Here is a 55,600-nt window from a genome sequence, read left to right on the forward strand (position 1 = left end):
CTCGCGGTGCCGGCCGAGGACGGCGGCGTCGACCTGTACATCGCCACGCAGTGGCTGCACGTCGACCGGGACCAGCTGGCGCCGGTGCTGGGCCTCCCCGCCGAGAAGGTCCGCCTGACGCTCTCGGGAGTCGGCGGCGCGTTCGGCGCGCGCGAGGACCTGTCGATGCAGGCGCACGCGTGCCTGCTGGCGATGGCCACCGGCAGGCCCGTGAAGATCGTCTACAACCGCTACGAGTCCTTCTTCGGGCACGTGCACCGCCACCCCGCGAAGCTCACCTACGAGCACGGGGCCACCCGCGACGGCAAGCTGCTGTACGCGACGTGCCGCATCGTGCTCGACGGCGGCGCGTACGCCTCGTCCTCGCCCGCCGTCGTCGGCAACGCCGCCTCGCTCGGCATCGGCCCCTACGAGGTCGACAACGTCGAGGTCGAGGCGCTGGCCCTCTACACCAACAACCCGCCGTGCGGCGCGATGCGCGGGTTCGGCGCCGTGCAGGCCTGCTTCGCCTACGAGGCGCAGATGGACGCCCTCGCCGAAGCCCTCGGGATGGACCCCGTGGAGCTGCGGCAGAGGAACGCCATGTCGCAGGGCTCGGTGCTGCCCACCGGCCAGGAGGTCGACGCGCCCGCCCCGGTCGCGGAGATCCTTCGCAGGGTCAAGGAGCGTCCGATGCCTCCGCAGCGGCAGTGGGAGAGCTCCGCTTCCGAGGGGGCCGGCACGGGCGTCGACGTAAGGGCGCTGCCGGGCGGACTGTCGAACACCACGCACGGCGAGGGCGTCGTGCGCGGTGTCGGGTACGCGGTCGGCATCAAGAACGTCGGCTTCTCCGAGGGCTTCGACGACTACTCGACGGCCAGGGTGCGCGTCGAGGTCGTCGGAGGCGAGGCCGTCGCGCTCGTGCACACGGCCATGGCCGAGGTCGGGCAGGGCGGCGTCACCGTGCACGCGCAGATCGCCCGCACCGAACTGGGCGTCTCCCGTGTGACCATCCACCCCGCCGACACCCAGGTGGGCTCCGCCGGTTCGACGTCCGCGTCGCGGCAGACGTACATGACCGGCGGCGCCGTGAAAAAGGCGTGCGAGTCCGTGCGCGAGAAGGTCCTCCGGCTGGGCCGGGAGAAGTTCGCGGGCGGCCATCCGGCATGGACGGAGGGCGCGGAACTCCGGTTCGAGGACGGCAAGATCGTCACCGCGGGCGGTGAGGCCGTCGCGGCCCTGGCCGACGTGCTGGAGGACGAGGCCGTCGAGGACGAGGTCGTCTTCAGGCACCGCCCGACCGAGCCGTTCGACCTCAAGACGGGGCAGGGCTTCGGGCACGTCCAGTACTCGTTCGCCGCGCACCGGGCCGTCGTCGAGGTCGACGTCGAGCTCGGCCTCGTCAAGGTCGTCGAACTGGCCTGCGCGCAGGACGTCGGCAAGGCGCTCAACCCGCTGGCGACCGTCGGCCAGATCCAGGGCGGCACTACGCAGGGGCTGGGCCTCGCCGTCATGGAGGAGATCCTCGTCGACCCCGACGGCAAGGTGCGCAACCCGTCCTTCACCGACTATCTGATCCCCACCATCCTCGACACCCCGGCGATCCCGGTGGATGTCCTGGAACTCGCCGACGAGCACGCCCCCTACGGGCTGCGCGGAGTCGGTGAGGCGCCGACGCTCTCCTCCACACCGGCAGTCGTCGCCGCCATCCGGAACGCGACGGGGCTCGCCCTGCGGCGGGTCCCGGTACGTCCGGAACATCTGACCGGCACGGGTACGGGCGCGGGTACGGGCGCGGACGCCTGACGCGTCCCCGGGGCCCCGCGGACAGCCGGGGCCCCAGGGACGCCCGTCCGCCCGTCCGCCCGCCCGTCCACCACCAGTCCTTCCGGTCACGTCTCATCCTCGTCTCGGGCCGTCCCCCGGGTCGTGCATTCCCCATGCCCCGCGGCGCCTCGGCGCCGCGGGCCGCACCGACACGCTTGGGAGAGCGCACATGACCCACTCCACGTCACCGTCCCCGTCCCAGACCCCACCGCGGCAGCGGGCGCACGAGGCGGACACGGATCCGTCCCGGCCGTCCCGGCGGCGCTCGTGGCCCGACCGGTACTTCCGCATCTCGGAGCGGGGATCGACCCTCGCCCGCGAGGTGCGCGGAGGCGTCACGACCTTCATGGCGATGGCCTACATCGTCCTGCTCAACCCGGTGATCCTCTCCGTCCCCGACGCGCAGGGCGCCACCCTCGACCCAGGCCAGACCGCCACCGCCACGGCCTTCGCGGCCGCCGCGACCACCCTGGTGATGGGTGTGGCCGGCAACGTCCCGCTCGCCCTGGCCGCGGGGCTGAGCGTCTCCGCGGTGCTGGCGTTCCAGGTGGCGCCCCAGATGACGTGGCCGAACGCGTTCGGCATGTGCGTCGTCTACGGGGCGGTCATCATCGTGCTCGTCGTGACGGGGCTGCGGCGCCTCATCATGGACGCCATCCCGCAGGCCATGAAGCACGCCATCACCATGGGCATCGGCCTGTTCGTCACCCTCATCGGCTGCGTGCAGGCCGGCTTCGTGACGAGCATGCCCGGGCCCGGCGGCGTCGCCGGCGCCAAGCCGGTGCAGCTCGGCACCCACGACATGCTCACCGGCTGGCCGGTGCTGTGCTTCTCCGTCACCGTGCTGCTGGTCTTCGCCCTCCAGGTACGGCGCGTGCCCGGCGCCATCCTCATCGGCATCGTCGGCGGCACCGTCGTGGCGGGCCTCGTGCACCGCCTCGCCGGACTGGACAGGAAGGACTGGGGCGGCCGGAACGCCCCGGAGATCTCGGGAAGCGTCGTGAGCACCCCGGACTTCGGCCTCTTCGGGAAGGTGTCCTTCGACGGGATCGCGGACGTCGGAGCCGTCACGGTCGGCGTCATCGTCTTCACGCTGGTGCTGGCGGGCTTCTTCGACGCCATCGGCACCGTCATCGGGATCGGGCAGCAGGCCGGCCTCGCCGACAGCGAGGGGCGGATGCCCGGCCTGAACAGGGCCCTGGCCATCGACGGAGCGGGCGGTGTCGCCGGGGGCATAGCCGGGGCGTCCGGCCAGACCGTCTTCGTGGAGTCGACGGCGGGGGTCGGCGACGGCGCACGTACGGGCCTGGCCAGCGTCGTGACCGGGCTCGGGTTCTCCCTGTGCCTGTTCTTCACGCCGCTGGCGCAGGTCATCCCGACGCAGGTCGCGGCGGCGGCGCTCGTCGTGATCGGCGCGATGATGATGAGCAACGCACGGCACGTCGACTGGAGCGAACCGGCGACCACGGTCCCCGTCTTCCTGACGATGGTGCTGATGCCCTTCACCTACTCCATCACCGCCGGCATCGCCGCGGGCACCATCTCCTACGTGCTGATCAAGGCGGCACAGGGAAGGTGGCGCGACCCCGGGCTGTTGATGTGGGTACTGGCGGGCGTCTTCCTGCTCTACTTCGCGCTCAGCCCGGTCGAGGGATGGCTGGGCGTGAAATAGGCGACGGGCACAGCCCCCGGCGCCGGGACGTCCCCCTCGGCGGCCGTGCCGCCGCCGGACGTAGGCTCGCAGGAGCGCCCTGTGAGCGTCCCCCCGAGGAGCCCCCCGATGCTGGATCTCGCCGCTGAACTGCACCGCTGGTGCCAGGAGGAGCGGGACTTCGCCGTCGCCACGGTGGTCGCCGTGAGCGGCAGCGCGCCCCGCAGTCCCGGTGCGGCGCTCGCCGTCGACGCCGACGGCGAAGCCGTGGGCAGCGTCTCCGGGGGATGCGTGGAGGGCGCGGTCTACGACCTCTGCCGCGATTCGATGGACACCGGCCGCACCGTGCTCGAACGCTTCGGGTACAGCGACGACGACGCCTTCGCCGTGGGCCTCACCTGCGGCGGCGTCATCGACATCCTCGTCACGCCCGTCCCGCGCGATTCGGCACGGCGCGCCCTCTACGCGGAGGCGCTGGCGGCCGCTGCGCGCGGCGAGTCCGTCGCGCTCACCCGCGTCGTCGAAGGACCGCAGGAACTGCTGGGCGGTGCGCTGTACGTACCCGCCGAGGGAGACGGCGCCGGCAGCCTCGGCGGCGCCGGCGCCCTGGACGCGGGGGCGCTCGCGGAGACCCGCGCCCTGCTGGCGGCGGGCCGCACCGCGACCGTCGAGACGGGCGCCGGGACCGGGGGCCCTCCCGGAGCCGGGGCCCGCGGCGCCGCGGGCGGCGACGGCGACCCGGAGTGCGGCCCCCCGGTCACGCTCCTGGTCGAGTCCAGCGCGCCGCCGCCGCGGATGCTGGTCTTCGGGGCGATCGACTTCGCCGGCGCGCTCGCCACGACCGGCTCCTTCCTCGGCTACCGGGTCACCGTCTGCGACGCCCGCCCCGTCTTCGCGACGCCCGCGCGCTTCCCCGACGCCGACGAGGTCGTCGTCGAATGGCCGCACCGCTACCTCGACTCCCAGCAGCTCGACGCCCGCACCGTGGTGTGCGTGCTCACCCACGACGCCAAGTTCGACGTGCCGCTGCTGGAACGGGCGCTGAGGCTGCCCATCGCCTACGTCGGCGCCATGGGCTCCCGCCGTACCCATCTCGCCCGCCTGGAGCAGCTCCGCGAGGCGGGACTCGGCGACGCCGAACTGGCGCGCCTGCACTCGCCGATCGGGCTCGACCTCGGCGCGCGTACGCCGGAGGAGACGGCGCTGTCCATCGCGGCCGAGATCGTGGCGGTCCGCCACGGCGGCACCGGCGTCCCCCTCACCGGCGCGCACACCCCGATCCACCGGGACACGGCGCCGCTCGTCCACTGACCGCCGCGGCGGAGGCGCCGGCCCCGTCAGGGCCTGTCACCGGTCGCGGGGGCGGGCCTGCCGTGGAGCGCGGCGTGGTTCCCGGCTCCGCCGGGTGAGGGGATGACGGCGGCGGGGTGGCCGTCGAGCAGGGCGAGTGCGATCGGCGTGAGGGCGTGGCGGACCGTGTTGCACTCCCTGGTGCTGGTGATGAGGTGGGAGTCGCGGAGTACCGCGGCGTGTTCGCTGGCGGACGAGAGCGAGACGCCGGCCCTCCGGGCCAGTTCGGTGGTGGTGCAGTTGCCGCCCACGGATTGGAGGACGGCGGCTCTGGTGTGTCCGAGAAGCCGGGCGAGGTGCTCGCCGGCCGCCCGATCGGCGGTGCGGCGGCGGTGCCGGACGGTGTTCCGCGCGGGGTAGACGAGGGTCGGGGGAAGGGCGGGGTCGGCCAGGGCGACGGGTGTGCGCCGGCAGAAGTAGGAGGGGACCAGCAGCAGGCCCCGTCCGTCCAGGTGGAGGTCCTTGTCGGCGGGGTAGTCGCATTCGAGCACCGGGGGCTGCCAGCGGATGCCTGGTCCGAAGGTCTGCAGCATCGCCGCCGTGCCGCTGTACCACTGGACCCGTGCCCGCCATGCCCGGTCGGCCTCGGTGCCGGACCGGACGCCGTGCCAGGAGGCGCCGAGCGCGACACGGCGGAAGTCGCGGAGCGCGGCGCCCAGTCGGCGCATCACCGGCGCGGAGCCTTCGGCCACGGAACGGGCCCAGGGGCACGGCGGTCTCTCCAGACCCAACCGCTCCATCTGGCCGCGCAGTTGACGGCGCGGCGTGCCGAGCAGCCCGTCCAGCCCCGCTTCGAAACCTTCCGAGCCCTGGGGCGGCGTGAGGAAATCCGGGAAGTAGCCGCGGCTCGGCACCAGGGGCAGCAGCAGCCTCAGCGACGGGGCGGCGTGCCGCAGTACGTGTCCGCGCCAGTCGGCGAGCGCGGGTTCCCGGTCCGGTGCCTGGAGCCGATGCAGGCTCAGGACGGACTCCCAGAGCGGATCCGGTCCGTCGGCGACCCTCGTACGGGCCATGTCTCCGGCAGTGAAATGCACACGCAGCATGAATTCCCCCGATGTACCAAGCGCGTTCCGCAGCCCGTCGGAGCGGACGCCGACGGCTGTGATCGACCTTGCTGTCCCGACTTGTCCCAGAGCAAGCGGAAAGCGGCAGTTGGGACAACGGGACACCGGAACCGCCGTGAGCTGCTAATTTCCATCGGTATGGGACGGTGCGGGGGCAGCGCCCGCGCAAGGGGGAAACCGCGGGAGGGGCGTGCGCGATGCGAACGGGGCGCGGAGCTGTACCCGGCCCACCGGGCCTGGGGGAGGCGCTGGCGGCGCTCAAGCAGCGCAGCGGGCGCAGTTACGCGGCGCTGGCGCACCGCACCGGCCTCAGCCGGTCCACGCTCCACCGCTACTGCCAGGGCGCCACCGTGCCGGGAACCTTCGGGGCGGTGGAGTGCATCGCCCGGGCCTGCTCCGCGAACGACGAGGAAGTCGACGGCCTGTACCGGCTCTGGCGGTGCGCCGTCGCCGACCAGGGGCAGGAGCAGGAGCCCGAATCGGAGCCGGAGCCCGAGCCGGAGCCGGAGCCCGAGCCGGAGCCGGGTGACGAGCGGGATGCCGGTGAGCGGGACCAGGTCCGGCAGCAGGAGCGGCGCACTCCACCGGGGGGCGGAGCCGAGGAGACCTCCCCCGTGCCCGCGGTGGACGGGGCGGACCGGAACGCGGCGCCGGGAGGAAGCGCCGGACTTCCCCTCCTGGCCCAGGCGTTACGCGCCCGGCTGCGTCTGCGCGCGGCCGCGCTCGTGACCGTGCTGACCGTGCTCTTCCTCGTCGTCACCGCCTCCTACCTGGACGGTCCCGGCGGAGGGCAGGACGACGGCACCGTCGCGGGGTCGGCGCGCACCGCGGACGGGCAGAAGCTGGTGGGTCCGGAGTGGTCCGTCGCGCCCGATCCGGTGCCGGCGGAGTTCTTCGGCCTCACGCTCAACACCGACACCGGACGCATGCCGGGCTTCCGGACCGGCGCCGTACGGATGTGGGACAGCGAGACGCGCTGGGGCGGGATCGAACCAAGGCGCCGTCACTACGACTGGTCGACCTCGGACCGGATGGTGGCCGGCGCCGAACGGGCGGGGCACCCGGTGCTCTTCACTCTTTCAGGTACGCCGCTGTGGGCGGCCTCCCCGGACAGCGGCAAGGGGGCGTATCCCGACTCGCTCGCCGCGCCTCCGGAAGACCTCAAGGACTGGGACCGTTTCGTCGGAGCGGTCGCCGAGCGCTACCGGGGCCGCGTCGAGTCCTATGAGCTGTGGGACTATCCGAGCCACCCGCTGCACTACTCGGGAAGCATTTCGACGCTGGCCGAGATGGTGAAGCGTGCCTCCAGGACCATCCGGCGCGCCGACCCCGCCGCCCTGATCGCCTGCCCGTCGTTCGGCGGGCTGTGGACGGCTGAAGGGCGCGAGCGGCTGCGGGAGTTCGCGCGGTCCGGGGCGTACGACAGCTGCGACGCCGCAGCGGTGAAGCTGCCTCCCCGCAGGGCGACCGGGCGTCCCGAGGAGATGATCGGACTCGCGGACGACGTGCACGACCTGCTCTACGAGCAGGGAGTCGGCGGCGTCCCCCTCTGGAACACCGGCACGGACAGGGACATCGCCGTGTCCGAGCCGCTCGACGCCCGCCGCGCGCGCGACTACGCGGTGCGGTTCTACCTGTCGGGGCTCTACAGCTGGTACCACGGCGTCCGCCGGATGTACTTCTACAGCTGGGGAAGCACCCACGTCCCCCTCGTGGCCCAGCCAGTCGGCGGCCGTCCCACCGAGGCGGGGCGGCGGATGGGCCGGATCGCGCGTTGGCTCGGCGGGACGCGGATCACCGCATGCGGCAGGGGCGGGCAGATGGGGATCGCGGAGGACGCGTACACCTGCCGGTTCGAACGCGGGGGCAGCCCCGTCCACGTCTTCTGGACCACCCGGGGGCACGCCCGCGTCACCCTCGCGAAGGGCGCGCACCGCCTGCGTCACATGGACGGCAGGACGGTACGCGCCCGGGCCGGTGAGCGGATCAGCTTCGGCGAGGAGCCGGTGCTGGTCGAACACCGCGCGGAGTGAGCCTCGCCGGGGTCAGCAGTTGACCCACTTGTGGGACGAGAGCTTGTTGTTGTAGGTGGAGCTCAGCTTGTTGATGTAGTGGCCGTCCTTCAGGCAGAACGTGGGCCTGTTCGAGTACTTGTTGTAGAACGGGGCGTTGTAGAAGCGGACGTCGGAGAGGCTTCCGCTGAACCCCTTGTTCAGGACGGAACTCGAACGGTTGTTGGCGCCCTTGCAGTCTCCGCCTTCCGTGTAGTCCTGGTCGTTGTCGTCGTCGGCGCAGATCGGCGAACCGTGGCAGTAGTACGTGGCGTACACGTACGCGTTGCCGTTCCTTCCCGGTGCCTTGCTCTTGCAGTTCGCCTGCGCGGCCCCGATGTCGCGCACGGTGCTCTGCTCCGCGGAGGTCCCGCTCGGTGTGGAGGCGGTGGCGGATGCCGCCGCGGCGGTGATCATTCCGCCGGCGAGTACCGCCGAGGCGGCCGTGGCCAGCAAGAGGTGTGTTTTGCGCATGGTTGCTTCTCCCCCTGAGTGGTGGTGACTGCGTGTGCGTTGTTGCTGCTGCTCCGGCCGGTTCGGCCGGAGCCGGCCGCGGGAGACGGAACGCTGACCGTTCACATCTCGGGCGCGGCGTTCTGGGTGCCCCCTCGGACGAGGTCCCGGGCACGCTTCAGCGCGGACAGCCGCATCTTGTTGCGGGTGTCGATCTCAGCCCCGTAGCTGTCGCGGACGACGTGGTCGTACTTCCGCGTGAGAGCACGCACCGTCGCCGAGAGAGGGGTGCTGCGGGCGCAGACTGCCTCGCTCACCGCGAGCCGGGTCTCGATCCGGTGTGCCTCGTGCGCGCTCTTTCCCTCCAGGGCCGGTCCGAGGGCCTTCTGCAGATGGAGGGGGTTTCTGTACGGCAGGCCCTTTCCCCTCATGCAGGCCGACCACTGCCCGACGGCCGCCCGGAACCGCGCATCCCGGCGGATGTCGCCGCTGTGGTCCGGGAGGTTGGCGCTGACCGTGCTCACCCGGAACCATTCGCGGAAGTCGCCGTAGAGCTTGCCCTGGGCCCAGGCCAGGCAGCCCGTGCGGTTCTGGGCGATGTCGGCGCCGTTCGGTGCCGTCACCTCCAGGGCCCGGGTGCCGTCGCCCGTCCTCGCTGCCTCGTAGGCGCGCTGCCGCCGCACCGGAAGACGGTTCGCGTACTGGGCGTTGGGGTTGCTCTTCTGCTCCCGCGCCGCCTTCCGCTGGAGGTCGCCGCCGTATCCGTGCCCGCGGGCCCAGGCCACGTCGTCGACGACGTAGGGGAAGTCCTTCAGTTCGTCCGGCGAGGGGGGGAGCGGCGGGCCAGTACTCGAAGCCCCGCCGCTCCATACAGCGCCCGACGAGTTCCTCCTCGGCCGTGGCCAGCAGCGCCCGCTCGGAGTGAGTGACATCCCGGGCACCACCCTGCTGCCCGGGGCCGTTCGCCCTCTGTCCTCCGCATGACGCCGCGGCGGTCAGTAACACGCCCCCCAGCGCGACCGCCGTGACCCAGGCCCCTGTGGTTCTCGTGAGCACCGCGTCCCTCCGTTCCCCCGTTCACAGGTGAGTCTGCGTGCTGGGCCCGGGAGCTCACCAGGTGTTACGGACGAGGCCGAAAGACGCAGGCGCCAGGGGGAGGGGCGTCTCCGCCAGTGGGCCATCTCGCCAGGGGCGGACATGTGCGCGGAGCGAGCGCCGGTGTGGGACCGGTGCGCCCGGTGAGTGCGCGTGGCGAGTGCCCCTGGCGAGGCGTGCGGGGACGCCCCGTGGCGTCAGGAGGGGGCGCCCCTCATCGCCGCCGCCCAGCCTCCCTGGACCATCGTCTGGAAGTACCACTCGCCGCCCTGCTTGACGAGGACGTCCGCGTAGCGCATCCGCCGGCTCTGCCCCCCGGCCGTCATGGTGGAGTCGGTGAAGACGAGCGCGAGGCTGGCGGTGAGAAAGTGCGGCGTGCGCCGGGACTCGAAGTGCACGTCTCCGCCGCCCGGTTCCCCCATGACGTCCGACATGGTGCGCACGTACTCCTCCCGGCTCCACTGCCCGGTCCAGCCGGTGCCGGGCCCGGCGTCGTCGGTCACGAGGTTCAGCGGGAAGAGCGCCATGGACGCCATGGCTTCGACGTCCGCGTTCGCGGCGTGGGCGTCGTACTTCGCGAACCACGCCTCCACCTCGCGGTGGTCCTCTTCGCTCGGCGTGTAAGGGGCGTTCTCCTCCACGGAGTCCTCCTGGCGGGATTGACTGATCAAATTTGACTAATGCTGCGGAGTCCTCTTCCCGGCCGCCGCCCGGGCAAACCCCGGAGCGGCGAGGTGCTGCGCCGTCAGAAGAGCTTGATGTCCGCGAGCACGGCCAGATGGTCGGAGCCGGGCATCTCCACGAAGCGGGCCTCGACCGCCGTCAGCGGGTCGCTGACCAGGACGTGGTCGATCTGGGCACCCATCGGCCGGGCCCTGTTGTCCGGCCAGGTCGGGGTCCGTGACTGCCCCGTGAGCCGTGCGGCGTCGTTCATGCCGGTGTGCAGGATGTCGCGGAAGGCGGCGTGGTCCTGCGAGGCGTTGAAGTCGCCCGCCATGATGGTCGGCGTCGACCCGCGCGAAGCGCCGAACGCCCGCAGCCTGCCGAGCTCCGCACGCCAGGACCGCAGCGCCTCGGGCGTGGGCGGCATCGGGTGGACGACCTGCACCTGCACCCGTTCCCCCGAGATGTCGGCGACCGCGCCCGGCATGCCGAGGCGGCCCTCCAGGGTGCTCGGCTCCTCCAGCGGATAGACGCTCAGCAGCGCCGAGCCGGAGGCGCCCGTCCCGCCGACGATGTGGCGGTAGGGGTACGCGTCGAGCATCGCCGGGGTGTTGAGCTCCGCCGCGCAGCGGGCATCGCACTCCTGGACCGAGGCGATCTGCGGACGCTCCCTGCGCAGGGTCTTCATTAGACCGTCGGTCGCGTCGCCGAGGTGGATGTTGGCGGTCAGCACCCGGAAGCGTGCCTTGCCGGTGCGCTGCGCGGCGCCCTCAGGGGCGTCCGGCCCCTCGGGGAGGGTGAACCCCACGGTCGCCATCAGCACGGCGATGGACCACACCGCCAGCAGGCCGCGGCGTGCGAGCACCGAGTACAGCAGCCCCAGCCAGCCCGGCACCAGGAACCACGGCAGGAAGGCGAGGAGTTGGGCGATGGGCGTGGGTCCGTCATGGTCCATGCCGCGGTAGGCCAGCGGCACGCTCAGCACCGCGAGGACGAGGCCGACGAAGACAGAGAAGGTGTGCTTGCGCGGAGGACGCGGCGGGCGGCCGCGCGCGCTGCGTTCGGTGCGGGGCCGCGTGGTCCGTTCGGTGGGCTGGAGCGGATGCCCCGTCACCGTGCCACGGCCGTCCCGCTTGTCGCGATGGTACCGGTCCCCCGTCAACACCCTCCCGATACTGCACCATCGGTGCCGCGCGGGGGCGCGGGTGCGCCCGATCTTCGCGACGTCCGCGCACTTCCCGACGAGACCTGACGGTCCTCGTCGCGCGGTGGTCAAGAGCGCCGCCGCCGACACCCGTGCCTTCCGCGCCGCACCGGCACTCACGGTGACGGCGCCGTCACCCCACCGATGAGTTCCGTCCGCAGCGGCTGTCTGTACTCGGTGCTCCCGGACGGCGGGAGCGCGACCGACGAGCCGGGAGGACGGCCATGAAGTACATGATCATCATTCAGGGGACGCAGGCGGACTACGACGCGATGGGCGGCACGTCCGTCCCGGGGGAGCCGGCGTGGACGAAGCAGGACGTGCAGGCCATGGTCGGCTTCATGCAGAAGCTGAACGAGGACCTCGCCGCGTCCGGTGAACTCGTCGACGGCCAGGGGCTGACGGCGCCCTCGGACGGGGGTCTCGTTACCGCGGGCGAGGACGGGCGGCCGGTCGTCTCCAAGGACGGATACGGGGTCGAGGAGCCGGTCATCGCCGGGTTCTGGGTGCTGGAGTGCAAGGACTTCGAGCGGGCGGCGCAGATCGCCGCGCACATCCACCAGTGCCCGGTCCCGGAGGGTGCGACGAACCCGCCCGTCATCGTCCGCCCGATCGGGGACGAGCCTCCGGTGGCCTAGACCACGCGGCGCCGTACCCGCCACACCACCACACCGATCAGGATCGCAGCGACGGCGACGAACAGGGTCGCCTCGACGAGCTGGAACGACCAGAACCGGTCGGCCGGGTGGTAGACCTTGAACTGCTGGATGTCCCGTGCGTGCAGGAACTGGTTGAGGTTGGTGCCTGCCCGGTTGGCGGCGGCCTCCAGGTCGTAGTACTCGGTCAGGCTCAGCCTGCGCCCAGTGGCGTCTGCATGGCCCTGTTCGATCACCCAGTCAGCGAAGCCGGATATGGGCCGGTGCCCCGCCTGGCCCTCCGAGCCGCCGACGGGGACCGGCTCCCTGGTGGTGAGCGGCGTGGCGTACGCGGGACGGGCCAGCAGCGCCACCGACATCCGGGTGGCGAGGAACGCCCCGAACGCGACGCCGAACGCGGGCAGGCTGCGCCGCAGGATCGCCCCGGCGGCGGTGGCGAGGCCGAACGCGAACAGCGCGTAGGCCACCGGAACAAGTCCCTCCAGATCGAAGGCGTCGTACTGGAACCGCCCTTCCCACGCGTCGAACGGCTGGCGGAACCAGGTGAGCACCGCGGTGAACATCCCGGTGAGCGCGACGGTGACGCCGGCCAGTGCCGCGAGCTTGGCCGCCAACCAGCGCATCCGCGGCACGGCTTGCGTCCAGGCGAGCTGCCAGGTGCCGTCCTCCAGTTCACGCGCGAGCAGTGGCGCACCGAGGAACGCACCGATGACGACGGGGACCAGATAGAAGGCCGCCAGGAGGTTCTCGACGTACCCGTACTCCTCGTCGAGCCGACGGAAGGAGGCCTCGCAGGCGTCGTTGATACCGGCTTCTCCCGCACACCGGGCGGGACCGCCGGGGAACAGGTCGTGGGCCTGTGTCCCGAGTATGAGCAGGGCAACGCCGAACATGCCGACAAGCAGACCCAGGACGCATACCTCGGTCCGGTGCTGGCGCCAGATCAACCACGTCATGCCGCCCTCCCCGACGCGACCGCGGCGCTCGGCTCGGACGGCCGGCGCAGGTACGCCAGCACCAGCTCCTCCAGCGCGATCGGCTGGGCCTGCCACCCGGGCGCGGCCGGGATCGCGCCGTCGCGTACCAGCAGGGTCGTGTGCCGGTCGCTGTGGACGGCCTCCACGACGGCGCCGGCCCGGTCGGCGTCGGTGGCCGTGCGCGGACCGACGAGCAGCCGATGCTCGGCGAGGAGGGTGTCGATGTCCCCGGTGAGCGTGACCCGGCCGTGGTTGAGCACGATCAAGTGGTCGCAGACGCGCTCCAACTCGTGCACGACGTGGGAGGAGAACAGGACGGTCACCCCGCCCTCGGCCACCGCGCCCATGAGGACCTGCAAGAACTCGTGCCGAGCCAGCGGGTCGAGGCTGGCCACCGGCTCGTCGAGGACGAGCAGGTCCGGCCGCTTCGCCAGGGCCAGAGCCAACGCGACCTGGGCCTGCTGCCCGCCGGAGAGCGTGCCGGCCCTGCGGTCGAGCGGGATGCCCAACTTCGCCAGTCGGCGCTCGGCCAGCCCCTGGTCGAACCGCAGGTTGCAGGCCCGGCCGAAACGGAGCATCTCGGCGACGGTGAAGCGCTTGTACAGCGGGTGGTCCTGTGCCAGGAACCCGACCCGGGCCAGAGTTTGCGAGGTGCTGGCGGTGACGTCGTGGCCGAGGACCTCCACCGTGCCGGTGCTCGGTGCCAGCAACCCGACGACCAGGCGCAGCAGCGTGGTCTTGCCCGCGCCGTTCGGCCCGACCAGGGCGATCACGCCGCCCGCCGGCAGGGCCAGGGTGCAGTCGCGCAGCGCCCAGCCCTTCCGGTACCGCTTGCCCACACCGTCGGTGCGCACCGCGAACTCGGTCGCTGTCATGCCACGTCCTCATTCCTCGTCTGCTGATGGACGGAAGTAAGAAGCGCGTTGACCGCCTGCTCGTCGAGGCCGGCCGCGTAGGCGCGGCGCAGCCAGGCCGCCAGGCCGCGGCGCAGTGACGTGTACGTCGATGCCGACATCACGGCCGACTGCTGTTCATTGACGAACGTGCCCTGGCCGGGCCGGCCGGCGACCAGGTTCTCCTGCTCCATCTGCCGGTACGCCTTGGCGACGGTGTTCGGATTGATCGCCAGGTCCTCGGCCACCTCGCGGATGAGCGGGAGGCGGTCACCGGGTTGGAGAAAGCCCAGCAGCACCGCCTGGCGGACCTGCTGAACGAGTTGCAGGTACGGCGGCACGCCGGAGTGGGTGTCGAGCCGGAAGACGAACACGTTAGCCCCTTACTGCTTTACTAGTATCGTAGTTAAGCAGTAGCCGGTGCTCAAGAGGGTCGACGCACGACCGCGGCACCAGATCCGGGCACAGGCCTCACCCGTCCGTCGGCGCGAACTCGCAAGGGCACGTCCTGGATGCTCGCCGATCCGCGGATCTCCGAACGAGAGGCCCTATCCGTCCGGCTCCAGCAGATAGCGGGGCGGCACCCGGTCCGCGAGCCATACGCCGTTGCTGCTGAGCCGGAACGAGTGCCCGTCCCGGTACATCGCCTCCGCCTCCACCGTGAGCACCACCGGACGGCCGCGGCGTGCGCCTACGCGCGCGGCGGTCTCCCGGTCGGGGGAGAGGTGGACGGCGTGCCGGCTCATGGCGCGCAGCCCCTCCGCGCGGATCGCGGGCAGGAAGCGGCCGACCGTCCCGTGGTAGAGCCGTGCGGGCGGCCTGCGGACGGGCAGATCCAGGTCCACGGGGACCGAATGTCCCTGGTTGGCGCGGATGAGCCCGTCCTCGACGGCGAAGCGCTGCTTGTCGCTCGTCGCGACGACCTCCTCCAACTCGGCGCGGGTGAAGGGGAATCCGTGGGCCCCGGCGGCCCGGACCAGCTCCTCCACGTCCACCCGGCCGTGTGCGTCCAGGGTGATGCCGATGCGGTGCGGCTCGTGCCGCAGATGCCGGGAGAGGAACTTGGAGATCTTCACGCTCCGGTTCTTCGTGAGTTTCGTTTCCACGGCTCCAAGAGTGGCGTGCCGGCGGGCCGGAAGCACCCGGATTTCGGGCCTCCGGGTACGGGTGGTGCGGCGTGCACGCCGTGGCCTGCGCGGTTCGGCCGGTGCGGCGTGCGCTCCGGGGTGGAACAAGAGCGGCAAGAAGGAGCGGAACGAGGAGAAGAACGAGCAGCAGAACGAGGAGCGGAAAAAGAGCCTGAGAAAAAGTGCCGCGTCGATGTCGAGAATCCGCGCCCGGCTCCGTCCCAGTAGTGGACGCGGCCACAATGGCCGCTCAGCACAGAGGAGAAGCAGCGATGCCCAAGTACCTGATGCTCAAGCACTACCGCGGCGCCCCGGCCCCCGTGAACGACGTGCCCATGGACCGGTGGACGCCGGAGGAGATCTCGGCCCACGTGCAGTACATGAACGACTTCGCGCGCCGGCTCGAGGAGTCCGGCGAGTTCGTCGACGCTCAGGCCCTCTCCCCCGAGGGGACGTTCGTCCGGTACGACGGGGAGGGGCGCCCGCCGGTCACCGACGGCCCGTTCGCGGAGACCAAGGACCTCATCGCGGGCTGGATGGTGATCGACGTCGACAGCCACGAGCGCGCCGTCGAGCTGGCCGGGGAGCTGTCGGCCGCGCCCGGGGCGGGCGGGAAGCCGATCCACGAGTGGCTGGAGCTGCGTCCGTTCATGACGGAGCCGCCCACCGTCACGGAATGACCCCGCCGCGATGACGCCGCCGATGGACGAGACGCTGCTGCGGAGTCTCACGCCCGGCGTGCTCGCGATCCTCGTCCGCCGCGGAGCCGACTTCGCGGCGGCCGAGGACGCCGTTCAGGAGGCACTGGTCGAAGCGCTCCGTGTCTGGCCGCGGGACTCCTCGCCGGATGCGCCGGGCGGGGAGCGCGTGCGCGACCCGAAGGGCTGGCTGGTCGCCGTGGCCTGGCGCAAGTTCCTCGACGCGACCCGGGCGGACGCCGCCCGCCGCCGGCGGGAGGACCTGGTCGCCGTCGAGCCGCCGCCCGGGCCCGCGTCCGGGCTGGACGACACGCTCTGGCTCTACTTCCTGTGCGCACATCCCTCGTTGACGCCGCCGTCCGCCGTCGCGCTCACCCTCCGTGCCGTCGGCGGGCTGACGACCCGCCAGATCGCCCAGGCCTACCTGGTGCCGGAGGCGACGATGGCGCAGCGCATCAGCAGGGCGAAGCGCACCGTCGCCGCCGCCGGGCCCCTCCCAGCCGAGGGGGCCCGGCCCGGCGACGTCGGCACCGTGCTGCGGGTCCTGTATCTCGTCTTCAACGAGGGCTACTCCGGCGACGTCGACCTCGCCGCCGAGGCCATCCGCCTCACCCGGCAGCTCGCGGCCGCCGTCGACCACCCCGAGGTGGCGGGGCTGCTGGCCCTCATGCTGCTGCACCACGCGCGCCGGGCCGCACGGACCGCGTCCGACGGCAGCCTCGTGCCGCTCGCCGAGCAGGACCGCCGCCGCTGGGACACGGACGTGATCGCGGAGGGCATCGCGATCCTGCAGGCCGCCCTCGCCCGGGACAGGCTGGGCGAGTACCAGGCGCAGGCGGCCATCGCGGCACTCCACGCGGACGCGCCCTCCGCCGAGGAGACGGACTGGGTGCAGATCGTCGAGTGGTACGACGAACTGCTGGCCCTGACCGGCAGCCCGGTCGTACGGCTCAACCGCGCCGTGGCCGTCTGCGAGGCGGACGGTCCGCGCGCCGGTCTCGCGGCGCTCGCGGCGCTGGACGACGACACCGCGGGCTCCGCGGATTCCCCGGGAGGCAGCCGGCCGCTGCCCCGCCGCGACGCGGTGGCGGCATACCTCCATGAGCGCGACGGGAACCTGGCGACGGCGGCGAGGCTGTATGCCGAGGCCGCCCGGCTGGCCCCAGACCTCGCCGAGCGCGATCACCTGACGCGTCAGGCCGCCCGCCTCAACGCACGCCTGAAAGGCTGACGGGCCGGGCGGGCGGGCGGGACGCGCGGCGGCGGGCGTAGCGAACGCCCGTGCCCGCGCTGCCCGTTCACTTGTCGGCCGGGGTCACCGGGGGGCCGCGGTCCGGGAGGCAGGAGGAGACGTGCTCCGCCGTCGCCCGTGCCCAGGAGCCGGTGGTTACCCAGCCCAGCACGCCCACGGCCGCCCCGCAGCCGGTGATGATCCACCAGCCGGCGGCGTCCGCTCCGGCCGCGGCGGCGACGCCGATGACGGCGACCCCCAGGGCCGATCCGACCTGGCGGCTGGTGGAGGCGATGCTGGCGGCCAGACCCGCCCGTGAGCGCGGCATCCCCGAGACGGCGGCGTTGGTGATGGGGGCGTTGACCAGGCCGAAGCCGATGCCGAACAGCACGTAGGAGACGAGGAGCAGCGTGCCGGAGTCCTCCGCGCGGAAACCCGCGAGGAGCACGCCGCTCGCCGTCATGAAGACCCCCGCCAGCAGCAGCGGCACCCGTGCGCCGCGTACGGCGACGAGATGCCCGGACAGCGGTGCGAAGACAGCCGTCATCGCCGCCATGGGCAGCAGGTGGAGGCCCGCCTCGAAAGCGGACAGGCCCCGGTCGTTCTGGAGGTGGAGGGTGCTGAGGAAGAGGAACCCGGCCAGCGCGCCGAACGAGGTGACGGCGGTGACGGTCGCGCCGCTGAACGGGACGCTTCGGAAGAAGCGCAGCTCCAGCAGCGGCTCCGCGCGCCGTCGCTCCCACAGCACGAGTGCGGCCAGCGAGCAGGCGCACGCCCCGAAGCACGCCAGGATCAGCGGCGAGGTCCATGCCGCTCCGCCGCCCGTCCCGCTCGCGCCGGACGCGCCGCCCTCGATGATGCCGAAGGTCAGGGAGCCCAGCGTCGCCATCACCAGCAACTGGCCGACGGGATCGAGCCTGCGCGGCCGGGGTGCCCGGGACTCCGGCACGAAGAGTGCGGTCAGCAGCAGCGCCGCCAGGCCGATGGGGATGTTGAGCCAGAAGATCCACCGCCAGCCTGCCCAGGTGACCAGCGCACCGCCCAGCAGCGGCCCGGCCGCCATGGAGATGCCGACGACGCCGCCCCACACGCCGATGGCGCGGGCCCGCTCGCGCGGCTCCGGGAAGGTGTTGGTGATGATCGACATGGCGACGGGGTTGAGCATCGAGCCGCCGATCGCCTGCAGCGCGCGGAAGGCGATGAGCCAGCCCAGCCCCGGCGCGAGGGCGCACAGCAGCGACCCGGCCGTGAAGAGGACGAGCCCGGTCTGGAAGACGCGCCGCCGTCCCACCCTGTCGGCCGTCGATCCGGAGAGCATCAGGAACGAGGCGAGCACGAGCGTGTACGCGTCGAGAGTCCACTGCAGGCCGGACACGGACGCGTTCAGGTCCCGCTGAAGCGAGGGCAGCGCGACGTTGAGCGCGGTGTTGTCGAGGCTGACGATCAGCAGGCTCATGCAGCAGATCGCCAGCACCAGCAGGCGCCGTGGCCGGGCTTCGCCCTTCTCGTCGGGGGAGGCGGTGGACATCCCTCCAGCATCCATGTCCGCTGCACGGACTGCTGCTCGGGGGTGGTGTGACGTCCGCCCGGTGACTGAGGATGACGGGCAGCGCGAACGGACGGCCGGTCCGGCGGCGCGAGCGGGAAGTATGTACCGGCAGTGTGAAACGGCGGTGTGGCCGGCGCGTCGAGCGAGGGGCACACCGCGGCATCCGAGGAGTGACGATGACGGCCACCGAGTCCGCCAGCCCCACCGACGCCTTCCGCGCGGCCCGTGACGCGCTGTTGCGGAACCGGACCGACTACGACGGCGCCCGTGCGGAGTTCGAGTGGCCCCGTCCCGCGCACTTCAACTGGGCCCTCGACTGGTTCGACGCCGTCGCGCGCGACAGGGCCGACCGCACCGCCCTGCACATCGTCGAGGAGGACGGCAGCTCCGCCCGCTACTCCTTCGGCGAGATGCGCGCCCGCTCCGACAGGGTGGCCAACTGGCTGCGTTCGCGGGGAGTCGCACCGGGCCACCGCGTCATCCTGATGCTGGGCAACCAGGTCGAACTGTGGGAGACGCTGCTCGCCTGCATGAAGCTGCGCGCCGTCGTCATCCCCGCGACGCCGCTGCTCGGCCCCGGTGACCTGGCGGACCGCGTCGAGCGCGGCGAGGCCCGGCACGTGGTCGTACGGGCGGAGGACGCCCCGAAGTTCGCGACGGTCGCGGGCGACTACACGCGCATCGGCGTCGGTGGCGGCGGCGGGCTGCCCGAGGGATGGCTCGCGTACGAGGACGCCTACGGCGCGTCCGCCGACTACGAACCCGAGGGCCCCACGCGCGGCGACGACACGTTGCTGCTCTACTTCACCTCGGGGACGACCGCGCAGCCGAAGCTGGTGGAGCACACCCATCTCTCCTACCCGGTCGGCCATCTGGCCACGATGTACTGGATCGGCCTGCAGCCGGGTGATGTGCATCTGAACATCTCCTCGCCGGGTTGGGCCAAGCACGCGTGGTCCAACGTCTTTGCTCCGTGGAACGCCGAGGCGACGATCTTCATCTACAACTACTCGCGCTTCGACGCGGAGCGGCTGCTGGCCGAGATCGAGGCGGCGGGCGTCACGAGCTTCTGCGCCCCGCCCACCGTGTGGCGGATGCTGATCCAGGCCGACCTGAGCCGGCTGCGGGCGGTGCCGCGCGAGGTGGTGGCCGCCGGGGAGCCCCTCAACCCCGAGGTCATCGAGCACGTGCGCCGCGCCTGGGGCACGAGCATCCGCGACGGCTTCGGCCAGACGGAGACGGCGGTCCAGGTCGCCAACTCCCCGGGGCAGCAGCTCAAGCCGGGCTCGATGGGACGGCCCATGCCCGGCTTCGAGGTGACGCTGCTCGACCCCGTCACCGGCCGGCCCGGCGTCGAGGAGGGCGAGATCTGCCTCGACCTCTCGCACCGCCCCGTCGGGCTGATGACCGGCTACCGGGGGAACGAGGAGCGGACGGCCGAGGCCATGGCGGACGGCTACTACCGCACCGGCGACATCGGCAGCCGTGACGAGGACGGCTACATCACCTACGTCGGCCGCTCCGACGACGTCTTCAAGGCGAGCGACTACAAGATCTCCCCGTTCGAGCTGGAGAGCGCCCTGCTGGAGCACGAGGCCGTGGCGGAGGCCGCGGTCGTGCCCTCGCCCGACCCGGTGCGGCTGGCGGTGCCCAAGGCGTACGTGGTGCTCGCCTCGGGATGGGAGCCCGGGCCGGAGACCGCGAAGACGCTCTTCGCGCATTCCCGGGAGACGCTCGCGCCCTACAAGCGGGTCCGGGTCATCGAGTTCGCGGAGCTGCCCAAGACGATCTCCGGCAAGATCCGGCGCGTCGAGCTGCGGGCGCACGCCGCCGGGGAGCCCGGCGAGGAGTACCGCGAGGAACGCTGAGCGGGGGGCGGGCCCGGCCCGCGCCGGTCGCCGTCAGGGGCGGCCGGCCGCGGCGCTCCGCTCGGGCGACGCGGGTTCGCCTGCGGTGCCGGTGCCTGCCTCCGGGCCGGTGCCTGTGCCGGTGTGCAGGATGCCCGCGGCGGCCGCACCGACGGCGCACAGCGCCACCGGCAGGAGCAGCACGAGGTTGAGCGGGGCGACGTGGGTGAGCGCCCCGATGAGGGCGGGCCCGGCGAGCATCCCGAGGTAGCCCAGGCCGGCGACGCGGGAGACGTTCGTCGCCGCGGTCTCGGGTTCGGCGTGCCCGGCGGCGCTGAAGAGCTGGGGGACGCAGCCGGAGAGCCCGAGACCGAACAGCCCCCATCCGGCGAGCGCGGCGGCGGTCCACGGCGACAGCGCCGCCGTGCCGAGGCCGGCCGCCGCGACGGCCGAGCCGTAGCGCAGTACGGCGACGGCTCCGAAGCGGCCGGCGATCCGGTCGGCCAGCAGCCGGCCCGCCGTCATCGCCGTGGCGAAGGCGCCGTAGGCGAGGGCGGCAGTGGCGGCGGGTGCGTCGAGGGAGTCGCGGAGGTGCAGCGTCGACCAGTCGTTGGCCACTCCCTCGCAGAGCATCAGTATCAGGGCGAGGACGGCCAGCGCCCACGTCCGGGCGGGCGTCCGGGGCCGGCGCCGCCGGCCTTCCGCGGATTTCGGCGCGCTCCCGGAACGCGGTGTCCGCAGCAGCGCGGGCGCCGCGAGCAGACCGGCCGCCGTCCCCAGCGCGGCGACCACGCCGAGCGTGACTTCCGGGGGGTGGCCCCGGCTGAGGGTCTGCGCGCAGACCAGGGCGGCGAGCACGCCGCCGATCGAGAAGACGGCGTGGAAGGCCGACATGACGGGGCGCCGGTAGGCGCGTTCGACGTGGACCGCGTGCGCGTTCATGGCGACGTCCAGGCAGCCGTTGCCGAACCCGAGGACCACCAGTGCGCCGCCCAGGGCGACGGCTCCGGTCGCGAGGCCGGGCAGGGCGAGCGCCGCGCTGCACAGGACCGCCCCGGCGGGCACGGCGGTACGCAGGCCGAGGCGGTCGGTGAAGGGCCCGGCGAGCTGCATGCCGGCGAAGGCTCCCGCGCCGAGGAGCAGCAGCAGCCAGCCGAGCCCGGCGTGGCTGACCCCTACCCGGTTCTCGATCACCGGGATGTGGACCACCCACATCCCCATGATGAAGCCGTTGAGGCCGAAGTAGAGGAAGGTGGCCCAGCGGGCGAGACGAAGCGAACGTGCCATGGGGCGAACATACATAACAGAATCCATGTGTGTAACTGGCGTTCCGAACAAGGCTGTTGTTCACTACGGGCCATGGTGAGCACAGACCGGCTGAAGCGGATAGCGGACGCCGTACGGGCCGCGGGCAGCATGGGAGTGGCCGAACTGGCCGAGCTGACAGGGGCATCGGAGATGACCGTCCGCCGCGACCTCGAGGTGCTGGCCGGACAGGGGGTCCTCGAGCGCTACCGCGGCGGAGCGCGTTCCCTGCTGCTGCGCGGCCAGGAGCCGCCGTTCGCGCTGCGGGCCGCCGAAGGCGGGGAGGCGAAGCGGCGCATCGCCGAGGAGGTCTCCCGCCTGATCGCCGACGGCGAGTCCGTCGTACTCGACAGCGGTACCACCTGCCTGGAGGTGGCCCGCGTCCTCCGCGACCGCCGCGTGACCGTGATGCCGCTGTCCCTGCACGCCGTCAACGCGCTCACCGGCGGGCCCCAGGTGACGCTGCTGGTGCCGGGAGGCCTGCCGCGTCCGGGCGAACTCGCCCTGACCGGTCCGCTGGCCACGGCCTCTCTCGCGTCGCTGCGCTTCGACACCGCTGTCGTCGGCTGCTGCGGACTGACCGCCGACGACGGTCTGACGGCCTACGACCTGGCCGACGCGGAGGTCAAGCGTGCGGCGATCGCCTCGGCCCGCAGGGTCGTCGCCGTGGCCGAGGCCTCCAAGTTCTCCCGCACGGCTCTGGCCCTCGTCGCGCCGGCCTCCGCCCTGCACGCCGTCGTCACCGACGCGGCCGCCCCCGAGGAGGCGACTGCCGCGCTGGCCGCGGCGGGAGCCGTCGTCCGGAGGGCGTGATCGCGGGTGGGCGCGGCGCCGAGCGGTCCGGTCCTCCCGGCCCGCCGGTCCGCCCGCGTGCGGGCGGACGGGGTCCGTCCCGGCCTCAGCACACCGAGCGGATGAGGTCGTCCGCCGGGTCGTTGACGGCCTGGGGCATGCCCGTCAGGTCGAGGACGAACAGGGCGACGCCGAGGGAGTCCGCGCGCATCCGGGCCTCCCGCGTGTAGCCGGCGAGGGAGAAACAGGCCGTGCCCGCCTCCTCGTTGAGGCCGTTGAGCCAGAGCGTCTCGACGTCGCCGAAGCCCGTCGGATCGGTCGAGGGGTCGACGTGCGCCACGATGCCGCCGCCGCGCAGGTCCACCCCTGAGGCGGCGCGCTTCTCCGTGACGCGTACGGCGTCGAAGCCCAGCCACCGCAGGTACTGTGCGGCGGCCGTACGGGCGTCCTGCGCGGTGCGGATGGTGACGGGCTGGAAGCTGGGCCGCGTCCTGGACGGCCTCTTGCCGGCGCACTCCTCCAGGGCGCCGGTCGCGGTGGCCTCCGAGGTGCGGCCCGCCGTGCCGGAGGTGGACGCGGGCGGTACGCGGGAGGCGTCCTGGGCCTCGGGCGCGGTGGGTCCGGGCGCACCGGCGCCGCCGTGCTCCGCGTACGGGGCCACCGGCAGCCGCAGCAACGTCCCGCAGCCGCAGCCCAGTTCGGGCTGCGGCCACTGGACCGACGTGCCGCAGGCGGAACACCCCACCTCGACCCAGGAGTCGTCCCAGGTGCGGTGGTGCACCTGCGTGGGAGGGACGTCCGGCCGCAGTGGCAGCACGACGGGCGCGCCGCAGTCGCACTGGTAGACCGGCGGGGTGTAGGTGTGCTCGCGGCGGCACTCCGGGCAGCACACGGGCACGCTTTCTGCCATCTCTTCGGCTCCAGCGGAGGGTCGGGGAGACGAGTCGGTCCTCGCCGCGTCGCCGGGGGCGGCGCGGCGCAGCTCATATCGTCCCTGAAAGTGCGTGATTTCCGAAGAGGAAGGCGGGAGAAAGACGGAGGACCGGGCGCCGTCCGCGGAGCGTCAAGTGCCGTTCCGCAGGCGTCAGTCGGCGGGTTCGAACTCCTTCACGGCGTCGATGTCCGGGCCGTGCGGCGTGTTGGCCTCCCGCTCGATCATGATCTCCACCAGGACCGGCCGCGAGGTGGCGGCGGCCTCCTTGCGCGCCCACTGGAGCGCGGGGGAGATCTCCTCCGGGTCCCACACGCGCCGGCCCGAACAGCCGTACGCCTCCATGATCTTGACGTTGTCGGTGCCGAACTCGTCGTAATGGATGTCGACCTGGTAGTTCATTCCGAACCCGATCTCGGCCTGCCTGATGAGCCCCAGGTACTCGTTGTTGAGCATCACCAGCACGTACGGCACGTCGTACTGCGCCGCCACGGCAAGTTCCTCCACGAGGTACTGGAAGCCGTAGTCGCCCACGACGCCCACGACTTCGGCGTCCGGCCTGCCCATGCCCTCCAGTGCCTTCTTCACGCCGATGGCCGCGGGCACCTCCCAGCCGAGGGGGCCCGCCTGGCCGCAGATCTGGTAGTGGCGCGGCAGGTACGCCTTCTGGTGCTGGCCGCCCCAGATCTGGTAGAGCCCGATGGCGGTGACGAAGTAGGTGTCCTCGTCGAAGACTTCGTTGATCTCCTTGTAGACGCGGGGCGCCTTCACCGGCGTCGAGTCGAAGTCCTCCCGGCGCACGAGGGTCCGCTTCAGCTCCTTGCACCGGCCGACCCAGCCCTCGACGTCCGCAGAGGCCCCCCGCTTGCGGGCCTCGGAGAGCAGGGCGGCGAGGAAGAGACCGGCGTCGGAGACGATGCCGAGGTCGGGTTCGAAGACCTTCCCGATCTGGCCGGGTTCGATGTCGACGTGCACGAAGGTGCGTTCACCCCGGTAGACGCCGATGTCCGCACCCGTGTGCCGGTCGCCGAAGCGGGCGCCGACGGCCAGTACGAAGTCGGCCTCCAGGAACGAGGCGTTGGCGTACCGCTGCGAGGTCTGGATGCCGGTGGTGCCCAGGTTGAGTTCGTGGTCGTCCTCGATGACGCCCTTGCCCATCAGCGTCACCTGGAAGGGCACGCGCAGCTCCTCCACGAGTTCGCGCAGCTCGGCCCCCGCGTCGGCCAGGATGACGCCGCCGCCGGCCAGGATCAGCGGCCGCTCGGCCGCCAGCAGCATGTCCAACGCCCGTTCCACGCGCGGCGGATGGGGCTCGACGGCGGGGACGGGGAGCCTGGCGTCGATCTCCGCGTCGTAGGTGATCTCCCGCTTCGCGATGTCCAGCGGCAGGTCGATGAGGACCGGTCCGGGCCGTCCGGCGCGGGCGATCCGGAAGGCTTCGCGGAAGACCCAGGGGATCTGCGCCGCCTCCTTGATCTGCACCGCCCATTTGGTGACGGGCCTGGCGATCTCGACGATGTCGACCGCCTGGAAGGCCTCCTGGTGGAGCTTGGGCGAGACCGCCTGCCCCGTCAGGCAGACCATGGGGATCGAGTCCGCCTGCGCCGTGTAGAGGCCGGTGACGAGATTGGTGGCGCCCGGCCCCGAAGTGGCGATGGCGACACCGGTCTTGCCGTTCGTACGGGCCCAGCCGTCGGCCATGTGGGCGGCGCCCTCTTCGTGGCGGACGGTCAAGTGCTGTATGCGGCCGTCCACTTCCATCGCCTTGTACAGCGGGAGGATCGCGGCGCCGGGGCAGCCGAAGGCGATGTCCACGCCCTCGTCGACCATGATGGAGACCGCGGCGTTCATGGCGGGCATCCTGCTGGGGGCCATGGCTCAGTCCTCCGTCTTCTCGCCCGACAGGCGCCGCACGCCGCGCACGAGGGCCGAGTGGTCGAGCCCTCCGTCGCCCTGCTGCCGCAGCGCGCCGACGAGTTGGGCCAGCAGCGCTCCGGCGGGCACGGCGGCGCCGACGCCGCGCGCGGCGTCGGTGACGATGCCCATGTCCTTGTGGTGCAGGTCGACCTTGAAGCCGGGTCGGAAGTCGCCCGCGAGGATGCTCTCCTTCTTGCGGGTGAGCACCGTGGAGCCCGCGAGGCCCCCGTTCAGCACGTCGAGCGCGGCGGCCAGGTCGGCACCCGACTTCTCCAGGAAGACCACGGCCTCCGCGACGGCCTGGATGTTGACGGCGACGATCAGCTGGTTGGCGGCCTTCACCGTCTGCCCCGAGCCGTGCGGCCCGCACAGCACGATCGTCCTGCCGAGCGTCTCCAGGACGGGAGCGGCCGCCTCGAACGTCTCGCGCTCACCGCCCACCATGATGGACAGCACGCCCTCCACCGCTCCGGCCTCGCCCCCGGAGACCGGGGCGTCGAGCACCTGGACTCCCTTGGCGGCGGCGGCTTCCGCCACATCCACGGAGGTCTGCGGGGTGATCGAGGACATGTCGATGAGGAGGCCGCCGGAGGGGATGTGCTCCAGGACGCCGCCCTCGTTCAGGACCACCTCCTCGACCTGCGGGGAGGCGGGGACCATGGTGATGACGACGTCGGCGTTGCGCACCGCCTCCGGAACGGAGGAGGCGGCCTCGGCTCCGTCCGCGGCGACGGCCTTCACCCGCGCCGGGTCGAGGTCGAAGGCCGTGACGCGGTAGCCGGCGGCCAGCAGGTTGCGCACCATGGGCGTGCCCATGATGCCGAGTCCGATGAAGCCGATCTTCGTGCGCTCCGCGGTGTGCGGTGCGGTGGCGGTGGCGGGCATGCGTGACTGCCTTTCGGTGTCGCGGGCGGCGGAGACGGAAACGGAGACTGGGGCGGGGGTGACGGGGCACGGGACGACGGGGCGGCGGGGCGGCGGGCCGAGGTGGCGGCGGGCCCGTCAGGCGGGGCGCAGGGCGCGCGGCAGCCAGTCGAAGGCGGCTTCGCTCGGCCGGTCACCCGGCTTGTACTCCAGGCCGACGAGGCCCTCGTAGCCGGCGGCGGTGAGGCGGCCGAGCAGATCGGCGAAGTCCAGCTCTCCCGTGCCGGGGGCGCCCCGGCCCGGGCTGTCGGCGATCTGCACGTGTGCGGTCCGCTCCGTGCAGGCGTCGATCACCTTGTGCAGGTCCTCGCCGTTCATGGCCAGGTGGTAGAGGTCCATCAGGAACTTCGCGTTGCCCAGCCCCGTGGCCGCGTCGACCGCGTCGGCGACCTCGACGGCCTTGGGCGCGCTGACGATCGGGCAGCCGGGCGACTCGACGGCGTTGAGCGCTTCGACGAGCAGCACGGCACCGGCGTCGTGAGCGGCGCGGGCTGCCAGCGTCAGGTTCTCCAGGGCGAGTTGATCCTGCTCCGCCGGATCGGCGCCCGGGACCCGGTTGCCGTACAGGGCGTTCAGCGCCGTGCATCCCGTGGACTGCGCGAATTCGGCGGCCACTTCGACGTTGCGGCGGAACTTCTCCGACTCCTCGCCCGGCACCGACAGCGCTCCCCGGTCCGGGCCGGGGAGCCGGCCCGCGTAGAAGTTCAGCCCGGTCAGGCGGGTGCCGGCGTCGGTCAACGCCCGGCGCAGCGCGTCCAGTTCGGACTTCGGCGGGACGGGGGCGTCCGGCCACGGCCACCACAGCTCGACCGCCGTGAAGCCGGCGGCCGCGGCCGCGGCGGGTCGCCGCAGCAGCGGCAGTTCGGTGAAGAGGATCGAGAGGTTGACCGTGAAGCGGTGCTCCGTGCCGCTCAGGGCGGGGGAGCGGGCGGGATCGGGGGCCACGGTGATCGCCTTCTTTCGTGAGTCCCGGGGTGCGCGTCGTTCCGAGGAGGGCGGCTGCTCGTCTTCCGCATTGTGAAAGTACGTTTCTACTTCATGGAAGACTGCTCTCGGGTCCCGGAACCTGTCAAGGGGTCTGCGCTTCTCCGGGCGTGCTCGGAGCGCGCCCGTCCGGCCGCTCCGCGTGCCCGGCCTCGCCTTCCGATGGCTGGGATGCGGCGGGTTCGCGTAGGTTGGCCGTGTGCGATTGCGAGTTGAGTTCACGACCGAGCCCTTCGATCTGGACGAGGCCCCGGATCACGCACTGGTGGCCCGCCAGGTCGTGCAGACGGCGCAGCTCGATTCGGTGGACGTCGGCCCGTTCGGCAACACCGCCGAAGGGGCGGCCGAGCAGGTGCTGAGCGTGGTCGATTCCCTGCTCCGCGAGTCCCTGGAGGCCGGGGCCACACGCATCTCGCTGCAGGTCAACGTCGTCGACGACAGCGTCGGCGGCACCGCCCCGTCCGGCGGCACTCCCTCCGACGGCCCCCGGGGCAGTGCGTGAGCGGCGGCGAGCAGGACAGGTTCGCCGCGGCGGTCAAGCCCCTCGTCGACGCGATGGGCGGAGAGATGATCGCCCCCGAGGAGGCGCGGGGCGACGACGTCGTGCTCGCCTGGGAGGGGCGGGACGTCCTCGCCGTCCGGCTGCCACACCTCTCGGACTCGCTCGACCACATCCTGGCCGAGCTGGAGCGCCGCCACGGCATGCCGCTGGCCCAGCTCGACCGCAAGACGAAGCAGTCGGTGGTGCGCCTGCTGGAGACCCGCGGCGCGTTCTCCGTGCGGCACGGCGTGGAGACCGTGGCCGGCGCCCTCGGCGTCAGCCGGTTCACGGTCTACAACTACATCAACTCCCAGGAGGAGAAGCGCGCTGAGAAGCGCCGCGACGAAGGGTGACGCGCCGCGTCCCAACTGGGCAGGAAGCCCGAGCCCGGGATCTCGCCCGGAGCCGTCCGACCGTTGCTGCCTGACTGCTACTGGCTGACCGTTGCGGTCCGAGCGTCCTGCGGCTGCGGCCTGAAGGGCGGCGCCCGTGCCTGCCTGCCGGGAACCGCCCGGCGGCGGTGTCCTGCGGTCGGGTTTCGGCAACTCGCCGTCCATAGCGAGCACTTGAGCATGACTGCTCGTCAGGGTGCGGACGGCGGAGGGCCGTTGCTCCTCCGGTGCCTCTTCGATCGCTTCCGGTCCGTCCACGGGCAGCTCGCCCGTGTGAGTGCCCGGACGGTCCCTCCCGTCCCGGAGTTTGTTATGGCATGCTCATGCCGCCCCCCACAATCGAAGGAAGCTGACATGCGAAGACGAGTTTTCGCCGGTGCGCTGGCGCTCACCGCCACCGGTGCCACGCTGCTCTCGACCGGCACCGCCCAGGCGCGCGGCGGCAGTCAGGTCGCCCCGATCCCCCCGAGCCCCGCGCACCCCGACGGCATCCAGGTCGCCACCGAGGTCGTCCGCGGGCACCGCAGCAAGTTCCCGGTGCTGCGCACCAAGGAGGTGCACGCCAACGGCGAGCACGTCCTGTCGGTGGAGTACCAGGTCCAGGAGACCGGCTACTGGTGCGGCCCCGCGGCCACCCGTATCGCGCTCTCCGCCCGGGTCGCCCCTCCCAGCCAGGCGACCCTGGCGGCGGAGCTCGGCACCCACACGGGAGGCACCGACCACATCGGCCAGGTCACCACGGTGCTGAACTCGCGTATCGACGCCGGCGAGTACTTCACCCGCGAGATGCCCAACGACCCGCCCACCCAGGCCCAGAAGGACCTGCTGTGGTCGGACGTCGTCGCCGACATCGACAACAACTACGCGATCGTCGCCAACATCGTCGCGCCGCCCGGCAACCAGCCGCCCGGCTACCCCTCGGACCAGACCGTCTACCACTACTTCGCCGTGATCGGTTACGACACCGACCACAACACGGTGCTCATCGCCGACTCGGCCTCCTTCAACGGCTACCAGATCTACTGGCTGAACTTCTCCCAACTGGCCAGTCTGATCCCGCCGAAGGGCTACTCGGCCTGAACCCGCGCGGCCACGCGCACAGCCTCGGCACCACCGCCGGGTGAACCTCGCCCTTCCCCGCCGCCGGCCAGGCGGTCGGGGACGGGCGGCAAGGCGAGGTGCGGCGGCGGTCAGCGCGGATTCCGGAGCGGCTCCTCCGGCCGTGCCGGGCGGGCGAGTCCGGGCTCCGCTCTGCGTCCGGGCTCTGCTCTGGGTCCGGGCTCCGCCGTGGGCACGGACTCCGACGTGCGCCCGGCCCGCGGCGCCTCGGTGCCCGTGGTACCTGCCGCGTGATCGCAAGGGAGTTCCGTACGCCGCTGCCCGGACGGCTCCCCGGACGGCTCCTTGCGCGGAGGTGCCGAAGGGGCGCGACCCCCGGAGTCTTCCGGCGCGTACAGCCACGTCATCCGCGGTTGCACCAGCGGCCTCGCGAGGCGTCGCACCGGAGGCGAGGCCAGCGCCGCGGCAAGGACGCAGCCGAAGGCGGCGACGGCGAGCTGCTCGTACCAGGGGCCGACCCACCCCAGCCCCACGAAGTGGAACAGGGCGCGCAGTACGAGGGGATGGAGCAGGTAGATGAAGAGGCCGCCCGCGCCCAGGTACGTCACCACCGGCAGCCGCCGTCCGGGCATCAGCCGGATGAAGCTCAGCGCGATCAGCATCCCGCACACGAGCACGGCCCCGCGCGGGCCCCACGCCCACACGGGCGCGAAGGACACGGTCTGCGCGTAGGAGGCCTGCATGCCCAGCCAGCTCGTGTCGATGCCGTACCGGAGGGGATAGGCCGCAGCCGCGGTCGCCGCGAGCACCAGGACGGCGGCCCCGCGGCTCCAGCGTGCTCGCAGCCACTGGTCCGCCAGGCCCCGGCGCAACTGCCAGCCGAGGACGAAGAAGGGCAGGAAGGCGACCGTACGGGAGGCGGAGAAGAGGCGGGTGAAGTCGTCGAGGTAGCCGACGGCCAAGGCGGCCGCCATCGCGGTCAGCAGCGGGTACCGCAGCACGGCGAGATACGGCAGCAGCATCCGCCACATGAACAGCGACAGCAGGAACCACAGCCCCCACGCGGGCTGCGAGGTGAAGAACTTCCAGTGCCCCTCCAGGAGCCGGATCTGCAGCGTGTGCAGCAGCCCGATGAGCAGGTACGGCGCGAGTACCGCTTCCGAGAGCTGCCGCAGCTCTCGGCGGCCGAGCGGCCCGGCGCTGCTGAAGTAGCCCGCCACGATGACGAATACGGGGACGCGCAGCGCCCAGCTCGCGATGTACAGCCAGCGCAGCCCGTCGAGGTGGCCGAGCGGTTCGACGACGTGCCCGACGAGGACGAGCGTCCCGGAGGCGAAGCGGACGTTGTCCCAGTGCGGGTCGCGCGCCGTCCGGGGGCGCGCCGCGGTGCCTTCCGGACCGCCGGCGGGAGCGGCCGCGCGCCGCTTCCGTGCCCTGCCCGTGTCTCCCCGTGCGACGACGGTCCCCTTCCCGTGTTCCCCCGGCGCTCTGCCGCGCTCCCCGGCGCTCCCGTAGGCGTTGCGTCCCGACCTTAGGAGCCCCGTCTCCGCTGGTATGACCGCCGGATGAGCCGAGGATGAACGGAACCTCTCGGGCCGGTGCCGCAAGTCGCAGCCGGTGCGGGGCTGTTGGGCGTCGCGGGGGAGAGCGGTGCCTGAACTCGACGAGGGCCGGGGCGGCTTGGCCGACGGCGCTCGCCGCGTGATCGGGCCGCTCGGGCGGCGGCTGGTGGGGAAACCGCGGATCTACTCAGGGGTAGGCAGGCGTCGACTCTTGCTATAAGGTCTGTCAGCAAGACGCTGTTACCGACAGTAATAGCAGTAGAGGACGAGGTACTTCACGGACCCGACTCGAGGAGTCCCACCATGGCCATCAGCATCTCGCGCCCGGAGACCACGAGCCCCACGCCGGAGGACGGCATCGCGCGGCGGCTGCTCGACTCGTCCGCGCAGCTCTCCTACGACCCGCTCACCGAGGTCGACTGGGAGACCCCGCTGGACGAGGGTTTCCACGGCGCCAGCCCGGAGTGGAGCACCCTCTACGGCACGGCGTACTGGAACGAACTGACCGACGCCCAGCGCAAGGCGCTGACCCGGCAGGAGGCCGCCTCGGTGGCCAGCACCGGCATCTGGTTCGAGATGATCCTTCAGCAGATGGTGCTGCGGGACCTCTACGCGAAGGACCCGACCAGCGACACCTTCCAGTGGGCGCTCACCGAGATCGCCGACGAGTGCCGCCACTCGATCATGTTCGCCCGGGGTGCCAAGAAGCTCCGGGCGCCGGCCTACCGCCCGCACCGGGTGGCGATCGAACTCGGCCGGCTCTTCAAGACCGTGGCGTTCGGCGAGGCGGCGTACGCGGCGATCCTGGTCGCCGAGGAGGTCCTCGACGTCATGCAGCGCGACTGGATGCGCGACGAACGGGTCGTGCCGTTCGTCCGCACCATCAACAACATCCATGTCGTCGAGGAATCACGGCACATGAAGTTCGCCCGCGAAGAGACGCGCAAGCACCTCGCGCGCGCCGGACGGGTGCGTCGTCACATCCACTCCGTCCTGATCGCCGTGGCCGCCTACACCATCGTCACCAGCATGGTGAGCCGGAAGGTCTACGCGAACGCCGGACTGGACGAGAAGCGCGCCCTCCGCGAGGCGAAGGCCAACGAGCACCACAAGTCGATGATGCGCTCCAGCTGTTCGGGCCTGATGGAGTTCCTGACGTCGGTCGGGTTGCTCACCAGGCCCGCGCTGTTCTTCTACAAGCGCGCCGACCTGATCTGACGGCCGCTGACGACGCCAGGCGAGAAACGACATGGCCTACGCGATCACCCAGACCTGCTGCAACGACGCCACCTGCGTGTCCGTCTGCCCGGTCAACTGCATCCGGCCCACGCCCGGGGAGCGGGACTTCGGCAGCACGGAGATGCTGCACATCGACCCGAACACCTGCATCGACTGCGGTGCCTGCGCCGACGCCTGCCCGGTGGACGCCGTCTTCCCGGTCGACAGCCTGACCGCCGGACAGCGGGAGTACGCCGACATCAACGCGGCCTACTTCGAGCCCGGCGGGAGCGAGTCGCGGGCGGAGAGGGATGCGGAGACCAAGGCGCCCGAGACGGACGGCCCCGGACCGAACTTCCACGCCTGGGGCGAGCCGGTCTTCGAACGCGTCCTGCCGCCGGACTTCGGGCCGCTGCGGGTCGCGATCGTCGGCACCGGGCCGGCGGGCATGTACGCCGCCGAGGACCTGCTGCTGCACACCCGGGCCGAAGTGACGCTCGTCGACCGGCTCCCGGCCGCCGGCGGTCTCATCCGGTACGGCGTGGCCCCGGACCACCCGTCGACGAAGAAGGCCGGCGACACTTTCGCCCGCTTCCACACGCATCCCCGCGTGCGGATGCACCTCGGCCTCGACGTGGGCGGGGACGTCACGGCAGAGGAACTCGCCGCCCACCACGACGCGGTGATCTACGCGGTCGGGGCCGCCGCCGACCGGCGGCTGGGGATCCCCGGCGAGGACCGGACGGGCAGCGTCGCCGCGACCACCGTCGTCGCCTGGTACAACGCGCACCCGGAGGTCGCGCCGGACGCCGTCGACCTCTCGGCGGAACGAGTCGTCGTGATCGGCAACGGCAACGTCGCCCTCGACGTCGCCCGCATCCTGGTCTCCGACCCGGAGACGCTCGCCGGCACCGGGATCGCGGACCACGCGCTGGCGGAGCTGCGCCGCAGCAAGGTGCGCGAGGTGGTGCTGCTCGGGCGCCGCGGCCCGGAAGACGCGGCGTACACCCGATCCGAACTGCTCGCTCTGCGGCACCTCCCCGGGGTGGACCTGGTCGTGGACGGCCACGATCCGCGCGTCGGCGCGGTGATCGACGCCGCCGGGCCGAAGGACAAGGCGTCGGTACTGCGGGGCGTGGCGCGGGAGACCGTCGACTGGTCCGTGCCCCCGGATGCGGCAGGTCCGCGGCGCCGCATCGTGTTCCGCTTCCTCTCCGCGCCCACGGAGGTGTGCGGGGACGAGCACGTCCGTGCCGTGCGTGCCACCGGCGGTAACGGCGAACTGGAGATCCCGGCCGGTACGGCCCTGCGGGCGATCGGCTACCGCGGAGTGCCCCAGGCCGGGCTGCCGTTCGACGAGGAGACCGGGACCGTCCGGCACGAGAGCGGCCGGGTGGCAGGCAGGGCCGGGACGTACGTGGTGGGCTGGATCAAACGCGGGCCCTCGGGCGGGATCGGCGCCAACCGCGCCTGCGCGGCCGAGACGGTCGGCGCCCTGCTGGCCGACGCGGTCGCGGGCGCACTGCCCGCGCCGACGGGCGGGCCGAAGGCGTTCCACCGCCTCGCACGCCGCCGCCGGCGCCGCCGCTGACCGCACTCGGGCCGGGTCTCCTTCCGCGGCGGCCGGGCGGTGCGGCGGGGCGCCGGGCGACAGCAAACTTCAACAAACTGTTGACGATGGACGCCGCGGGGTCTTAGCTGTTCCCAGCCGGAGAGCAGCACCGCTTCGGAGGCCCCCGGAGGTCCCTCAGTGTCAGCTACCCCCGCAGCACCAGGTCTGACCTGGCTGAACTCGTCCGCCGAGAGCGATGCCCGCGCAGCGCTCCGGTCCGTCTGCACCGCGCGTTCCTGGATCGGGACGGTGCTCGCCCGCCGCCCGTACGCCGGCACGGAGGATCTGCTCGCCGCGAGCGACGACGCGACGGGTGCGCTCGACGCCGACGGCCTCGCGGAGGCGATGGCGGGCCATCCCCCGATCGGCCGTCCCGAACCCGGGGACGCGACCTCCGCACGGGAGCAGCGGGGCATGGCGGGGGCGCCGGAGGAGCTGAAGGAGGAGATGCTCCAGCTGAACCTCGCCTACCAGGAGAAGTTCGGGCACGTCTTCCTCATCTGCGCCACGGGCCTGACGGCGCAGCAGATGCGGGACGCCGCCCGCTCACGGCTGGCCAACTCCCCGGAAGCGGAACGCGAGAACGTACGAACCGAACTGACGAAGATCAACAGGATCCGCCTGAGCGGACTCGCGGAGAGGGAACCCCAGCGAGCATGAGCAAGGCAGACACGACCACGGCCTCGGTCTCCACGCACATCCTGGACACCAGCGCCGGCCGCCCCGCCCGGGACGTCGCCGTCGAGCTGTCGGTGCGTACGGGGCGGGACGCCGAGTGGAGCGCGCACGCCGCGTCCCGTACGGACGGCGACGGACGCTGCAAGGACCTTCCGGCGCTTCCCGAGGGCGCCACACACGCGCGGCTCACCTTCGAGGTGGAGCCCTACCTGCGGAGCAAGGGGAGCGACGGCGGTCCGCACAGCTTCTTCCCCGAGGTGACGGTGGTCTTCGCCGTCGCCGCGGGCGAGCACTATCACGTGCCGCTGCTGCTCAACCCGTTCGGCTACTCCGTATACCGAGGGAGCTGACAGCGATATGGCAAGCCCGATCACGGTTCTCGGCCAGAACCAGTACGGCAAGGCGGAGAACCGCGTCGTCAAGATCACCAGGGACGGCGGGACCCACCACATCAAGGACCTCAACGTCTCCGTCGCCCTCAGCGGCGACCTGGACGAGGTGCACTACTCCGGTTCCAACGCGCACGTCCTGCCGACGGACACCACGAAGAACACGGTCTTCGCCTTCGCCAAGGAGCACGGCATCCGGACGGCCGAGCAGTTCGGCATCGCGCTGGCCCGGCACTTCGTGGACAGCACCGAGCCCATCACCACGGCGCGTATCCGCATCGAGGAGTACGCGTGGGACCGCATCGCCACCTCCGGCGGCGACGCCCCGCACTCCTTCGTGCGCAACGGAGGTGAGATCCGCACCGCGCAGATCACCTACGACAGCCGGGGCGGCGGAAGCCTCCAGGTGCTCGGCGGGCTCAAGGGCCTGACCGTCCTCAACTCCACCGACTCGGAGTTCTGGGGATACATCAAGGACAAGTACACGACGCTCAAAGAGGACTACGACCGCATCCTCGCCACAGAGGTCAGCGCCGTGTGGCGGCACAACTGGAGCGGCGAGGGCACACCGCCCGACTGGGACGAGTCCTACGGCGGCATCCGGACGCTCCTGCTGCGGGCCTTCGCCGAGACCTACTCCCTCTCCCTGCAGCAGACGCTCTACGAGATGGGGTCCCGAGTCATCGAAGGGCGGGACGAGTTGGACGAGATCCGCTTCTCCATGCCCAACAAGCACCACTTCAAGGCGGACTTGGAGGTCTTCGGCATCAAGAACGAGGCCGCCGACGGAGCCGTCTACCTCGCCGCCGACCGCCCGTACGGGCTCATCGAGGCGACCGTCCTGCGGGACGGAGCCCAGGCGCGGATACCGGTGGACATGACCAACCTCTGAGCCCGGCAGGAGAGTTGAGCGCCGGGTGCGATCGCAGCACCCGGCTCCCCGCTCCTCCCGGTCCGCCCTCCCCGATCGTCACGCGACCCGCATCCGAGGACGTACACATGGCCGACACGGCAGGCACGACCGAGCGCGTAGTCATCGAGAACTGCGCCGTCGCAACCGTCGACGCGCACGACACCGAACACGCCGCGGGCCACGTGGTCGTCGCGGGGAACCGGATCGAATCCGTCGGCGCCGGAGCTCCGCCCGAGGGCCTGACAGGTGTCGTGCGGCGCGTCGACGGGACGGGACACCTCGTCACGCCGGGACTCGTCAACACCCACCACCACTTCTACCAGTGGCTCACCCGCGGCCTGGCGCAGGACGCCAACCTCTTCGACTGGCTCGTCGCCCTCTACCCCACCTGGGCGCGCATCGACGAGGAGATGGTCTACGCCGCGGCCCGGGGCTCGCTCGGCATGATGGCGCGCGGCGGCGTCACCACCGCCATGGACCACCACTACGTCTTCCCGCGCGGCGCGGGCGACCTGCTCGGCGCCGAGATCCGCGCCGCACGCGAACTGGGTGTCCGCTTCAACCCGACCCGCGGGTCCATGGACCTGGGGGAGTCCGACGGCGGGCTCCCGCCCGACTTCGCGGTGGAGACCACCGACGACGCGCTCGCCGCCACCGAGGAGGCGGTCGACACCTACCACGACCCCTCGTTCGACTCCATGCTGCGCATCGGCGTCGCCCCCTGCTCGCCCTTCTCCGTCACCACCGAACTGCTGCGCCAGGCCGCCGAGTTGGCCCGACGCAAGGGCGTACGGCTGCATACGCACGGTTCGGAGACCGTGGAGGAGGAGAAGTTCTGCCACGAGCGGTTCGGCATGGGCCCCACCGACTACCTCGAATCGGTGGGCTGGCTGGGCGACGACGTCTGGATGGCGCACTGCGTGCACATGAACGACTCCGACATCGCCGCCTTCGCCCGCACCGGCACGGGCGTCGCCCACTGCCCGTCGTCCAACGCCCGGCTCGCCGCGGGCATCGCCCGGGTCCCGGACATGCTCGCGGCCGGCGTCCCCGTCGGGCTCGGCGTGGACGGCACGGCCTCCAACGAGTCCGGCGAACTCCACACCGAACTGCGCAACGCGCTCCTGCTCAACCGGCTCGGCCCCCACAAGGAGAAGGCGCTCACCGCACGCCAGGCGCTGCGTCTGGGCACCTACGGCGGAGCGCAGGTCCTCGGCAGGGAGGCGGAGATCGGCTCCCTGGAGCCCGGGAAGCTCGCCGACCTCGTGCTGTGGCGCCTGGACGGCATCGGGCACTCCTCGATCGCCGACCCCGTCGCCGCGCTCGTACTCGGCGCGGCGGCCCCGGTCACGCTCTCCCTCGTCAACGGCCGCCCCGTCGCCGAGGACGGCCGGCTCACCAACGCCGACGAGGACGCCGTGGCCCGCCACGCCCGCGACCAGGCACGCCGCCTCTCCCACATCGCGGCCGGCGGCGCCTGAACCCGCTGCGCTCCGGTACGACACCACAAGAACTCCGGCCGGGAGGGACGGCTCCCGGCCGGGCCAGCGACACCACCGCCGTTCCCGGGACGTGGCCCAACCCCCTCACGTCCCGGGACGGTCCGGCACCCCGGGCGGTACGGCGCACGCGAACAACCGCATGACCGTGACCTCATCGACAGATGGCCGCATCGACCGATCGCCAGGAGGCCCCGCCGTGGCCGAGAAGCCCAGGTCCAGTGACCGGAACAGCACGCAGCCGGACAGCGCGAACACACCGGCGCACGAAGACAGGCACCCCGTCGACCAGACGCTGCCGCCCCTCAGACTCGTCACCACCGGGCTGCAGCACGTCGCGGCCATGTACGCGGGCGTGGTGGCTCCCCCGCTCATCATCGGAGCGGCAGTCGGCCTCTCCGTCACCGAACTGACCTTCCTCACCGGCGCGAGCCTCTTCCTCGCGGGCGTCGCGACCCTGCTGCAGACGGTCGGCGTGTGGAAGATCGGCGCCCGGCTGCCCTTCGTCAACGGCGTGACGTTCGCGTCCGTCGCCCCGATGCTCGCCATCAACAAGTCGGAGGGGCCCGACGACGCGCTGCCGGTCATCTTCGGCGCCTGCATGGTGGCGGCGGCGCTGGGCTTCGTCGTCGCCCCGTACTTCGGCAAGCTCGTGCGCTTCTTCCCGCCGGTGGTCACCGGCACCGTCATCACCCTCATCGGCGTCTCGCTGATGCCGGTCGCCTTCAACTGGGCGCAGGGCGGCGACCCGGCGGCGCCCTCGTTCGGCGCGGCGAAGAACATCGCCATGGCGGGGCTGACCCTCCTCGTCGTGGTGCTGCTGAGGCGCTTCACGCGCGGCTTCGTCAAGCAGATCGCCGTACTGATCGGCCTGGCCGTGGGGACGCTGATCGCGATACCCGTCGGGCTGACGGACTTCGGCGCGCTGAAGTCGGCCGGACTGGTCGGCTTCCCCACGCCGTTCCACTTCGGGGCGCCGCAGTTCGCCGTGGCCGCGATCGTCTCGATGTGCGTCGTCATGCTCGTCTCGATGACGGAGTCCACCGCCGACATGCTGGCGCTGGGCGAGATCGTGGAGCGCCCGGCCGACGAGAAGACCATCGCGGCCGGGCTCCGGGCCGACACCCTGGGCTCCTTCGTCAGCCCCTTCTTCAACGGCTTCCTCGCGACGGCCTTCGCCCAGAACATCGGCCTCGTCGCGATGACGAAGATCCGCAGCCGCTGGGTGGTCGCGGCGGGCGGCGGCATCCTGATCCTGCTGGGCCTCTGCCCGGCGGCGGCCGCACTCATCGCCACCGTGCCGCAGCCGGTGCTGGGCGGGGCGGGCGTCGTGCTCTTCGGCTCCGTCGCGGCGAGCGGCATCCGCACCCTCGCCAGGGCGGACCTCGGCAACGACGACAACATCGTGATCGTCGCGGTGTCCCTCGCGGTGGGGCTCGTCCCGGTCGCCGCGCCGGACTTCTACCACGTGCTTCCCGGCAGCGCCCGCATCATCCTCGACTCGGGCATCTCCACGGGCTGCGCGACGGCGGTCCTGCTCAACCTGGTCTTCCACCACTGGCGGAGCTCGCGCCGCGCGGACGGCACCCGCGGTCCTGCGGAGGAGGGGCCGGCCGGAGAGGGCCGGACGGACCCGGCCTCGGGAAGGTGACCAGGGCTTGTGTTGCGGATCTCGGCGGGCCCGCCGAGATCCGCAACACAAGCCCTACCGCGCCCCGCTTGCCGACCGCAGGTAGCGGACCGCGATGCGTTTCGTCCGCTCGGGAGACCCGTGAAGGCGGTGCACGACCAGGCGGCCCCCGTCGGTGAACGCCCCCGCGAAAACGGAGGAGTTGAGCGTCGCGCCGTCGTGCCAGAGCAGCCGGCCGCTGCGCTGCCAGCTGCCGGCGGGGTCGCCCAGGGCGCGGTCGACGACGAGTTGCTGCACCAGCGAGTCGACAGCCCGGGGCGTGGCCCACATGCCGGCGGCCGGCAGCACGGCGCCGTCCGTCGTCCAGAGCCTCCTCGGACGCCCGAACAGGCCGGTGGGGACGAGGCGCCGGCCGGCGGGGGGTGTCACGGCGAAGCCGTCGCCGAGACCCAGCGGGTCCAGTACGTGCGTGCGGACCACGTCCTCGAACAACGGCCCTGCCGCTGCGGACAGCACCGCCCCGAGCACGGCGTAACCCAGGTTGGAGTACACCTCTTCACTGCCCGGCGGAGCGACAGCGATCTCGTCCAGCCGTGTCAGGAGATCGCGCAACGCGGCATGGGTGAACGTCAGATACGGGTCGGAGTCCAGCGGGCCGGGAGGCAGGCGCGGCAGTCCGGAGGTGTGGTTCACCAGGTGCCGCAGCGTGATGCCGGTGCCCCGTGGAGCGCCCACCCAGCGCTCCACGGGATCGTCCAGGCCGAGTACGCCGCCGTCGGCCAGCCGGGCCAGCGCCGTTCCCGTCAGCACCTTCGTGAGCGAACCGATCTCCACGAAGGCGTCCGGATCGTGGCCGTGGCGGGCCTGCGGCTCGCAGACGTCGGCACTGCCCAGCACGCACTGCGGCACGGGAAACCTCATGCTTCCCCCTCTCCGCCTGCCCGGTGCCGGAACACGAACCAGCTCACCGCGTAGGCCGCGGTCTCGAACGCGGCGAGCACCCACGACACGTGGACGACCGTGTCCGGCCCCGCGCCGTAGAACCGAGCGACGGCCACCCACACCAGCACAGAAACGACGACCGTGAAGAGACAGGAGATGACGTATTCGCGGAAGCTTCCGGGGCGGCGCGGAAAGAAGTTCGTCAGGAATTCGGCGAGGACCATCATGCCGGCGTCTCGTTTCCGCTCGCGGACCGCTTCGGCGGGAAGGCCGTGTCCCGCGCTCTCAAGCCGGAGAGCGAAGCTCCGGCCCGGCGCACGAAGGCCGCGGTCCTGTCGATCTCTTTGCTGAGGAAGATCATGTCGCAGGCGATCATGGTGAGGGCAAAGCTGGTCAGGCCCATGAGCAGCGCGATCGACAGATGGAAGCAGATCGACAGCAGGGCTGCCCAGGGGCGGAGCCGCGAATTGAGCACGCCCAGCGGGAAGTACACGAGGAACAGCGTGGCCGAATACGTGCCGAGGTAGACGAGTAGTTCATTGCTGTAGACGTGCTCCGAGACGCCTGGCCAAGTGAATTCGGGAACCCTGAGGATGTAGAAGAGGGCTGTCCCGTCCTGCCACATCGGCCCCTGCACCTTGTACAGGCCGCTCACCACGTAGATGAGGCACATCTGCGTGGCGATCGCCCCGACTCCCAGGGTGTGCAGGGGCCTTGAGAGGCTCCGGGCCCATTCGGGAAGACGGCTGGAGAGCCTGGCCGCGGTGCCCGTCGATACCGAGAAGCGGTCGTAGCAGCGTGTCAGCATGAGCATGGGAATGACGAGGTACGCGAGGTTGTCGCCACCGTCAATCAGGGCAGTCTGCCGCTGGTAGACGGACCAGAGGAACACCCAGTGCACGGCGAGTCCGAGCCGCCCGCCGAAACCGATCAGAACGGAGAAGGCCGCCAGCGCCCCCAGATGGAAGACGGCTTCGGACCACAGCGGTGAGTCGCTCCACGAGTAGATGCTGAAGGCGCCCGATTCGGCCAGCTGCTCGACGAAGACGTGGTGCGGAAGCACCCCGTCGGGGCCGAACAGGTAGCTGCGGTCCTTGTACTGACTTATGTAGTACATGAAGCCGACGAACCCAATGAGGACCCGAGCCGCCGATACTCCAGCGGTGCTGGAGGGACGGTCGGCGACCCGGTCGAGGGAAGCGATCGCGCTGCTGATCACAGACTCTCGACCTCCCGCCAGGGGAAGTCCTCGACGGAGACCTTTCCGCTGTCCGCGGGCTGATCACGCCTGGACCAAGGGGGGAGTTCGTGCACGTACATGCGCACCTGCACCGCGTGCGGCCGGTCACCGCCGCACGCGTGGGGAAGCTCGTCTGAGGCGTACCGCGATAGGAAATCGACGGCCTCGTCGCGAGAGGCCTTCTCGTGCGGCATGAGAGGGGGGAGCGGCTTCTTGTCGTTCTGCGCCTTCTCGCGGTACCGCTCCATCACCTCGTCGGTGTTGTGGATCTGCTGCAGTGAATTGGTCACGAGCCGCGACATCCGCGACGGGAAGAATCGGCTCTCCTGAACTCTCTCGATGTGCTGGGAAGTGACGTCGTAATAGCGCGTGACGGTGCCGCTTCCGCACTTGACACGAGCCAGGACCCCCTGGTCGTCCGAGAGCGGAACAGGGGCGAACAGCAGCCAGTTCTGTGTGAAGTAGGGTTCCAGATACTCGTTGACCGGGCCGTGATAACGCAGCTTCGCCGGGCTCAGCGGCGCCTGGGAGAGTGCCGCCAGCATGAAATGGGAGCCCAGGAGGGCGGCGCCGAGGATCAGCGCCACCCTCCTGATGTTCCGGATCATCCGCGTCACCGGTCGAATACTGCTTCCGCCGACGTGCCCTGCGGCTCGGACACGTTCGAAGGCTTGACGCCGAAAAGGCTGCCGATCAGGGAATTGTTGCTCGCCCCGGACCCTGCAGCGGCCCGAGCGTGCACGGCTGCCTTTCCGGCCGCCTTGCCTGCGGCTTTGGCGGCCTTCGCCGCCACGCTTCCCACGACCTTGGGCGACTGCTCACCAGGTGCCGGTGAGCCGGCCGACGCCGCGGTAGCGGCCTTCGTCTCCGCCGGTGCCGCAGCCTGCGCGGACCCCTGGGTGGCTACCAGGAGAGCCGCGCCTCCCAGCGCTGCCCCGGCGACAGCGGCCACTGTTCTTTTCTTCATCAGATCCCCCTGAGTATCTAAGGTTTGACTCGTCTCCGCGCCGGCATCCGTTCGGGGACGGTCATCGCTGCGACGAATGGTGCCGCCCCCGTCCTTCCCCGTGCCGTGGTCGCAGAAGTGAGCGGTGAGGTCTCTCCGCCCGGTTCATGGCACCTCGCGGTGGCGTGAACCGAACCCGATCGAGCGGGTTCACGAAAAGATCTTCACACACGTTCCAGGCCGAGGGAAATCACGTTTCCCGGCGGTGACTTGTAATGGGCGGCTTAGACGGCAGCATTCGGACGGGGAGGATCGCGTTCCGATTCCGGTTGCCCCGTGTGCTGGCTCTATGTGTCGGGGATCCGTGATTCTGTGACGCTCATTACAGGAAAGATCAAGCCCCGGTGGTGTCATTTCCGGGTCTTCTTCATGCACTGCTCTCGGCGGCTCCGTTTCGTTGAAAATGAGACGGAGTCGCCGTCCAGAAAATCAAGGAATAAACTTCCTCTCGGGATTGCGGAGTTACTTCTCGGAAAGTGCCCGCCGTCACCCCCTCCGCAGCCGCACCTCGTGCAGCGCGTCCGCCACCTCGCGCGGGTCCAGGGGGCCCATGTGCGGGGCCGACGGGAAGTCGCGGACGCGGAACCGGTTGCCCGGAGTGGCTTCGTCCGCCTCCGCGATCATGCGGTCCTGGAGTTCGGGCGTGACCAGGCGGTCCCGGCCCATGCGCAGGTAGGTGCGGGGGATGCGGCCCCAGGTGCCGGCTCCGCCCACGGCCCGTCCGCCGTAGGCCCGCACGCACTCGTCGGTCTGCATCGCGTTCAGCACCCTGCGGAACGCCGTGTCCGGGTAGCCGGCGCAGATCATCTCCTTGAAGACGGCCAGATCCCTCGGCCTGCCCGTACGCCAGTTGAGGCGCACCACGCCCAACTGCTCGGGGTCGCCGATCACCTGGTCGTCCGGGCTGATGGCCCCGGCCCCTTCCGGGGAGGACATGCAGGCTTCGAGCGTCGGCATCGCGCGGCTCGGGCAGAAGGCCGCGAAGTAGCAGATGTGGTCGAGGAGTTGGGGCACCGCGTCGGCGACGCGGTTCACGCTGGTGCCGCCCATGCTGTGCCCGACGAGGACCACGGGGCCGTAGCGGGCCGCCGTGCGCACGTGCCGCTCGACGCGGTGCGCGTAGTCGTCGAGAGTCAGCCCGGCCAGCGGTGAGGGCTCGGTCGCCAGCGCGTCCAGGTCCTGCCGCTGGTACGCCGAGGGCACGAACGCCTCGTTCCCGTGCCACGGCAGGTCCACCGTCACCGCGCGGTGCCCGCGCCGCTGCAACTCGCCCGCGACGCCCGTGAGATGAACCCCCGCGCTGTGGGTGCCGTGCACGAGGAGGTACGTACGGGGGCCGACCGCGCCCGGCCTCCGTCCCGCTTCCCGTGCGGCGGCGGCACCGGTCCCCGCCGTCGTCGCCAGCGCTGTCCCGGCGGCGGTCAGGCCCAGCGTGCGCAGCACACTGCGCCGCGCTCTTCCGTGCTCCGCGGTTGCGCGCTTCTGCTTCGTCATGACGTCGAAGCTACGAGCGTCCGGTGAGGCGGAACATGCGCCTGAGCCCCCGAGCCGGGGTGCGCTTCGCACCACCCGGGCGGGGCGTCTGCCGCCACCTCCTGCCGTCGGCGCGCTCCGCCGGGCCGGCGACGCCGTGTGCGGTCCGCCGAGCAGGGCTCCGGCTGCTGCTCCAGGCCAGCCGTCGGCCACCGGCCCGGAGCGAGACCGTCGAGAGCCTGAGCGACGAACAGTTGCTCGACTTCCGACCGGAAGGGGTCGGTAGCGGATGAGCGCCCCCGCAACCGCAGGGACCGCGAACTCGGCCGCGCCGCACGGGAGTCGGCTTCCGAGGGGCCGGAGCCCCTGCCGGGGCCCTTCCCAGCCTTCCCCAAAGCTCCGGCGAGCCGCTCCCGCCGTTGACCGGACGGGGGGTCAGGATGGTGGCTCTACGACTTGGGAGGGTGAGCACTTGTACTTCCGCGATCTGCCACCGACAGCCGCCTGGCAACACCTCGACGCCCGCACCGGCTTCGAGGTCGTCTACTTCGAGACCCTCAGCGACGGCCTGCGCGTCCACGGCTGCACGACCGCCTTGGAGGAGGGCCAGACGTGGATCGTCGGCTACATGCTCGAAGTCGACCACGGGTGGCACACGCGCCTCGCCCGCGTCTCCAGCCGGTCGGCCCTCGGCCACCGCAAGACGTCGCTCGCCGTCGACAGCGCCGGCCGCTGGCGGGTCGACGGGCAGGCTGCGCCGCACCTGGACGGGTGCCGGGACGTCGACCTGGAGGCCTCCGCGATGACCAACGCCCTTCCCGTGCACCGGCTTCGGCTGGCGGTCGGTGCGAAAGCGGACGCCCCGGCGGCCTACGTACGGGCAACGGACCTGTCCGTGGAGCGACTTGACCAGACGTACGCGCGGGCCAATGACGAGACGGGCCGTCAGCGCTACGACTACGCCGCGCCCGTCTTCGAGGTCGACTGCCGCCTCGTCTTCGACACCTCCGGCCTCGTCCTCGACTACCCGGGGATCGCCGTCCGCGCCGGCTGAGGCCGCGGAGCCGATCCCCCCTCGCACGGATCCGCTGCCCGCCCGCTCTTGGGCGGGCGGGATCCGGACGACCTTCGGTTTCCGCGGGTAAGAGCGAACCGGAGGCCGCTGAAACAATTCTGTGAAAAACTCCGGATAACGTTGTTCGCAACAGCGGTGCGCTCTGCGTCATTTCATGACCGGACCGCAGAACCGGCGGAGAACATTCCGCCCGGTTTGCTGAGGAACCGATGCACTGGCCGGTTGCCTGGCGGTGAATCCCGATTGCAGGAAATGGAGCAGCGGCCTCCTTTTGTTAGGGCCGTCACATTCCCTCTCCGCAGGCCGGGAAACATCCCTGAAACAAATCCCTCCGTCTATGGTCATGACCGGCAGGCGGCGAGCGCCCCGGGGGATATCCACGCCATTCTTGAGCGCTGCGCCGTCACGCCGTGACCATCGATCATTTCTGGTAGGGAAGTCCATGTCTTTCAGGCTGAAGAACATAGCCGCGGCCTGCGTGCCCTTGGCTCTTTTCGCGGTGACCGCCTGCGGTGCGGAAGGGGGGAACGCCGAGGCGAAGCCGGACGGTTCCGCCGCGGCCTCGGAGGGCAACTCGTCCGAGGAGCCGGGGGATTCGGAGAACCCGGCGGACTCCGGCGGCGGCAAGGCATCGTCGGGCAAGGGTTCGTCCGGCGCGGGCTCGGCAGGCGGATCGGCCGGCGCCCCGGCGGCCGGTGCGGCGGGAGGCGGCGGTGCGGGCGGCGCGGCGCCGGCCTGCTCGTCGAAGAACTCGCGCATGCACTTCGAGCCGAATCAGGGAATCCCGCAGGGCGACCTCACGCTCAAGAACACCGGAAAGGGCTCCTGCGCGATCTCCGGATTCCCGAAGGTGTCCGTCGTCCACACCAACGAGGGTGGCGGCACCGCACTGCGCCTCAACGAGGGTCAGAAGAACCAGGGTTCGCCGGAATCACACGTCCTGAAACCGGGCGAAGCCATTTCCTCGCATTTCAATTTCAAGCCGGTGAAGGCATGTGACACGCCGCCGCGGACCGTGAACGTGGATCTCAACATTCCGTCGGGCGACTGGAGTCTGAAGGTTCCCGACGACCACCGGACTTTCCTCATGTGTGAAGGGCCGATCACGGTGAGCACCTGGCAGCGGGCGGTCCGGTAGCGGCACGGAGCCCCCGCCCGCCGATACGGAACCCACCGCCCCGGTACGGAGCCCACCGCCCCCGTGGAGAACCGGGGGCGGTGACGGGTCTCCGCCCGGTCACGCCGACGTGGTGCCGGCGTAGGACAGGAACGTGCTCCAGGCGTCGGGGGAGAGGTTGAGTTCCGGTCCGTGAGGGGTTTTCGAGTCTCGGAGGAGGACGGATTCGGGGAGTGTGGCGACCTCTACGCAGTCGTCGCCCTCCGAACCGCTGTAGCTGCTCTTGAACCAGGCGGGCTCGTTCGTGCTCATGGCGTCCCTCGCATTCGTCTCAACAGGCTCGTGGAAAACCGGGGGCGGTGACGGGTCTCCGCCCCCGGTCACGCTGACGTGATGCCGGCGTAGGACAGGAACGTGCTCCAGGCATCGGGGGAGAGGTTCAGTTCCGGTCCGTCATGGACTTTCGAGTCTCGGACGTGGACGGATTCGGGCAGTGTGGCGACCTCTACACAGCTGTCGCCCTGTGAGCCGCTGTAGCTGCTCTTGAACCAGGCGGGCTCGTTCGTGCTCATAGCGTCCCTCGCATTCGCCTCAGCAGGCTCGCGGAGTCCTCAGGGGTGAGAGCCTGTGAACGCATCCTGGCATACCGCTGGAACAGCACACTCACGTCTTTGGCGCTCGGGATCAGCTGGCCGGTCTCCTGGCCTTCCGTGTAGCCGAGCCACTGGTTGTCCGCGGTCTCCAGAAGCTGCATCGGTCCGTCGTGCCCGGCATGCCAGGGCTGCCGCAGAGGCATCAGCTGCAGCTCGACGTTCCACAGTCCCGCGACCTCCAAAAGATTGTCGATGAGGGCCTCCGTCGCCTCGGCTCCGCCCGTCCCGCGCTCGATCAGTGCCTGCTCGACGATGAAGCTGAACGCGATGGGCCGGTCCCGGCGCAGGAGCCGCTGGCGTTCCAGACGTGCGGCGACGCGCTGCCGCACCTCCTCCGCGGAAGGCGGCGGCGGGACGCTCAGCGTGACGGCCCGTGCATACGCCTCGGTCTGCAACAGCCCGGGGATCACACGGCATTCGTAGGTGCACAGGCTCACCGCGTCCTCCTCCAGCCGCGCCCACTCACGGAACCAGGACGCCAGCCCCGGCCGCCGCACGGCATGCTGAGCGGCGGCCCGCAACGCGCCGAAGGCGTCCAGGAGTTCCTCCGCGCGTTCCACGAAGTCCCCCGGCGGCAGCCTCCGCCCCTGCTCCACGGAGGCGATGGTCTGCGCCGAGTACCGTACGCGCGTGGCCAGTTCGTCCTGCGTGAGCCGCGCACGCCTGCGGAACGCCTTGAGCACCGCCCCGAACGCCTTGAGGCCGTCCGAGCCCTCCGGTTCTCCGTTGGTCCCGCTCGCCGCGTTGGCACTCCCCGTCATGTCCGGCCACCTCCGTTGCCCGTGAACCGCGCCCGACTCAGAGGGCAATGCTCACGCTCGGTGATGCGCCCGTCCACGGGGAGTGCCCGTACGCGCCCCGGCGTACGGGTGTGAGTGCTGGTCAGAACCGCCGGGACGGCAGGGAGTCGGCGCATGGCGAACCACCCGCCGGTCGGAACCGCCGTCACCGTACGTGTGTTCGTGCAGGGGCCGGAGGGGCCAAATCGGCAGGCATCGCAGCCGAGTTGGAGCACCGGCGCCGTACCGGGTTCACCGGGCGATGCGTGTCAGAAAGAATCGCCGCAGCCCGTCCGGGTGGGATTGCGCCTCCCGGGACCGCGCGACCAACTCGCGGATTCCTTGTTCGTCGGCGCCGTGGGCGTTCGTCGGGATCCTTGGAGGGGAGGGCGGAGTTCGTGGTGTCCATGCGGGGGAGTCGATTTCTTCAACTTGAGTCGAAGTCAACTCGTCCCGCTGACGAGGCAGCCGGTCTCACCTCAGGTGACGGGCGAAGAACCGGCCGGCGTCATCCCCCTCGAACTGCGGGACGCCGGTGTGCCCGCCCATGTTGGCGTGCAGCGTCTTCTCCGCGGAGCCGAAGGCGTCGAACAGGTCCAGGGCGAGCTGCCGGTCGTTCCCTTCGTCGTCCCACTGCAGCAGGACATGCAGCGGAACGGTGACCTGGCGGGCCTCTTCGAACATGGCGCGGGGCACGTAGCTCCCGGCGAACAGAAGGGCGGCCGCGATACGCGGTTCGACCACCGCCATCCGGATGCCGATGGCGATCACCCCTCCCGAGTACCCCACCGGGCCGCAGATTCCGGGCAGCGTGAGGAGGGCGTCCAGGACGGCCCGCCACTCCGGGACCGCCTTGTCGACAAGAGGGAGGACGAGCCGTTCGACGATCGCGTCGTCGACGGGCTCTCCGGCCTTCAGTGCCCGGCGCAGGCCGGTGCGTGCCTCCTCGGCGGCGGGGGAACGGGGCCGGGTACCGCTGCCGGGGAGCTCGATGGTGGCCGCGGCGAAGCCCTCCGCCACGGAGCGCCGGGCTCGTGCCGCCAGCCGGGGGTACATGCGGTGCACTCCGCCCGGGTGGCCGAGGAGGATCAGCGGGGCAGGTTCGGACGCGTCCTCAGGCGTCCAGAGGATGCCGGGGATCTCACCGAGCGTGAATTCGCGTTCGAGGACCCCGCGTTCGAGGACACCGCCGTCGAGGCGCTGTTCGGAGGTGAATCGCATGGTCGTGCCTTTCGGGAGTGCTCAGAGCGGCGCTCCCGGACGACCTATCGCCCGACCGTGACCCCGAAGGGGAGCACCCATGTCGGTACAGCGTTCACGGGTACCACCTCCTCGTCGTCTCGCACGGCCTCCGAAAGATGTAGCAGAGGGGGCCGTGGGGCTGCCAACGGGTTTTCCCGCAGGCTGCGTTGCCGTCCTCCCCGTGCCTGCGGGGGAGCACGATCGCGAGCTGTGTGCGGCGGTCACACCGGCAGCGTTGCGGGGCCGCACCGGAATCGGCCCGATACGGCCCCGCTGGCACACGCAGAACGGCGCACCCGCGCCGGTCCGGCTCAGAGCAGTTCGTACGCCGGAAGTGTCAGGAACTCCTCGTACTTCTCGTCGAGGGCGACGCGCAGCAGCAGGTCGTGGGCCCGCTGCCACTCGCCCGCGGCGAAGTCCTCCTCGCCCAGCTCCTCGCGCAGCGCGGCCAGGTCCTCCTCCGCGACGCGGCGCACCAGGTCCGGCGTGACGCGCTGGGCGCCCTCCGGGGTGTCGTCCAGTACGACGCCGGCGTTGATCCACTGCCAGATCTGGGAGCGGGAGATCTCGGCGGTGGCCGCGTCCTCCATCAGGCCGAAGATCGCGACGGCGCCCATGCCGCGCAGCCACGCCTCGATGTAGCGGGTGCCGACCTGGACGGCGTTGCGCAGTCCCGCGTAGGTCGGCTTCGCCTCCGTGGAGTCCACGGCGAGCAACTCCTCGGCGCTGACGCTCACTTCGTCGCGCAGCCGGTCCTTCTGGTGGGGACGGTCGCCGAGGACCGCGTCGAAGGACTCCTGTGCCACCGGCACGAGGTCGGGGTGCGCGACCCAGGACCCGTCGAACCCGTCGGCCGCCTCGCGGTCCTTGTCGGCGCGCACCTTGCCCAGAGCCTGCTCGTTGGCCTCGGGGTCGCGGCGGTTGGGGATGAAGGCCGCCATGCCGCCGATGGCGTGGGCGCCGCGCTTGTGGCAGGTGCGGACGAGCAGTTCGGTGTAGGCCCGCATGAACGGTGCCGTCATCGTCACCGAGTTGCGATCGGGGAGGACGAACTTGGTGCCCGCGTCACGGAAGTTCTTCACGATGGAGAACAGGTAGTCCCAGCGGCCCGCGTTCAACCCCGAGGCGTGGTCGCGGAGTTCGTAGAGGATCTCCTCCATCTCGTACGCCGCGGTGATCGTCTCGATGAGGACGGTGGCGCGCACCGTGCCCTGGGGGATTCCGCGGTAGTCCTGGGCGAAGACGAAGATCTCGTTCCACAGCCGGGCCTCGAGGTGGGATTCGAGCTTGGGCAGGTAGAAGTACGGCCCCTTGCCCAGGTCGAGGAGGCGCTGCGCGTTGTGGAAGAAGTACAGGCCGAAGTCGACGAGGGCGCCCGGCACGGCTTCCCCGTCGACGCGCAGGTGCCGCTCGTCCAGGTGCCAGCCGCGCGGCCGCATGACGACGGCGGGCATCTTCTCGGCGGGGCCCAACTCGTAGGACTTGCCGGACTTCTCGTCGGTGAAGTCGATGCGGCGCTCGAACGCGTCCATGAGGTTGATCTGTCCGCCGACGACGTTCTGCCACGTCGGGGCGGAGGCGTCCTCGAAGTCCGCGAGCCACACCTTGGCGCCGGAGTTGCACGCGTTGACGGTCATCTTGCGGTCGGTCGGGCCGGTGATCTCCACGCGCCGGTCCTGGAGGGCGTCGGGGCAGGGTGCCACCTGCCAGTCGCCGTCGCGGACGTGCGCCGTGCTGGGGAGGAAGTCGAGGGCGGAGGTCCGCGCGATGTCGGCCCGGCGCGCGGCGCGTTGGGTCAGCAGCTCGTTGCGGCTGGGCGTGAAGCGGCGGTGCAGCGCGGCCAGGAAGTCCAGCGCCTCGCCGGTCAGCACCTCGTCCTGGCGCTCCACGGGCGCCGCTCCGGCGATCTCGACCGGGGAAGGCAGGGAGGCGGGCATGGGGGTCACTCTCCTTCATGCGTGCGGCACGGAGTGCCGCTGGCCGAGCGGGGCTCGCGGTTCGCCTTCGGCGGGCACGGTCCGGCTCGGGGGAAGCTTCTGAACAGTGGAGACTAGTTTCCTCATGGTGGAATAGGCAAGGGTCTGTTGACGTCGAGACATCTCTCACTCGTTCGCCGTGAGCGCCTGATGGCTCGCCGTGCCACGAACGGGCCGGCGGCCGTCACCGCTGGTTCGCGCGGCGGCGGCCGACCGCTCGGCGGGCAGCCCGGCCGGTACTGCCGGACGGGGCGCAGGTGCTTCCGGACGAGTCGCCGGGGCGCCGGTGGGATGCCGGACTCCGGTGGGTTGCTGGGTTCCGCGCTTCCGGTCGGCGAAACCCGCGGGCCGTCCAGGGCGAGGCGTGCCCGCCGCACCGCTCGCGGCGTCAACTGCCGTACGCACGCAGCCGCTCCAGGTCGGCCGGGGTGTCGATGTCCGCGGGGTCCGCGATGTCGCCGCACTCGACCAGTTCGATCTCGCCGGCCCGCTCGCGAAGGTAGCCCCGCGCCCCCTGGTCGCCTTCCGCGCGGTCGGTCACCCCCTGCCAGTGGCCGGACCCGAAGAGCACCGGATGGCCGCGCCGTCCCCCGTACGAGGCAGCCACGAGGGAGGCGGGGGAGTCGCAGGCCGCCCGCACCCGTGCCACCGCCTCGGCTCCGATCCCCGGCTGGTCGACGAGCGCCACCAGCGCGGCGTCCGTGCCGGTGCCGGTGAGGGAGGCGAGACCCACTCGCAGGGACGAGCCCATGCCCGACTCCCACTCGGTGTTGTCGAGCACCACGCAGCCGGTCAACTCGGCGCGGGCGCGGACCACTTGGGCGGCCGCGCCCAGTACCACGTGCACCGGTGAGCAACCGCCCGCGCGCAGGGCCGCGACGGCGTGCTCCACCAGCGGCCGTCCGGCGAGGTGGAGGAGCGCCTTCGGGCGGCCGCCGAGCCGCCGCCCGCCTCCGGCCGCGAGCAGCAGCCCCGCGACGGCGGGGCGCGGCGGTCCGTCCGCGGCCTCTCCCGGGGCGGTCGTGTCCATGGCGTCCTTCTTTCCGGCTTCCTGCGGCCTGTTCCCGGCCCGGCACCCGTGCCTGCCGAACCGTGCTCCGCAGACTGTGCTCCGCCGACCGTAGTAGACGTGGCCCATCGCCCTGCATATCCCGCGATTCGGTACGAGAGGCCCGCGGCGGTGTGAACGAGGCGGATCGGCCGTCAATTTCGCCCTCCGTGTGGCGCGATGAGCGGAGAGTGGCGTTTACTTGGCTCCAGCCGCTCGCGTAGTTCTCGTGGGGAGAGCGAACGGCACCATCTCTGTGGGGGAGAACTGTGGTGCGAAGCGACGCTGTGGGGCAGCGCTCAGCAACGGTCACGGACAGCGGCGCGGATCCGCGCGTCGCCGGGCTGAGCAAGGCCGTGGTCCGGCTGAGGTCCGAACTCGACGCCTACCCTGTCCAGTTGAGAGACCGTCATGCGGCTGAGGACGCCCTGGACGTGCTGGAGGAAGAGGTCGAGGCGGGCGCGCCCGCGGCGGACGTGCTGCGTCACTCGCTGCTGCTGATCGTCGCGGCGGTGGGTTCCGTGTCCGCGCTCTCGGAAGCGATGACGAGCTTGCGGCAGGCGATCGAACTCTTCGGCGATCCCGCGCAGTTCCGCCGCGTCAACTGAGCCGGCCCGGTCGACTGAGCGGACCCGCCCGGCCCGCATGGCCTGTACTGCCGGTACGGCCTGTGCCGCCGGTACGGGCCGTGCGGCCGCTCAGCCGCCGCTTCCCGTGCTGGCGAGCGCTTTCGAGAGCTGCTGTGCGACTTCCTGCATCAGCGGTACGAACTTGTCGGTCGCCGCCTCCGTCACCCGGCCCGCCGGGCCCGAGATGGAGATCGCCGCGGCGGTGGGTGCGTCGGGCACGGCGACGGCGATGCAGCGCACTCCGAGCTCCTGCTCGTTGTCGTCCATCGCGTAGCCCACCTCGCGGACGTGGTCCAGCGCCTCCAGGAAGCCTTCCGGGGTGGTGATGGTCCGCTCCGTGGCGGCGGGCATGCCCGTCCGCTCCAGCAGCCGCCGCACCTCGCCGGCCGGGGTGCCGGCGAGCAGCGCCTTGCCCACGCCGGTGGAGTGCGGCAGTACGCGCCGCCCGACTTCGGTGAACATCCGCATCGAGTGGCGTGAGGGGACCTGCGCCACGTACACGACCTGATCGCCGTCCAGGAGCGCCATGTTGGCCGTCTCGCCGGTCTCCTCGGCGAGGCGCGCGAGGTAGGGGCGCGCCCAGGTGCCCAGGAGCCGCGACGAGCTCTCGCCGAGGCGGATGAGGCGCGGGCCCAGGGCGTAGCGCCGGTTGGGGTGCTGCCGTACGTAGCCGCAGGAGACGAGGGTGCGCATCAGCCGGTGGATGGTGGGCAGCGGCAGGCCGCTGCTGGCCGACAGTTCGCTGAGCCCTACCTCGCCGCCGGCGTCGGCCATCCGCTCCAGCAGGTCGAAGGCGCGCTCCAGCGACTGGACGCCGCCGGCGGCGACGGGTGCTGCGCCGCGGGGGGCGGCTGCGGGATCTCGCTCGGCGGACGGCGGCACGTCGCGTTCCTTTCCTGCGGGTGAGGCGCATGCTACCTGCGCGCATCCGTGCGCCAGGCGGGCGGCGCCAGGGGCACGCATCCCCACTGATTCTGTATTGCGAAAGCATACTTCCGTAAAGCGGAAGTAGCCACTGCCGTGTGTCTTGACGGGTGCGGGGATCGCCAAGAAGATCTCAATCAACAGAATGTTGAAAAGGAGGGGTGTGCAGTGTCCGTGCCCGACTCCGGAGCCGGTGTGCGACTCGTGCTGCGCTCGACGCGCGTCGTCACACCCGAGGGTACGCGGCCGGCGTCGGTCCTCGTCGCGGACGGCCGGATCGCCTCCGTGGAGGCCCACGACGCCGAACTCCCCGGCGGCGCACGACTGGTGGACGTGGGCGACGACGTCCTGCTCCCGGGGCTCGTGGACACCCACGTGCACGTCAACGATCCCGGACGCACCGAGTGGGAGGGCTTCCTCACCGCGACGCGGGCCGCCGCGGCCGGCGGTGTCACCACGCTGCTCGACATGCCGCTGAACTCGCTGCCCCCCACCACGACCGTCGCCAATCTGCGGGTCAAGCAGGACGTGGCCCGCGGCAAGGCGCACGTCGACACGGGTTTCTGGGGCGGCGCGATCCCCGGGAACGTCCCCGACCTGCGGCCCCTGCACGAGGCGGGCGTCTTCGGTTTCAAGTGCTTCCTCTCGCCCTCGGGCGTCGAGGAGTTCCCGGAGCTGGACGCGTCCCGGCTGGCCGCCGCCGCGGCCGAGATCGCTGGCTTCGGCGGCCTGCTGATCGTGCACGCCGAGGACCCCGCACACCTGGCCCCGCAGCGTGGCGGACGTGCCTACGCCGACTTCCTCGCCTCCCGCCCCCGCGCGGCGGAGAACGACGCCATCGCCCGACTCGTCGCCCTCGCCCGCGAGTTGGACGCGCGGGTGCACGTGCTGCATCTGTCCTCGTCCGACGCCCTGCCGCTCATCGCGGAGGCCCGCAGCGAGGGCGTACGGCTGAGCGTCGAGACCTGCCCCCACTTCCTCACGCTCACCGCCGAGGAAGTCCCGGACGGGGCGACCGAGTTCAAGTGCTGCCCGCCCATCCGCGAGCGGGCGAACCAGGACGCGCTGTGGCAGGGCCTGGCGGACGGCGTCATCGACTGCGTCGTCAGCGACCACTCGCCCTGCACGCCCGAGTTGAAGGACGGCGACTTCGGCACGGCATGGGGCGGCATCTCCTCCCTCCAGCTCGGGCTGCCCGCCGTGTGGACGGAGGCCCGCAGGCGCGGCCACACCCTGGAGGACGTCGCGCGGTGGATGTCGGCGGGGCCCGCGCGGCTCGCCGGGCTGCACGGCCGCAAGGGCGCCGTCGCGCCGGGGCACGACGCCGACTTCGCCGTCCTCGATCCGGACGCCGCCTTCACCGTCGACCCGGCGCGGTTGCAGCACCGCAACCCCGTCACCGCGTACGCCGGAAGCACGCTGCGCGGCGCCGTGCGGTCGACCTGGCTGCGCGGGGAGCAGATCGCCGACCACGGACGCCCACTGCAGCAGACCGGACAACTCATCGAGAGGCCCACCGCATGACCTCAACGCGCCCGGCAGCCGCCGCTCCCGCGCCCTTCACGGGGGACGCGCAGCCCTACCAGGGCGGCGACCCCTACGCCGACTACCGCACCACCGGCTTCCCCTTCACCGATCTCCCCGACCTCGCCGACAGGCGCCTCGGGGCAGGCGTGATCGCGGCGAACGACGAGTTCTTCGCCGAGCGGGAGAACCTCCTCAAGCCGGAGCCCGCCGAGTTCGAGCCGGGCCGCTTCGGCCACAAGGGCAAGATCATGGACGGCTGGGAGACGCGGCGCCGGCGCGGCGCCGGCGCGGACGCCCCGCATCCCGCCGCCGCCGACCACGACTGGGCGCTGGTGCGGCTCGGAGCCCCGGGCGTCGTGCGGGGCATCGTCGTCGACACCGCGCACTTCCGGGGCAACTACCCGCGCGCCGTGTCCGTCGAGGGTGCCTGTGTGGACGGCGCGCCCTCACCCGAGGACCTCCTCGCCGGCGAGGCCGAGTGGACGACGCTCGTCCCCCGGACCGACATCGGCGGGCACGCGGCCAACGGCTTCGCCGTCCAGGAGCAGCGGCGCTTCACGCATCTGCGCGTCAACCAGCATCCCGACGGCGGCATCGCCAGGCTCCGCGTCCACGGCGAAGTCGTCCCCGATCCGCGGTGGTTGAAGGCGCTGGGCACCTTCGACGTCGTCGCCCTGGAGAACGGCGGCGCCGTGCAGGACGCCTCCGACCGGTTCTACTCGCCGCCCACCAACACCATCCTGCCGGGCCGTTCGCGCCAGATGGACGACGGCTGGGAGACGCGCAGACGGCGCGACACGGGCAACGACTGGATCCGCTACGCGCTGGCGGCGCAGTCCCGCATCCGCGCCGTCGAGATCGACACCGGGTACCTGAAGGGCAACTCGGCGGGCTGGGCGGCGCTCTGGGGACGCGACGGGGAGATCGGCGCCTGGCTGGAGCTGCTGCCGCGCACCCGGCTGGAGCCGGACACGCCGCACCGGTTCCTGCTCGGGGAGGAAGGCCCGGCCGTGACGCACGTACGCCTCGACATCTTCCCCGACGGCGGCATCGCCCGCCTGCGGCTGCACGGTTCACCGACGCCGGAGGGGCTCCGGGGGCTGGAGGAGCGGTACGACCGACTGGGAGGGGCCTGACAGCCGTCCGGGCGGGGCGGGCGCACGCCTGACCCCGCGCCATGTGTTCGCCGCGTCCGGCGCGCTGTCCGGAAGGCGTCCCCGCCCTGGGCGGGAAGCTTGCCGAACGGGGGGAGCCGGCCGCCCCCTCGGTGAACTGACGGAAAAAAGCCCTCACTTGGCGTTGACATGT

52 protein-coding genes and 1 pseudogene (1 of these 53 cut by a window edge) are annotated in these 55,600 nt (G+C 71.6%); 24 read left to right on the plus strand and 29 right to left on the minus strand.

The genetic code is table 11. The features are described 5' to 3' along the window. From pucD to H181DRAFT_RS19045, 3 genes are all read left to right on the plus strand, one after another. On the plus strand, nt 1–1,785 hold the 3' portion of the coding sequence (pucD, locus tag H181DRAFT_RS19035; RefSeq protein WP_045865749.1) for a xanthine dehydrogenase subunit D. The gene continues 654 nt to the left of window position 1, outside the view; only the last 1,785 of its 2,439 coding nucleotides appear in the window; its start codon lies beyond the left edge, outside the window; its stop codon occupies nt 1,783–1,785. A gap of 190 nt (nt 1,786–1,975) precedes the next feature. Then, entirely contained in the window at nt 1,976–3,478 is a 1,503-nt protein-coding gene (locus H181DRAFT_RS19040) for an NCS2 family permease (protein ID WP_045865750.1), read from the plus strand. A 108-nt stretch (nt 3,479–3,586) separates the two neighbouring features. Then, nucleotides 3,587–4,768, plus strand: a complete 1,182-nt coding sequence (locus tag H181DRAFT_RS19045) for an XdhC family protein (RefSeq protein ID WP_045865751.1) — start codon at nt 3,587–3,589, stop codon at nt 4,766–4,768. Between the two features lie 26 nt (nt 4,769–4,794). On the opposite strand, the gene H181DRAFT_RS19050 is transcribed toward H181DRAFT_RS19045, so the two are convergent. Further along, nucleotides 4,795–5,850 (minus strand): ArsR/SmtB family transcription factor, encoded by a 1,056-nt coding sequence (locus H181DRAFT_RS19050; RefSeq protein WP_045865752.1) that lies wholly within the window; start codon nt 5,848–5,850, stop codon nt 4,795–4,797. A gap of 218 nt (nt 5,851–6,068) precedes the next feature. Between H181DRAFT_RS19050 and H181DRAFT_RS19055 the strand changes: the two genes are divergently transcribed. Further along, nucleotides 6,069–7,904 carry a helix-turn-helix domain-containing protein gene (locus tag H181DRAFT_RS19055; RefSeq protein WP_045865753.1) on the plus strand — a complete coding sequence of 612 codons (1,836 nt, stop codon included), beginning with the start codon at nt 6,069–6,071 and terminating at the stop codon, nt 7,902–7,904. A gap of 12 nt (nt 7,905–7,916) precedes the next feature. Here the strand turns inward: H181DRAFT_RS19055 and H181DRAFT_RS19060 are convergent, their stop codons facing one another. The 4 genes from H181DRAFT_RS19060 to H181DRAFT_RS19075 form a co-directional block, all read right to left on the minus strand. Next, a complete protein-coding gene (locus tag H181DRAFT_RS19060) occupies nt 7,917–8,396 on the minus strand; it encodes a hypothetical protein (protein WP_052708643.1) in 480 nt (159 codons plus the stop codon). A 101-nt stretch (nt 8,397–8,497) separates the two neighbouring features. After that, nucleotides 8,498–9,160, minus strand: coding sequence for a hypothetical protein (locus H181DRAFT_RS19065; protein WP_052708644.1), 663 nt, complete (start codon nt 9,158–9,160; stop codon nt 8,498–8,500). Between the two features lie 507 nt (nt 9,161–9,667). After that, on the minus strand, nt 9,668–10,111 hold the full coding sequence (locus H181DRAFT_RS19070) for a nuclear transport factor 2 family protein (RefSeq protein ID WP_045865754.1): 444 nt from the start codon (nt 10,109–10,111) through the stop codon (nt 9,668–9,670). 104 nt (nt 10,112–10,215) lie between these two features. Beyond that, nucleotides 10,216–11,298 (minus strand): endonuclease/exonuclease/phosphatase family protein, encoded by a 1,083-nt coding sequence (locus tag H181DRAFT_RS19075; protein ID WP_139131724.1) that lies wholly within the window; start codon nt 11,296–11,298, stop codon nt 10,216–10,218. Between the two features lie 263 nt (nt 11,299–11,561). Between H181DRAFT_RS19075 and H181DRAFT_RS19080 the strand changes: the two genes are divergently transcribed. Continuing rightward, entirely contained in the window at nt 11,562–11,975 is a 414-nt protein-coding gene (locus H181DRAFT_RS19080) for a YciI family protein (RefSeq protein WP_045865755.1), read from the plus strand. On the opposite strand, the gene H181DRAFT_RS19085 is transcribed toward H181DRAFT_RS19080, so the two are convergent. The 4 genes from H181DRAFT_RS19085 to H181DRAFT_RS19100 all read right to left on the minus strand — a co-directional run bounded on the left by H181DRAFT_RS19085 (nt 11,972) and on the right by H181DRAFT_RS19100 (nt 14,969). Continuing rightward, entirely contained in the window at nt 11,972–12,949 is a 978-nt protein-coding gene (locus H181DRAFT_RS19085) for an ABC transporter permease subunit (protein ID WP_045865756.1), read from the minus strand. The two genes, H181DRAFT_RS19080 and H181DRAFT_RS19085, sit on opposite strands and share 4 nt — an antisense overlap. Further along, nucleotides 12,946–13,845: an ABC transporter ATP-binding protein gene (locus H181DRAFT_RS19090; protein ID WP_045865757.1), complete on the minus strand. Its 900-nt coding sequence runs from the start codon at nt 13,843–13,845 to the stop codon at nt 12,946–12,948. Before H181DRAFT_RS19090 ends, H181DRAFT_RS19085 begins: the two co-directional genes overlap by 4 nt. Then, nucleotides 13,842–14,237 (minus strand): GntR family transcriptional regulator, encoded by a 396-nt coding sequence (locus H181DRAFT_RS19095; RefSeq protein WP_045865758.1) that lies wholly within the window; start codon nt 14,235–14,237, stop codon nt 13,842–13,844. The genes H181DRAFT_RS19090 and H181DRAFT_RS19095 overlap by 4 nt, the downstream gene beginning before the upstream one ends. Nucleotides 14,238–14,411: 174 nt before the next feature. Beyond that, on the minus strand, nt 14,412–14,969 hold the full coding sequence (locus tag H181DRAFT_RS19100) for an RNA 2'-phosphotransferase (protein ID WP_045865759.1): 558 nt from the start codon (nt 14,967–14,969) through the stop codon (nt 14,412–14,414). Between the two features lie 293 nt (nt 14,970–15,262). Here H181DRAFT_RS19100 and H181DRAFT_RS19105 point away from each other — a divergent pair, with 293 nt between their 5' ends. Both H181DRAFT_RS19105 and H181DRAFT_RS19110 read left to right on the plus strand, forming a co-directional pair. Next, nucleotides 15,263–15,670: a YciI family protein gene (locus H181DRAFT_RS19105; RefSeq protein ID WP_045865760.1), complete on the plus strand. Its 408-nt coding sequence runs from the start codon at nt 15,263–15,265 to the stop codon at nt 15,668–15,670. A 22-nt stretch (nt 15,671–15,692) separates the two neighbouring features. After that, a complete protein-coding gene (locus tag H181DRAFT_RS19110; protein WP_045865871.1) occupies nt 15,693–16,919 on the plus strand; it encodes an RNA polymerase sigma factor in 1,227 nt (408 codons plus the stop codon). A gap of 67 nt (nt 16,920–16,986) precedes the next feature. Here H181DRAFT_RS19110 and H181DRAFT_RS19115 read toward each other — a convergent pair whose 3' ends face one another. Further along, complete coding sequence (locus tag H181DRAFT_RS19115) at nt 16,987–18,447, minus strand: MFS transporter (RefSeq protein ID WP_045865761.1); 1,461 nt, start codon at nt 18,445–18,447, stop codon at nt 16,987–16,989. Between the two features lie 197 nt (nt 18,448–18,644). On the opposite strand from H181DRAFT_RS19115, the gene H181DRAFT_RS19120 reads away from it, so the two are divergent. Beyond that, on the plus strand, nt 18,645–20,336 hold the full coding sequence (locus tag H181DRAFT_RS19120) for an AMP-binding protein (RefSeq protein ID WP_045865762.1): 1,692 nt from the start codon (nt 18,645–18,647) through the stop codon (nt 20,334–20,336). Between the two features lie 33 nt (nt 20,337–20,369). On the opposite strand, the gene H181DRAFT_RS19125 is transcribed toward H181DRAFT_RS19120, so the two are convergent. Further along, nucleotides 20,370–21,602 carry an MFS transporter gene (locus tag H181DRAFT_RS19125; protein ID WP_045865763.1) on the minus strand — a complete coding sequence of 411 codons (1,233 nt, stop codon included), beginning with the start codon at nt 21,600–21,602 and terminating at the stop codon, nt 20,370–20,372. 72 nt (nt 21,603–21,674) lie between these two features. On the opposite strand from H181DRAFT_RS19125, the gene H181DRAFT_RS19130 reads away from it, so the two are divergent. Then, nucleotides 21,675–22,433 (plus strand): DeoR/GlpR family DNA-binding transcription regulator, encoded by a 759-nt coding sequence (locus H181DRAFT_RS19130; RefSeq protein WP_045865764.1) that lies wholly within the window; start codon nt 21,675–21,677, stop codon nt 22,431–22,433. Between the two features lie 85 nt (nt 22,434–22,518). Here the strand turns inward: H181DRAFT_RS19130 and H181DRAFT_RS19135 are convergent, their stop codons facing one another. The 4 genes and pseudogenes from H181DRAFT_RS19135 to H181DRAFT_RS19150 form a co-directional block, all read right to left on the minus strand. Continuing rightward, nucleotides 22,519–23,322 (minus strand): hypothetical protein, encoded by an 804-nt coding sequence (locus H181DRAFT_RS19135; protein ID WP_045865765.1) that lies wholly within the window; start codon nt 23,320–23,322, stop codon nt 22,519–22,521. Between the two features lie 174 nt (nt 23,323–23,496). Further along, a complete protein-coding gene (gene gcl / locus H181DRAFT_RS19140) occupies nt 23,497–25,218 on the minus strand; it encodes a glyoxylate carboligase (protein ID WP_045865766.1) in 1,722 nt (573 codons plus the stop codon). A 3-nt stretch (nt 25,219–25,221) separates the two neighbouring features. Continuing rightward, a pseudogene (locus H181DRAFT_RS19145) lies at nt 25,222–26,166 on the minus strand (2-hydroxy-3-oxopropionate reductase); the annotation flags it as partial. Between the two features lie 96 nt (nt 26,167–26,262). Then, nucleotides 26,263–27,099: a TIM barrel protein gene (locus H181DRAFT_RS19150; protein WP_045865872.1), complete on the minus strand. Its 837-nt coding sequence runs from the start codon at nt 27,097–27,099 to the stop codon at nt 26,263–26,265. A gap of 268 nt (nt 27,100–27,367) precedes the next feature. Here H181DRAFT_RS19150 and H181DRAFT_RS19155 point away from each other — a divergent pair, with 268 nt between their 5' ends. The 3 genes from H181DRAFT_RS19155 to H181DRAFT_RS19165 all read left to right on the plus strand — a co-directional run bounded on the left by H181DRAFT_RS19155 (nt 27,368) and on the right by H181DRAFT_RS19165 (nt 29,181). Beyond that, nucleotides 27,368–27,670 (plus strand): hypothetical protein, encoded by a 303-nt coding sequence (locus tag H181DRAFT_RS19155; RefSeq protein ID WP_045865768.1) that lies wholly within the window; start codon nt 27,368–27,370, stop codon nt 27,668–27,670. A 53-nt stretch (nt 27,671–27,723) separates the two neighbouring features. After that, nucleotides 27,724–28,062: a helix-turn-helix domain-containing protein gene (locus tag H181DRAFT_RS19160; RefSeq protein ID WP_045865873.1), complete on the plus strand. Its 339-nt coding sequence runs from the start codon at nt 27,724–27,726 to the stop codon at nt 28,060–28,062. A 393-nt stretch (nt 28,063–28,455) separates the two neighbouring features. After that, entirely contained in the window at nt 28,456–29,181 is a 726-nt protein-coding gene (locus H181DRAFT_RS19165) for a C39 family peptidase (protein ID WP_045865769.1), read from the plus strand. Between the two features lie 110 nt (nt 29,182–29,291). Here H181DRAFT_RS19165 and H181DRAFT_RS19170 read toward each other — a convergent pair whose 3' ends face one another. Next, nucleotides 29,292–30,767 (minus strand): acyltransferase family protein, encoded by a 1,476-nt coding sequence (locus tag H181DRAFT_RS19170; protein WP_074467941.1) that lies wholly within the window; start codon nt 30,765–30,767, stop codon nt 29,292–29,294. Nucleotides 30,768–31,025: 258 nt separating this feature from the next. Here H181DRAFT_RS19170 and H181DRAFT_RS19175 point away from each other — a divergent pair, with 258 nt between their 5' ends. From H181DRAFT_RS19175 to H181DRAFT_RS19205, 7 genes are all read left to right on the plus strand, one after another. Then, on the plus strand, nt 31,026–31,940 hold the full coding sequence (locus tag H181DRAFT_RS19175; RefSeq protein WP_045865770.1) for an AurF N-oxygenase family protein: 915 nt from the start codon (nt 31,026–31,028) through the stop codon (nt 31,938–31,940). A 31-nt stretch (nt 31,941–31,971) separates the two neighbouring features. Next, nucleotides 31,972–33,531 carry an FAD-dependent oxidoreductase gene (locus H181DRAFT_RS19180; RefSeq protein ID WP_045865771.1) on the plus strand — a complete coding sequence of 520 codons (1,560 nt, stop codon included), beginning with the start codon at nt 31,972–31,974 and terminating at the stop codon, nt 33,529–33,531. Between the two features lie 159 nt (nt 33,532–33,690). Further along, nucleotides 33,691–34,212: a 2-oxo-4-hydroxy-4-carboxy-5-ureidoimidazoline decarboxylase gene (gene uraD, locus H181DRAFT_RS19185; RefSeq protein ID WP_045865772.1), complete on the plus strand. Its 522-nt coding sequence runs from the start codon at nt 33,691–33,693 to the stop codon at nt 34,210–34,212. Further along, entirely contained in the window at nt 34,209–34,580 is a 372-nt protein-coding gene (uraH, locus tag H181DRAFT_RS19190; RefSeq protein WP_045865773.1) for a hydroxyisourate hydrolase, read from the plus strand. The genes uraD and uraH overlap by 4 nt, the downstream gene beginning before the upstream one ends. A gap of 7 nt (nt 34,581–34,587) precedes the next feature. Then, on the plus strand, nt 34,588–35,511 hold the full coding sequence (gene pucL, locus H181DRAFT_RS19195) for a factor-independent urate hydroxylase (protein ID WP_045865774.1): 924 nt from the start codon (nt 34,588–34,590) through the stop codon (nt 35,509–35,511). A 107-nt stretch (nt 35,512–35,618) separates the two neighbouring features. Continuing rightward, on the plus strand, nt 35,619–37,013 hold the full coding sequence (locus tag H181DRAFT_RS19200; RefSeq protein WP_045865775.1) for an 8-oxoguanine deaminase: 1,395 nt from the start codon (nt 35,619–35,621) through the stop codon (nt 37,011–37,013). A 217-nt stretch (nt 37,014–37,230) separates the two neighbouring features. After that, on the plus strand, nt 37,231–38,682 hold the full coding sequence (locus tag H181DRAFT_RS19205; RefSeq protein ID WP_045865776.1) for a nucleobase:cation symporter-2 family protein: 1,452 nt from the start codon (nt 37,231–37,233) through the stop codon (nt 38,680–38,682). A 54-nt stretch (nt 38,683–38,736) separates the two neighbouring features. Here H181DRAFT_RS19205 and H181DRAFT_RS19210 read toward each other — a convergent pair whose 3' ends face one another. The 6 genes from H181DRAFT_RS19210 to H181DRAFT_RS19235 form a co-directional block, all read right to left on the minus strand. Next, nucleotides 38,737–39,582 (minus strand): serine hydrolase domain-containing protein, encoded by an 846-nt coding sequence (locus H181DRAFT_RS19210; RefSeq protein WP_045865777.1) that lies wholly within the window; start codon nt 39,580–39,582, stop codon nt 38,737–38,739. Next, complete coding sequence (locus H181DRAFT_RS19215; RefSeq protein WP_139131725.1) at nt 39,579–39,830, minus strand: hypothetical protein; 252 nt, start codon at nt 39,828–39,830, stop codon at nt 39,579–39,581. Before H181DRAFT_RS19215 ends, H181DRAFT_RS19210 begins: the two co-directional genes overlap by 4 nt. Beyond that, entirely contained in the window at nt 39,827–40,822 is a 996-nt protein-coding gene (locus H181DRAFT_RS19220) for an HTTM domain-containing protein (protein ID WP_052708646.1), read from the minus strand. Before H181DRAFT_RS19220 ends, H181DRAFT_RS19215 begins: the two co-directional genes overlap by 4 nt. Continuing rightward, entirely contained in the window at nt 40,819–41,451 is a 633-nt protein-coding gene (locus H181DRAFT_RS19225) for a DUF5819 family protein (protein ID WP_052708647.1), read from the minus strand. The genes H181DRAFT_RS19220 and H181DRAFT_RS19225 overlap by 4 nt, the downstream gene beginning before the upstream one ends. A 5-nt stretch (nt 41,452–41,456) precedes the next feature. Beyond that, nucleotides 41,457–41,810 (minus strand): hypothetical protein, encoded by a 354-nt coding sequence (locus H181DRAFT_RS19230; RefSeq protein ID WP_139131727.1) that lies wholly within the window; start codon nt 41,808–41,810, stop codon nt 41,457–41,459. Nucleotides 41,811–42,335: 525 nt separating this feature from the next. Further along, nucleotides 42,336–43,343 (minus strand): alpha/beta fold hydrolase, encoded by a 1,008-nt coding sequence (locus H181DRAFT_RS19235; RefSeq protein WP_045865779.1) that lies wholly within the window; start codon nt 43,341–43,343, stop codon nt 42,336–42,338. Nucleotides 43,344–43,794: 451 nt separating this feature from the next. On the opposite strand from H181DRAFT_RS19235, the gene H181DRAFT_RS19240 reads away from it, so the two are divergent. Both H181DRAFT_RS19240 and H181DRAFT_RS28910 read left to right on the plus strand, forming a co-directional pair. Continuing rightward, nucleotides 43,795–44,376 carry a putative glycolipid-binding domain-containing protein gene (locus H181DRAFT_RS19240; protein ID WP_045865780.1) on the plus strand — a complete coding sequence of 194 codons (582 nt, stop codon included), beginning with the start codon at nt 43,795–43,797 and terminating at the stop codon, nt 44,374–44,376. A 409-nt stretch (nt 44,377–44,785) separates the two neighbouring features. Next, nucleotides 44,786–45,535 carry a DUF4232 domain-containing protein gene (locus H181DRAFT_RS28910; RefSeq protein ID WP_158715454.1) on the plus strand — a complete coding sequence of 250 codons (750 nt, stop codon included), beginning with the start codon at nt 44,786–44,788 and terminating at the stop codon, nt 45,533–45,535. A 99-nt stretch (nt 45,536–45,634) separates the two neighbouring features. Here the strand turns inward: H181DRAFT_RS28910 and H181DRAFT_RS19250 are convergent, their stop codons facing one another. The 6 genes from H181DRAFT_RS19250 to H181DRAFT_RS19275 form a co-directional block, all read right to left on the minus strand. Next, nucleotides 45,635–45,826 carry a DUF397 domain-containing protein gene (locus H181DRAFT_RS19250; RefSeq protein ID WP_045865781.1) on the minus strand — a complete coding sequence of 64 codons (192 nt, stop codon included), beginning with the start codon at nt 45,824–45,826 and terminating at the stop codon, nt 45,635–45,637. Nucleotides 45,827–45,894: 68 nt separating this feature from the next. Beyond that, the gene (locus H181DRAFT_RS19255; protein ID WP_045865782.1) at nt 45,895–46,086 is read right to left on the minus strand and encodes a DUF397 domain-containing protein; all 192 of its coding nucleotides are present in this window, start codon (nt 46,084–46,086) and stop codon (nt 45,895–45,897) included. Continuing rightward, a complete protein-coding gene (locus tag H181DRAFT_RS19260; protein WP_045865783.1) occupies nt 46,083–46,928 on the minus strand; it encodes a helix-turn-helix domain-containing protein in 846 nt (281 codons plus the stop codon). The genes H181DRAFT_RS19255 and H181DRAFT_RS19260 overlap by 4 nt, the downstream gene beginning before the upstream one ends. A 492-nt stretch (nt 46,929–47,420) precedes the next feature. Beyond that, nucleotides 47,421–48,167 carry a dienelactone hydrolase family protein gene (locus tag H181DRAFT_RS19265; protein WP_045865784.1) on the minus strand — a complete coding sequence of 249 codons (747 nt, stop codon included), beginning with the start codon at nt 48,165–48,167 and terminating at the stop codon, nt 47,421–47,423. A gap of 332 nt (nt 48,168–48,499) precedes the next feature. Continuing rightward, the gene (gene aceB, locus H181DRAFT_RS19270; RefSeq protein ID WP_045865785.1) at nt 48,500–50,125 is read right to left on the minus strand and encodes a malate synthase A; all 1,626 of its coding nucleotides are present in this window, start codon (nt 50,123–50,125) and stop codon (nt 48,500–48,502) included. 427 nt (nt 50,126–50,552) lie between these two features. Then, nucleotides 50,553–51,194, minus strand: a complete 642-nt coding sequence (locus H181DRAFT_RS19275; protein ID WP_045865878.1) for a nucleotidyltransferase family protein — start codon at nt 51,192–51,194, stop codon at nt 50,553–50,555. Nucleotides 51,195–51,484: 290 nt separating this feature from the next. Between H181DRAFT_RS19275 and H181DRAFT_RS19280 the strand changes: the two genes are divergently transcribed. After that, nucleotides 51,485–51,820 carry a DUF5955 family protein gene (locus tag H181DRAFT_RS19280; protein WP_368073274.1) on the plus strand — a complete coding sequence of 112 codons (336 nt, stop codon included), beginning with the start codon at nt 51,485–51,487 and terminating at the stop codon, nt 51,818–51,820. A 90-nt stretch (nt 51,821–51,910) separates the two neighbouring features. On the opposite strand, the gene H181DRAFT_RS19285 is transcribed toward H181DRAFT_RS19280, so the two are convergent. Next, on the minus strand, nt 51,911–52,723 hold the full coding sequence (locus tag H181DRAFT_RS19285) for an IclR family transcriptional regulator (protein ID WP_045865787.1): 813 nt from the start codon (nt 52,721–52,723) through the stop codon (nt 51,911–51,913). 216 nt (nt 52,724–52,939) lie between these two features. Between H181DRAFT_RS19285 and allB the strand changes: the two genes are divergently transcribed. Beyond that, entirely contained in the window at nt 52,940–54,289 is a 1,350-nt protein-coding gene (gene allB, locus H181DRAFT_RS19290) for an allantoinase AllB (RefSeq protein ID WP_045865879.1), read from the plus strand. Then, nucleotides 54,286–55,428 carry an allantoicase gene (gene alc / locus H181DRAFT_RS19295; protein ID WP_045865788.1) on the plus strand — a complete coding sequence of 381 codons (1,143 nt, stop codon included), beginning with the start codon at nt 54,286–54,288 and terminating at the stop codon, nt 55,426–55,428. Before allB ends, alc begins: the two co-directional genes overlap by 4 nt. Nucleotides 55,429–55,600: the final 172 nt, after the last annotated feature.

It is taken from the genome of Streptomyces sp. WMMB 714, assembly GCF_900090125.1.
Taxonomy (GTDB): domain Bacteria; phylum Actinomycetota; class Actinomycetes; order Streptomycetales; family Streptomycetaceae; genus Streptomyces; species Streptomyces daqingensis.

Excerpts from the sequence above, each read along its gene's own strand:
- H181DRAFT_RS19115 (WP_045865761.1), bottom strand. The coding sequence starts at position 18,447 with ATGTCCACCGCCTCCCCCGACGAGAAGGGCGAAGCCCGGCCACGGCGC.
- H181DRAFT_RS19175 (WP_045865770.1), top strand. The coding sequence starts at position 31,026 with ATGGCCATCAGCATCTCGCGCCCGGAGACCACGAGCCCCACGCCGGAG.
- H181DRAFT_RS19180 (WP_045865771.1), top strand. The coding sequence starts at position 31,972 with ATGGCCTACGCGATCACCCAGACCTGCTGCAACGACGCCACCTGCGTG.
- H181DRAFT_RS19040 (WP_045865750.1), top strand. The coding sequence starts at position 1,976 with ATGACCCACTCCACGTCACCGTCCCCGTCCCAGACCCCACCGCGGCAG.
- H181DRAFT_RS19080 (WP_045865755.1), top strand. The coding sequence starts at position 11,562 with ATGAAGTACATGATCATCATTCAGGGGACGCAGGCGGACTACGACGCG.
- H181DRAFT_RS19055 (WP_045865753.1), top strand. The coding sequence starts at position 6,069 with ATGCGAACGGGGCGCGGAGCTGTACCCGGCCCACCGGGCCTGGGGGAG.
- H181DRAFT_RS19225 (WP_052708647.1), bottom strand. The coding sequence starts at position 41,451 with ATGATCCGGAACATCAGGAGGGTGGCGCTGATCCTCGGCGCCGCCCTC.
- H181DRAFT_RS19060 (WP_052708643.1), bottom strand. The coding sequence starts at position 8,396 with ATGCGCAAAACACACCTCTTGCTGGCCACGGCCGCCTCGGCGGTACTC.
- H181DRAFT_RS19085 (WP_045865756.1), bottom strand. The coding sequence starts at position 12,949 with ATGACGTGGTTGATCTGGCGCCAGCACCGGACCGAGGTATGCGTCCTG.
- H181DRAFT_RS19235 (WP_045865779.1), bottom strand. The coding sequence starts at position 43,343 with ATGACGAAGCAGAAGCGCGCAACCGCGGAGCACGGAAGAGCGCGGCGC.
- H181DRAFT_RS19050 (WP_045865752.1), bottom strand. The coding sequence starts at position 5,850 with ATGCTGCGTGTGCATTTCACTGCCGGAGACATGGCCCGTACGAGGGTC.
- H181DRAFT_RS19275 (WP_045865878.1), bottom strand. The coding sequence starts at position 51,194 with ATGGACACGACCGCCCCGGGAGAGGCCGCGGACGGACCGCCGCGCCCC.
- H181DRAFT_RS19090 (WP_045865757.1), bottom strand. The coding sequence starts at position 13,845 with ATGACAGCGACCGAGTTCGCGGTGCGCACCGACGGTGTGGGCAAGCGG.
- H181DRAFT_RS19210 (WP_045865777.1), bottom strand. The coding sequence starts at position 39,582 with ATGAGGTTTCCCGTGCCGCAGTGCGTGCTGGGCAGTGCCGACGTCTGC.
- H181DRAFT_RS19130 (WP_045865764.1), top strand. The coding sequence starts at position 21,675 with ATGGTGAGCACAGACCGGCTGAAGCGGATAGCGGACGCCGTACGGGCC.
- aceB (WP_045865785.1), bottom strand. The coding sequence starts at position 50,125 with ATGCCCGCCTCCCTGCCTTCCCCGGTCGAGATCGCCGGAGCGGCGCCC.
- uraH (WP_045865773.1), top strand. The coding sequence starts at position 34,209 with ATGAGCAAGGCAGACACGACCACGGCCTCGGTCTCCACGCACATCCTG.
- H181DRAFT_RS19135 (WP_045865765.1), bottom strand. The coding sequence starts at position 23,322 with ATGGCAGAAAGCGTGCCCGTGTGCTGCCCGGAGTGCCGCCGCGAGCAC.
- H181DRAFT_RS19165 (WP_045865769.1), top strand. The coding sequence starts at position 28,456 with ATGCGAAGACGAGTTTTCGCCGGTGCGCTGGCGCTCACCGCCACCGGT.
- gcl (WP_045865766.1), bottom strand. The coding sequence starts at position 25,218 with ATGGCCCCCAGCAGGATGCCCGCCATGAACGCCGCGGTCTCCATCATG.
- H181DRAFT_RS19045 (WP_045865751.1), top strand. The coding sequence starts at position 3,587 with ATGCTGGATCTCGCCGCTGAACTGCACCGCTGGTGCCAGGAGGAGCGG.
- H181DRAFT_RS19110 (WP_045865871.1), top strand. The coding sequence starts at position 15,693 with ATGGACGAGACGCTGCTGCGGAGTCTCACGCCCGGCGTGCTCGCGATC.
- H181DRAFT_RS19200 (WP_045865775.1), top strand. The coding sequence starts at position 35,619 with ATGGCCGACACGGCAGGCACGACCGAGCGCGTAGTCATCGAGAACTGC.
- H181DRAFT_RS19105 (WP_045865760.1), top strand. The coding sequence starts at position 15,263 with ATGCCCAAGTACCTGATGCTCAAGCACTACCGCGGCGCCCCGGCCCCC.
- pucL (WP_045865774.1), top strand. The coding sequence starts at position 34,588 with ATGGCAAGCCCGATCACGGTTCTCGGCCAGAACCAGTACGGCAAGGCG.
- H181DRAFT_RS19260 (WP_045865783.1), bottom strand. The coding sequence starts at position 46,928 with ATGACGGGGAGTGCCAACGCGGCGAGCGGGACCAACGGAGAACCGGAG.
- H181DRAFT_RS19120 (WP_045865762.1), top strand. The coding sequence starts at position 18,645 with ATGACGGCCACCGAGTCCGCCAGCCCCACCGACGCCTTCCGCGCGGCC.
- H181DRAFT_RS19230 (WP_139131727.1), bottom strand. The coding sequence starts at position 41,810 with ATGAAGAAAAGAACAGTGGCCGCTGTCGCCGGGGCAGCGCTGGGAGGC.
- alc (WP_045865788.1), top strand. The coding sequence starts at position 54,286 with ATGACCTCAACGCGCCCGGCAGCCGCCGCTCCCGCGCCCTTCACGGGG.
- H181DRAFT_RS19125 (WP_045865763.1), bottom strand. The coding sequence starts at position 21,602 with ATGGCACGTTCGCTTCGTCTCGCCCGCTGGGCCACCTTCCTCTACTTC.
- H181DRAFT_RS19250 (WP_045865781.1), bottom strand. The coding sequence starts at position 45,826 with ATGAGCACGAACGAGCCCGCCTGGTTCAAGAGCAGCTACAGCGGTTCG.
- H181DRAFT_RS19255 (WP_045865782.1), bottom strand. The coding sequence starts at position 46,086 with ATGAGCACGAACGAGCCCGCCTGGTTCAAGAGCAGCTACAGCGGCTCA.
- H181DRAFT_RS19160 (WP_045865873.1), top strand. The coding sequence starts at position 27,724 with ATGGGCGGAGAGATGATCGCCCCCGAGGAGGCGCGGGGCGACGACGTC.
- H181DRAFT_RS19265 (WP_045865784.1), bottom strand. The coding sequence starts at position 48,167 with ATGCGATTCACCTCCGAACAGCGCCTCGACGGCGGTGTCCTCGAACGC.
- H181DRAFT_RS19215 (WP_139131725.1), bottom strand. The coding sequence starts at position 39,830 with ATGATGGTCCTCGCCGAATTCCTGACGAACTTCTTTCCGCGCCGCCCC.